This is a genomic window from Halomonas halodenitrificans DSM 735 (assembly GCF_000620045.1).
GTDB classification, from domain to species: Bacteria; Pseudomonadota; Gammaproteobacteria; order Pseudomonadales; family Halomonadaceae; genus Halomonas; species Halomonas halodenitrificans.
In genome coordinates this window covers 1-57671 of record NZ_JHVH01000023.1, presented here as the reverse complement: position 1 = coordinate 57671, position 57671 = coordinate 1, and the positions used below count along the sequence as shown (strand labels likewise).

General features: G+C 61.5%; 50 protein-coding genes and 1 pseudogene (1 of these 51 running past the window's edge). 29 read left to right on the top strand and 22 right to left on the bottom strand.

Annotated elements, in window-relative coordinates:
- Positions 1–1148, bottom strand: a pseudogene (locus Q358_RS17320) (DegQ family serine endoprotease); it reaches 290 nt to the left of the window's first position.
- Positions 1149–1272: 124 nt separating this feature from the next.
- Between Q358_RS17320 and Q358_RS0111420 the strand changes: the two are divergent.
- The 5 genes from Q358_RS0111420 to Q358_RS0111400 all read left to right on the top strand — a co-directional run bounded on the left by Q358_RS0111420 (position 1273) and on the right by Q358_RS0111400 (position 6721).
- The gene (locus Q358_RS0111420) at positions 1273–2628 is read left to right on the top strand and encodes an IS1182 family transposase (protein WP_027962135.1); all 1356 of its coding nucleotides are present in this window, start codon (positions 1273–1275) and stop codon (positions 2626–2628) included.
- 253 nt (positions 2629–2881) lie between these two features.
- Positions 2882–3796: a cation diffusion facilitator family transporter gene (locus tag Q358_RS0111415; protein WP_027962134.1), complete on the top strand. Its 915-nt coding sequence runs from the start codon at positions 2882–2884 to the stop codon at positions 3794–3796.
- Between the two features lie 101 nt (positions 3797–3897).
- Positions 3898–4575 carry a DsbA family protein gene (locus Q358_RS0111410; RefSeq protein ID WP_027962133.1) on the top strand — a complete coding sequence of 226 codons (678 nt, stop codon included), beginning with the start codon at positions 3898–3900 and terminating at the stop codon, positions 4573–4575.
- The gene (locus tag Q358_RS18860; protein ID WP_051530343.1) at positions 4572–5831 is read left to right on the top strand and encodes a M23 family metallopeptidase; all 1260 of its coding nucleotides are present in this window, start codon (positions 4572–4574) and stop codon (positions 5829–5831) included. The genes Q358_RS0111410 and Q358_RS18860 overlap by 4 nt, the downstream gene beginning before the upstream one ends.
- 107 nt (positions 5832–5938) lie before the next feature.
- Positions 5939–6721: a ZIP family metal transporter gene (locus tag Q358_RS0111400; RefSeq protein ID WP_027962132.1), complete on the top strand. Its 783-nt coding sequence runs from the start codon at positions 5939–5941 to the stop codon at positions 6719–6721.
- Positions 6722–6742: 21 nt separating this feature from the next.
- Here Q358_RS0111400 and Q358_RS0111395 read toward each other — a convergent pair whose 3' ends face one another.
- Positions 6743–7201 carry a MerR family transcriptional regulator gene (locus Q358_RS0111395; protein ID WP_027962131.1) on the bottom strand — a complete coding sequence of 153 codons (459 nt, stop codon included), beginning with the start codon at positions 7199–7201 and terminating at the stop codon, positions 6743–6745.
- A gap of 84 nt (positions 7202–7285) precedes the next feature.
- Between Q358_RS0111395 and Q358_RS0111390 the strand changes: the two genes are divergently transcribed.
- From Q358_RS0111390 to Q358_RS0111355, 8 genes are all read left to right on the top strand, one after another.
- Positions 7286–9481, top strand: coding sequence for a heavy metal translocating P-type ATPase (locus Q358_RS0111390; protein ID WP_027962130.1), 2196 nt, complete (start codon positions 7286–7288; stop codon positions 9479–9481).
- Between the two features lie 17 nt (positions 9482–9498).
- Positions 9499–9981 (top strand): signal peptidase II, encoded by a 483-nt coding sequence (gene lspA, locus Q358_RS0111385; protein WP_156940903.1) that lies wholly within the window; start codon positions 9499–9501, stop codon positions 9979–9981.
- A 4-nt stretch (positions 9982–9985) separates the two neighbouring features.
- Entirely contained in the window at positions 9986–11488 is a 1503-nt protein-coding gene (gene lnt, locus Q358_RS0111380; protein WP_027962128.1) for an apolipoprotein N-acyltransferase, read from the top strand.
- Positions 11489–11589: 101 nt separating this feature from the next.
- A complete protein-coding gene (locus tag Q358_RS0111375) occupies positions 11590–12579 on the top strand; it encodes a L,D-transpeptidase family protein (protein ID WP_043488184.1) in 990 nt (329 codons plus the stop codon).
- A 301-nt stretch (positions 12580–12880) separates the two neighbouring features.
- Complete coding sequence (locus Q358_RS0111370; RefSeq protein WP_241697514.1) at positions 12881–13708, top strand: cytochrome c oxidase assembly protein; 828 nt, start codon at positions 12881–12883, stop codon at positions 13706–13708.
- Positions 13686–14150: a copper chaperone PCu(A)C gene (locus Q358_RS0111365; RefSeq protein ID WP_027962125.1), complete on the top strand. Its 465-nt coding sequence runs from the start codon at positions 13686–13688 to the stop codon at positions 14148–14150. Before Q358_RS0111370 ends, Q358_RS0111365 begins: the two co-directional genes overlap by 23 nt.
- Positions 14151–14160: 10 nt before the next feature.
- Positions 14161–14739, top strand: a complete 579-nt coding sequence (locus Q358_RS0111360; RefSeq protein ID WP_027962124.1) for an SCO family protein — start codon at positions 14161–14163, stop codon at positions 14737–14739.
- A 56-nt stretch (positions 14740–14795) separates the two neighbouring features.
- Positions 14796–15746 (top strand): arsenic resistance protein, encoded by a 951-nt coding sequence (locus Q358_RS0111355; protein ID WP_027962123.1) that lies wholly within the window; start codon positions 14796–14798, stop codon positions 15744–15746.
- Between the two features lie 72 nt (positions 15747–15818).
- Here Q358_RS0111355 and Q358_RS18610 read toward each other — a convergent pair whose 3' ends face one another.
- The 3 genes from Q358_RS18610 to Q358_RS0111345 are packed head-to-tail and all read right to left on the bottom strand — an operon-like array spanning position 15819 to position 20679.
- Positions 15819–16322 carry a hypothetical protein gene (locus Q358_RS18610; protein ID WP_143004439.1) on the bottom strand — a complete coding sequence of 168 codons (504 nt, stop codon included), beginning with the start codon at positions 16320–16322 and terminating at the stop codon, positions 15819–15821.
- Positions 16319–19327, bottom strand: coding sequence for a site-specific integrase (locus Q358_RS17310; RefSeq protein ID WP_084286538.1), 3009 nt, complete (start codon positions 19325–19327; stop codon positions 16319–16321). The genes Q358_RS18610 and Q358_RS17310 overlap by 4 nt, the downstream gene beginning before the upstream one ends.
- On the bottom strand, positions 19324–20679 hold the full coding sequence (locus Q358_RS0111345; RefSeq protein WP_027962122.1) for a site-specific integrase: 1356 nt from the start codon (positions 20677–20679) through the stop codon (positions 19324–19326). The genes Q358_RS17310 and Q358_RS0111345 overlap by 4 nt, the downstream gene beginning before the upstream one ends.
- Positions 20680–20838: 159 nt before the next feature.
- Here Q358_RS0111345 and Q358_RS17305 point away from each other — a divergent pair, with 159 nt between their 5' ends.
- The 3 genes from Q358_RS17305 to Q358_RS0111330 all read left to right on the top strand — a co-directional run bounded on the left by Q358_RS17305 (position 20839) and on the right by Q358_RS0111330 (position 24628).
- Positions 20839–21627, top strand: a complete 789-nt coding sequence (locus tag Q358_RS17305; RefSeq protein ID WP_245598315.1) for a DinB/UmuC family translesion DNA polymerase — start codon at positions 20839–20841, stop codon at positions 21625–21627.
- A gap of 142 nt (positions 21628–21769) precedes the next feature.
- Complete coding sequence (locus Q358_RS0111335; protein WP_027962121.1) at positions 21770–23461, top strand: class I SAM-dependent methyltransferase; 1692 nt, start codon at positions 21770–21772, stop codon at positions 23459–23461.
- Positions 23462–23548: 87 nt separating this feature from the next.
- Positions 23549–24628 (top strand): tetratricopeptide repeat protein, encoded by a 1080-nt coding sequence (locus Q358_RS0111330; protein ID WP_027962120.1) that lies wholly within the window; start codon positions 23549–23551, stop codon positions 24626–24628.
- Positions 24629–24649: 21 nt separating this feature from the next.
- On the opposite strand, the gene Q358_RS0111325 is transcribed toward Q358_RS0111330, so the two are convergent.
- From Q358_RS0111325 to Q358_RS0111285, 9 genes are all read right to left on the bottom strand, one after another.
- Positions 24650–24958: a hypothetical protein gene (locus Q358_RS0111325; RefSeq protein ID WP_027962119.1), complete on the bottom strand. Its 309-nt coding sequence runs from the start codon at positions 24956–24958 to the stop codon at positions 24650–24652.
- Positions 24951–25265 (bottom strand): hypothetical protein, encoded by a 315-nt coding sequence (locus Q358_RS0111320; protein ID WP_027962118.1) that lies wholly within the window; start codon positions 25263–25265, stop codon positions 24951–24953. The genes Q358_RS0111325 and Q358_RS0111320 overlap by 8 nt, the downstream gene beginning before the upstream one ends.
- A gap of 17 nt (positions 25266–25282) precedes the next feature.
- Entirely contained in the window at positions 25283–25930 is a 648-nt protein-coding gene (locus tag Q358_RS0111315; RefSeq protein WP_211248331.1) for a HEPN domain-containing protein, read from the bottom strand.
- Between the two features lie 119 nt (positions 25931–26049).
- Complete coding sequence (locus Q358_RS0111310; RefSeq protein ID WP_051530340.1) at positions 26050–26529, bottom strand: hypothetical protein; 480 nt, start codon at positions 26527–26529, stop codon at positions 26050–26052.
- A gap of 52 nt (positions 26530–26581) precedes the next feature.
- Positions 26582–27052, bottom strand: a complete 471-nt coding sequence (locus tag Q358_RS0111305; RefSeq protein WP_027962115.1) for a DUF1643 domain-containing protein — start codon at positions 27050–27052, stop codon at positions 26582–26584.
- Positions 27052–27999, bottom strand: coding sequence for a metallophosphoesterase (locus Q358_RS0111300; protein ID WP_027962114.1), 948 nt, complete (start codon positions 27997–27999; stop codon positions 27052–27054). Before Q358_RS0111300 ends, Q358_RS0111305 begins: the two co-directional genes overlap by 1 nt.
- A 39-nt stretch (positions 28000–28038) precedes the next feature.
- Positions 28039–29151, bottom strand: a complete 1113-nt coding sequence (locus Q358_RS0111295; RefSeq protein WP_027962113.1) for an ADP-ribosylglycohydrolase family protein — start codon at positions 29149–29151, stop codon at positions 28039–28041.
- A gap of 72 nt (positions 29152–29223) precedes the next feature.
- Entirely contained in the window at positions 29224–29883 is a 660-nt protein-coding gene (locus Q358_RS17300; protein WP_051530339.1) for a hypothetical protein, read from the bottom strand.
- Complete coding sequence (locus Q358_RS0111285) at positions 29876–30217, bottom strand: hypothetical protein (RefSeq protein ID WP_156940902.1); 342 nt, start codon at positions 30215–30217, stop codon at positions 29876–29878. The genes Q358_RS17300 and Q358_RS0111285 overlap by 8 nt, the downstream gene beginning before the upstream one ends.
- 127 nt (positions 30218–30344) lie before the next feature.
- Between Q358_RS0111285 and Q358_RS17295 the strand changes: the two genes are divergently transcribed.
- Both Q358_RS17295 and Q358_RS17290 read left to right on the top strand, forming a co-directional pair.
- Positions 30345–30725, top strand: a complete 381-nt coding sequence (locus Q358_RS17295) for a DUF2201 family putative metallopeptidase (protein ID WP_084286541.1) — start codon at positions 30345–30347, stop codon at positions 30723–30725.
- Positions 30726–30999: 274 nt separating this feature from the next.
- Positions 31000–32007, top strand: coding sequence for a helix-turn-helix transcriptional regulator (locus Q358_RS17290; RefSeq protein WP_043488181.1), 1008 nt, complete (start codon positions 31000–31002; stop codon positions 32005–32007).
- Between the two features lie 15 nt (positions 32008–32022).
- On the opposite strand, the gene Q358_RS18605 is transcribed toward Q358_RS17290, so the two are convergent.
- A complete protein-coding gene (locus Q358_RS18605) occupies positions 32023–32184 on the bottom strand; it encodes an ADP-ribosylglycohydrolase family protein (protein WP_156940900.1) in 162 nt (53 codons plus the stop codon).
- A complete protein-coding gene (locus tag Q358_RS0111265) occupies positions 32181–33140 on the bottom strand; it encodes a hypothetical protein (protein WP_027962111.1) in 960 nt (319 codons plus the stop codon). The genes Q358_RS18605 and Q358_RS0111265 overlap by 4 nt, the downstream gene beginning before the upstream one ends.
- A gap of 143 nt (positions 33141–33283) precedes the next feature.
- Between Q358_RS0111265 and mads1 the strand changes: the two genes are divergently transcribed.
- The 9 genes from mads1 to brxL all read left to right on the top strand — a co-directional run bounded on the left by mads1 (position 33284) and on the right by brxL (position 51594).
- Entirely contained in the window at positions 33284–33478 is a 195-nt protein-coding gene (mads1, locus tag Q358_RS0111260; RefSeq protein ID WP_027962110.1) for a methylation-associated defense system helix-turn-helix domain-containing protein MAD1, read from the top strand.
- Positions 33471–34295, top strand: coding sequence for a hypothetical protein (locus tag Q358_RS17285; protein WP_211248330.1), 825 nt, complete (start codon positions 33471–33473; stop codon positions 34293–34295). Before mads1 ends, Q358_RS17285 begins: the two co-directional genes overlap by 8 nt.
- The gene (locus Q358_RS0111250; protein WP_027962109.1) at positions 34282–34833 is read left to right on the top strand and encodes a BREX protein BrxB domain-containing protein; all 552 of its coding nucleotides are present in this window, start codon (positions 34282–34284) and stop codon (positions 34831–34833) included. The genes Q358_RS17285 and Q358_RS0111250 overlap by 14 nt, the downstream gene beginning before the upstream one ends.
- Positions 34834–34883: 50 nt before the next feature.
- Positions 34884–38318, top strand: coding sequence for a BREX system P-loop protein BrxC (gene brxC, locus Q358_RS0111245; protein ID WP_027962108.1), 3435 nt, complete (start codon positions 34884–34886; stop codon positions 38316–38318).
- A 16-nt stretch (positions 38319–38334) separates the two neighbouring features.
- Positions 38335–40047, top strand: a complete 1713-nt coding sequence (locus Q358_RS0111240) for an RNA-binding domain-containing protein (RefSeq protein WP_027962107.1) — start codon at positions 38335–38337, stop codon at positions 40045–40047.
- A gap of 108 nt (positions 40048–40155) precedes the next feature.
- A complete protein-coding gene (locus Q358_RS0111235) occupies positions 40156–43602 on the top strand; it encodes an Eco57I restriction-modification methylase domain-containing protein (RefSeq protein WP_211248329.1) in 3447 nt (1148 codons plus the stop codon).
- On the top strand, positions 43595–47128 hold the full coding sequence (locus Q358_RS18255; protein ID WP_211248328.1) for a hypothetical protein: 3534 nt from the start codon (positions 43595–43597) through the stop codon (positions 47126–47128). Before Q358_RS0111235 ends, Q358_RS18255 begins: the two co-directional genes overlap by 8 nt.
- A gap of 28 nt (positions 47129–47156) precedes the next feature.
- Complete coding sequence (pglZ, locus tag Q358_RS0111210; RefSeq protein WP_027962105.1) at positions 47157–49490, top strand: BREX-1 system phosphatase PglZ type B; 2334 nt, start codon at positions 47157–47159, stop codon at positions 49488–49490.
- A 43-nt stretch (positions 49491–49533) separates the two neighbouring features.
- A complete protein-coding gene (gene brxL, locus Q358_RS0111205; RefSeq protein ID WP_027962104.1) occupies positions 49534–51594 on the top strand; it encodes a protease Lon-related BREX system protein BrxL in 2061 nt (686 codons plus the stop codon).
- Positions 51595–51602: 8 nt separating this feature from the next.
- Here the strand turns inward: brxL and Q358_RS18600 are convergent, their stop codons facing one another.
- The gene (locus Q358_RS18600; RefSeq protein ID WP_245598314.1) at positions 51603–51770 is read right to left on the bottom strand and encodes a hypothetical protein; all 168 of its coding nucleotides are present in this window, start codon (positions 51768–51770) and stop codon (positions 51603–51605) included.
- 393 nt (positions 51771–52163) lie between these two features.
- Here Q358_RS18600 and Q358_RS0111195 point away from each other — a divergent pair, with 393 nt between their 5' ends.
- A complete protein-coding gene (locus Q358_RS0111195) occupies positions 52164–52583 on the top strand; it encodes a hypothetical protein (RefSeq protein WP_027962103.1) in 420 nt (139 codons plus the stop codon).
- Between the two features lie 59 nt (positions 52584–52642).
- Here the strand turns inward: Q358_RS0111195 and Q358_RS17280 are convergent, their stop codons facing one another.
- The 5 genes from Q358_RS17280 to Q358_RS0111170 are packed head-to-tail and all read right to left on the bottom strand — an operon-like array spanning position 52643 to position 57337.
- On the bottom strand, positions 52643–54187 hold the full coding sequence (locus Q358_RS17280; protein WP_051530337.1) for a conjugal transfer protein TraG N-terminal domain-containing protein: 1545 nt from the start codon (positions 54185–54187) through the stop codon (positions 52643–52645).
- A complete protein-coding gene (locus tag Q358_RS0111185) occupies positions 54187–54567 on the bottom strand; it encodes a hypothetical protein (RefSeq protein ID WP_027962102.1) in 381 nt (126 codons plus the stop codon). Before Q358_RS0111185 ends, Q358_RS17280 begins: the two co-directional genes overlap by 1 nt.
- Positions 54567–56066, bottom strand: coding sequence for an integrating conjugative element protein (locus tag Q358_RS0111180; protein WP_027962101.1), 1500 nt, complete (start codon positions 56064–56066; stop codon positions 54567–54569). The genes Q358_RS0111185 and Q358_RS0111180 overlap by 1 nt, the downstream gene beginning before the upstream one ends.
- 12 nt (positions 56067–56078) lie before the next feature.
- Positions 56079–57029: a TIGR03756 family integrating conjugative element protein gene (locus Q358_RS0111175; RefSeq protein WP_084286535.1), complete on the bottom strand. Its 951-nt coding sequence runs from the start codon at positions 57027–57029 to the stop codon at positions 56079–56081.
- A complete protein-coding gene (locus tag Q358_RS0111170; protein ID WP_281172983.1) occupies positions 57026–57337 on the bottom strand; it encodes a TIGR03757 family integrating conjugative element protein in 312 nt (103 codons plus the stop codon). Before Q358_RS0111170 ends, Q358_RS0111175 begins: the two co-directional genes overlap by 4 nt.
- Before the next feature lie 60 nt (positions 57338–57397).
- Here Q358_RS0111170 and Q358_RS0111165 point away from each other — a divergent pair.
- The coding region (locus Q358_RS0111165) for a transposase (protein WP_043488179.1) at positions 57398–57671 on the top strand (274 nt) is incomplete at its 3' end.

The following is a 57671-nucleotide window of genomic DNA, read 5'->3' as shown; positions in this document are numbered from 1 at the left end:
CGCCATCGGATTGCTCGGGGCCGGCATTCGGCCACTCGCCGACCTCTAACGTGATGCGCTCTCGCTGGCCATCGCGCAACACTCTGAGGTCGACCTCCTCACCAGGACTCGTCTGACCGACCAGGCGCGGCAGCGTGGTGGAGTGGTCTACTTCCTGACTGTTGACTTCGAGAATGACATCACCTGCCTTGATCCCGCCTTCCGCCGCAGGGCTGCCGGGCTCGACCTGGGCGATCAGGGCACCCTCGGCCTGTTCCATGCCGAAGGACTCCGCCAGGTCCTTTGACACCGGCTGTATGCTGACGCCCAGCCAGCCGCGGCTCACATAGCCCTCTTCGCGCAGCTGGTTGGCCACGTCCAGCGCCACATCGATGGGAATGGCGAAGGAGAGGCCCATGTAGCCGCCGCTGCGGGTCAGAATCTGGGAGTTGATGCCCACAACCTCGCCATCAAGGTTGAACAGTGGACCGCCGGAGTTGCCAGGGTTGATCGCCACGTCGGTCTGGATGAAGGGAACGTAGACGTCCTGGGGCAGAGTGCGGTTGATAGCGCTGATGATGCCGGAGGTCACCGAGTGGTCGAAGCCGAAAGGGGAACCGATGGCGGCGACCCATTGGCCGACTTGAAGGTCGTCGGAGTTGCCTAGCTCCAGGGTAGGCAGGTTGTCGGTGTCGACCTTGAGCACCGCCACATCGGTCTTCTCGTCGGCCCCCACGAGCTCGGCCTCGAGTTCGCGACGGTCGTTTAGTCGCACCAGGATCTTGTCGGCGCCCTTGACCACGTGGGCGTTGGTCATGATGTAGCCGTCTTCATCGAAGATGAAGCCCGATCCCAGTGACTGACGTGGCTCCTCATTGCGATTGGGCGCACCGCCGGGTGGCATCGGGATGCGGTCGCCGAAGAACTCTCGAAAGATCTCCGGCACCTCCTGCCCCCCCAAACTGCCGAGAGGACGTCATGGACCTCTCGATCTCCCGTGAGGTGGAGATGTTGACGACGGCTGGCGCGGCCTTGTCGACCAGCTCCGTGAAGTCCGGCAGTCGTGGCTCGGCGAGGGCTGGCGTCGCCTGCATCAAGAGTAAAGCTAGGCTCATCAGCCAGGTGTGCGAGTGGGGCTTGGGTATCACAATGGGCTCCTTCCGGGACATGGAACATGGTAACCATGTCTGGTACAGCGCCCACTATGCAAAGTTCCACACGCCTAGCAGTCTGTCGGGTTTTCGATAACGCCGTGAGATACTCTCAGCATGCCGCCACTACTGGAACGTCGCCATGAGCCGCTTCATCCCCGTTGACCGTCAGACCGACTATCTCCTGCCGCCTTCGGTAGACGAGTGGCTGCCCGATGGCCACCTGGCGCGGTTCGTGGTCGATGTCGTCGAACAACTGGATCTCTCGGCGCTGACGCGACGCTACGCCGGTCGAGGGCATAAGGCCCACCACCCGGCAGTGTTGCTGAGTCTGCTGGTCTATGGCTACGCCACCGGGGTGGTCTCCAGCCGCAAGATCGAGCGCGCCACCTATGACTCGGTGGCGTTCCGTTACCTGGCGGCCAATACCCATCCCGACCACGACACGCTGGCGACCTTTCGCCGGCGTTTCCTGCCGGAGCTGGAGCAGCTGTTCGTGCAGGTGCTGCTGCTGGCTCGCGAGATGAAGCTGCTCAAGCTCGGCACCATCGCCCTGGACGGCACCAAGCTCAAGGCCAACGCCAGCAAGCACAAGGCGCTATCGTATGGCCATGCCAAGAAGCTGGAAGCACAACTCCGGGCGGAGGTGAGGGCACTGACCGAGCGGGCCGAGTCGGCGGACCAGGAGGACGCGGCCGACGGCATGGATATCCCCGCCGAGATTGCCCGCCGTGAAGCCCGCCTGGCGGCCATCGCCGAGGCGAAGGCCAAGATCGAGGCGCGCGCCGAGGAGCGGGACGCCACCGAGCAAGCCGCCTACCAGGAAAAGGTGGCGCGGCGGGAGGCGCAGCGCAAGGCCGGCAAGAAACCCCGTGGGCGGGATCCCGAACCGCCCACTGGCGGCCCGCGTGACAAGGACCAGCTCAACTTCACCGACCCGCAGTCACGGATCATGCCGGTCACCGGCAAGGGGTTTGATCAGTGCTTCAACGCCCAAGCCGCCGTTGATACCGAGAGTCTGCTGGTGACCCATGTCCACGTCACTCAGGCAACCAACGACAAGCAGCAAGTCATGCCGTTGCTGACGGCCTGGCAAGGCTACCCGGAGGCGGTGGGCAAGCCCGCCCATCTGCTGGCCGATACGGGCTATTTCAACGCTGCCAATGTCCGGGCCTGCCATGAGCACGGCATCGAGCCGCTATTGGCGATGAAGCGTGATCTCCATCACCTTCCGGTCTTCGAGCGTTTCGCCGTGGATCCGCCAGTGCCGGAGAGCGATGACCCCGTCGAGCAGATGGCACATCGCTTGAAGACACAGGCGGGCCGAGCGCTTTATGCGCTGCGCAAGCACACGGTAGAGCCGGTCTTCGGGATCATCAAACACGTGATGGGGTTCCGGCAGTTCTCGTTACGTGGCCTGGATAAGGTCAGCGGCGAGTGGCGACTGGCCACCCTGGCATGGAATATCAAGCGGATGCATCGCCTGGCCGCAGGCTGAGGGGCATGCCTCAGCGATAAGGCTGCGTCACAAGCGCTCAGGCCACTCCAGGATCGCCGAATGGCGCCACACAAGAGACATGGCCGGCGCCAACACGAAAATCGAGAGAAGTGGGTGCCGTTACTATGAGCGACACCCATAACCCGACAGACTGCTAGCCCTGGCTCAGCCTTCATTATAATTCGGGCTTGAAGCTTGAGTTGGTATAGGTTTTATACTGTCGCGTCATCAGGTGACACCACAAGGATGACGCATGGGACATCATCACGATCATCCCCATCTTGACCCCACCTCTGGTGACCGTCGGGTGAGCATTGCCATCTGGGCCAACGGGATATTGACCGTTGCTCAGATTGTTGGGGGTATCTTGGCCGGAAGCCTCGCGCTGATCGCGGATGCGCTGCATAATTTTTCCGACATGGCTGCCCTTGTCATTGCCTTTGCGGCCCGCAAGATCGCGAGGCGACCACCTGACTCTCAGATGACGTTCGGCTATGGGCGAATCGAGATTGTCGCAGCGCTGATCAACTACACGACCCTCATTCTCGTTGGGTTTTATCTAATTTATGAAGGCGTCATGCGCATGATCGACCCGCCAGAGATTCAGGGCTGGATAGTCGTCATCATCGGCATTGTCGCTCTTCTTGTCGATGCGCTAACGGCCTTGCTCACTTGGTCGATGCAAAAACATAGCGTCAACATCCGCGCTCTCTTCCTGCACAATCTGTCCGATGCCTTTGCGTCCATCGCTGTGATCATCGGCGGCTCACTAATTCTGCTATATGACATGCGCTGGGTAGACCCTGCGATTACGATCGGCATTGCGCTCTATATTCTTTATCTCGCCTTTACGGAGATAGGTGGTCCTATCCGGACACTGATGTTGGGCTCGCCACCCGATATCGATGGTCAATCAGTCATTGACGCCCTGCGTGACGTCCAAGGGGTTGAGGATGTGCATCATGTTCACCTATGGCAAATGCAGGAGAACACCGCCGCGCTTGACTGCCACGTGGTGACGACGGAAGCCGGCTGGCAGCAGCTCGAGGCGGTCAAGGCGGATATCAAAGCTCAGCTGAAAGCGCGCTTTGACATTGGCCACTCCAGCTTGGAATTCGAGCATATTGATCATGCGCATCAGGGAGCCAATCTTTATGGGCATGGATAACACGCCACTATTCGCCGACTTAGGCACCCAACAGCGGTTGAGATCCACTCAGCAGCTCTCTGGTCTTGCTTTCCGCTTAACCACTTGAATTGGAGAAGTCAATGTACAAAAAAGCGACATTTATCCTGGTTGGCGCGTTGATGCTGACCGCCCTTATCGTGATGGTATCGAGACCCTCGCTATTGGGCATGGGCGCCGAGGCGGCCAGCCAGGATGAAGCCCAGGCCGAAAACTCTCTGGTGCGCTCACACTCGCCTATTCTGGGGCCGGAAGAAGCGCCGGTGACCATCGTGGAGTTCTTCGATCCGGCCTGTGAGGCCTGCCGTGCCTTCTATCCGCTGACCAAGCGCATCCTGGAAGAATACCCCGACCAGGTGCGGCTGGTGGTGCGCTACACGCCCTTCCACGGAGACGTGTCCGATACCGCCATTCGCGTGCTGGAAGTCGCCAGGCGCCAGGACGTCTTCCAGCCGGTGCTGGAAGCGTTGCTGGCCCGGCAGAGCCAGTGGGCGGCTCATGGCAGCTTCGATGAGGCCGCTATTCTGGATATCGCCAGCGAGGCCGGTCTAGACAGAACTGCAGCAGAGGAACAACTTGATTCCCCCGAGGTACAAGCGGTCATTGACCAGGACAAGGAAGACGTCAAGGCCAACCAGATCCGCCAGACGCCGACCTTTTTCGTCAATGGTGAGCTGTTGGACCCCTTCGGCATGCAGGAGCTGGTCGACGCCGTTAACCGTGAGGTGACCGAGGTCTCGGGCGAGGACGACGCGTCATGACACGGCACTGGTTGCTGGTAGGGTTGATGGGGCTGGGCCCTCTGCTGGCCGAAGCCCATTGGCAAGAGAGCGCCTCGCTATCATCGAGCGAACCGGCATCGGCCAGGGCACAAGCTCTCGCGCAGAAGGGGGCATCGCCCTTGGCCGTTCAGCCGCCCGAGAGCATCGCCCAAGAGCTAATCGTGGCACCAGGGGATACCCTGAACGCACTGCTGCTGCAGCTTGGCGTGAATGCCGAGGCGCGCACCCAAGCGTCGACATCGCTGGCGGAGATATTCGACCCAAGACGCTTGCGGCCTGGAGATCGTCTCGCTGTCACCTCTCTGACGACCGGACAGCCGGTGTCAGTGGCCATCGAGCGTGACTCGGGTATTCAATACGTCGTTACGCTAGGGGAGCAGCCGTCGACGCGGATTGTCCCGCCTCGTCTCGACACCCTGACTCTAGGCCGTGAAGTGGACGTTGAAACGTCACTCTATGCCGCCTTGGCGGCAGAGGGGATACCCACGCGTTTCGCTGTGGACCTTGAGGTGCTGCTGGGCGGACTCATGGACACACGCCGTGATATCTCGGGCGCGGAGTGCCTGCAGTTACTGTGGGAAGAGGATCGCCGAGAGGATGGCACGCGAGTTGGGCCTCCCCGTCTGACCTATATGGGGTTGGCTGACCCGTCGGCACGACTGGAGATGGTATGGCCTACGGACCAGAGAGCCACTGTGATGCTCTTCAAGGACGGTAGCCTTGTGGAGACGAAGCGGTTCCCGGTGCTCGGCGCACGCCTGACGTCCGCCTTCGGCAATCGACGTCATCCCGTATACGGTGCGGTCCGTCGTCATGACGGCGTCGACCTTGCCGCCCCTCGCGGCACCCCGGTCATGGCGACGGCGCCGGGGCGGGTCTCCTTCATCGGTCGTCGCGGCGGTTATGGTCGTGTCGTGGAGGTAGAGCACGAGATGGGCACCCTCAGCCGCTATACGCATCTCAGCCGCTTCGCCTCCGGCCTGGCGGTCGGGGACGCCATCAATGCCGGCGATACGCTGGGTGAAGTCGGGGCCTCCGGACTCACCACGGGTCCCAACCTGCACTACGAAGTGAGAGTGGATGACCGACCTGTCGATCCCCTGGAGGAGGGGCAGCGCATCATTCTGGGGGAGTCACTGAGACCCCAGAATTATCGAAGCGTGCTTTTCGAGGCTCGTGGTCGTCTGCAAAAAGCCATCGGGACCTCCGGTCTGGTCGCCTTGGATAATCGATAGGCCGACAGGCGGGCTTGTTGTATGACATGCATCGGTGGCCATGTAATGACTATCGTCGTGTGACACAACATTCCCTGCAGTACCAATCCTCCAGAAGGGAAGGGTCTATGGAAGGTGTCTCTCCGGTCACGCTGGGGTTCCTGGGTAGTCTTGCCGCCGGTTCGATGACCGCCATCGGAGCGCTACCTATCCTGATCAGCAAGGCGCCCGATCGTGCCGTTCGCGACCTGGCACTCGGGTTCGCCGCCGGTGTCATGCTGGCGGCGTCCTTCTTTTCACTGATCATTCCCTCCCTGGAAGCCTCTGGACTGCGCTATGGCGGTAGCGTCTTGCCTGCCGCCATTGCCTGCGCGTCGATACTGATGGGGATGGGGCTGGTCGCCCTGCTGAATGAGCGACTCCCCCACGAACATTTCGAGCAGGGGCGTGAAGGGCCACAGGCGGCATCGCTGCGCCGAATCTGGTTGTTCATCTTTGCCATCACGATCCACAACCTGCCAGAGGGTCTGGCGGTTGGTGTGGCCTTTGGAGCAGGGGGAAGCGAAGGGGGACTTCCCCTTGCTATCGGTATCGGCCTGCAGAATGCGCCGGAAGGCCTGGCGGTGGCGGTGGCATTGCTGGGTGAAGGCTATTCACGCTGGCGATCCTGGACCATTGCCTCCCTCACCGGGCTGGTCGAGCCGTTAGGTGGCCTGCTGGGTGCGGGGGTCGTCAGCATGTCACAAGTACTGCTTCCCTGGGGGCTGGCCTTCGCCGCCGGTGCCATGCTCTATGTCATCAGCCATGAGATCATTCCCGAGACCCACCGAAGCGGCCACCAGAACAAGGCGACGCTGGGGCTCTCGGTGGGATTGGTGCTCATGCTGTTTCTGGATGTCTCGCTGGGCTAGCATGCCGATCCGTCCAGATGCCTACCCTAGGTCGTGAGCGCCTCCGTGGGCCCGGTCGCTGATACAAAGCTGATGATCGCTCAACACTTCGATGATCCGGCAGCTTTCGACCTTCCCCCCGGCACACTGGCTGACCATCCGCCTGAGCTCGTCACGCAGTGCGGAGAGCCGCTGCAGCCGCGACTCGACCTCCTCCAGGTGGTGCTTGGCAATGGCGTCGACCTCCTGACACGGCATGTCGGGCTGGTCTGACATGGCCAGCAGTTCACGCACCGCTTCCACCGAGAAGCCGAAGTCCCGGGCATGGCGGATGAAGGTCAGCCGCCTGACGGCCTCCTCTCCGTAGCGGCGTTGACCGCCCTCGGTACGTGTCGCGTCGCTCACCAGCCCGATGCTCTCGTAATAGCGAACCGTTTCGGGCTTGCAGCCGGCACGCCGGGCCAGCTCGCCGATGCCGATTGCGTCGCTCGTCTCCGCCATCCTGAAGCCCTCCTGAATGGCTTGAATCTATAGTTGCTACAAGGTTTATCCTTCAGAAGATAACCCATCGCCAGGAGTGTCACCATGGAAAATTCGACATCCACGGCAACGTCAGCGGGCTTTACGCTACGAGTCGAAGGTATGGACTGCGGCGGCTGCGAGCGCAAGGTGGTGGCCGCGCTGGGTCGGCTGGAAGGCATCGAGGAGGTGTCGGCCAGCTCGGTGACCGGATCGGTCACCATACACCCCGAACCACACAGGGCTCCGTCTCATCAGTCGATCGAACGGATCCTTAACGAGCTTGGCTACCGGCTTGCCGCCCCTTCCGAGAAGGATGGGTCAGATACCCCCCCAGCGCCCTGGTGGCAGACCGCGAAGGGACGCCTGGTGCTCGTCACGGGGGGGCTGCTGGCTCTGGCCTTGGTCCTTCGCATGACCTGGCCGGACCTGGGGGGCTGGCCCTTCGTCGCCGCCACCCTGGTGGGCCTGGTGCCCATCGCCCAGGGCGCCTGGGGCGCACTGAAGATGCGCAACCCCTTCACCATCGAGATGCTGATGAGCATCGCCGCCCTGGGCGCCCTGGCCATCGATGCCGCGGCCGAGGCGGCGGTGGTGGTCTTCCTGTTCGCGGTGGGCGAACTGCTGGAGGGCGTGGCCGCCTCACGGGCACGCCGCAGCATCTCGGCGTTGGCCGACCTGACGCCGTCTACCGCGAGATTGATGGAGAATGGGGATGCCCGGAAGGTCTCGGCCGCTACGCTCACGCCTGGCCAGCGGGTACTGGTAAGGCCGGGCGACCGTGTGCCCTGCGATGGACGCATCCTGGCCGGCGAGTCCGATCTGGATGAGTCACCGATCAACGGAGAGTCGGTGCCCCGCTCGCGTGCCCCGGGTGACGACGTCTTCGCCGGCACGGTCAACCTCGATGCCACCCTGGAGGTGGAGGTAACCCGCGGCGCCGAGGACAACACCATCGCGCGGGTCATCCGCCTGGTGGAGGAGGCCCAGGCCGCCAAGGCACCGGTGGCCCGTTTCATCGATCGCTTCGCTTTCTACTACATGCCGGCGGTGGTGGGGCTCGCCCTGCTGATGGCGGTGGTGCCGCCGCTGGTCTCGACCATGGCCTGGTCGGAATCGGTCTATCGCGCCCTGGCCCTGCTGTTGATCGCCTGCCCCTGTGCCCTGGTGATCTCGACCCCCGCGGCGATCGCTGCCGGCCTCTCGGCGGGCGCCCGGCGGGGCCTGCTGATCAAGGGCGGCGCGGTACTCGAACAGCTGGGCAAGTTGCGCACGGTGGCGTTGGACAAGACCGGCACCCTCACCGCCGGCACTCCCCAGGTCACCGACGTGGAAGACTGGGCTACCGGCCAGGGCGAAAACGAGATCCTGAGACTGGCAGCGGCGATGGAACGTGATTCTAGCCATCCCATCGCGACGGCCATCTTCTCGCATGCACAGAAACTGGGCCTTTCCATCCCCCAGACGAACGGTAACCGCGCCCTTTCGGGGCGTGGCGTCGCCGGTTGGATCGAGGACCGAGAGCTGAGCCTGGTCGCCCCTCGGCACCTGACAGCGCCGACCTCTCTCGATGACGGTCTGCGTGCCCGAATCGCCGAGCTGGAACATGCCGGCAAGAGTCTCGCCCTGCTGGTCGAGAACGAGCGTCCCCTGGGGCTGATCGCCGTACGCGATGAGCCGCGTGAGGACGCCCGGGAGGGGCTAACGGCGCTGTCACGCCTGGGCGTGCAGGCAGTGATGCTCAGCGGTGACAATGCGCGTACCGCCGCTGCCATCGGTGACAGCCTGGGCATCGAGGCGCATGGCGAGCTGATGCCCGAGGACAAGGCGCAGCGTGTTCGTGACTGGCAGGCCGACGGCCGAGGCCCCGTCGGCAAGGTAGGTGACGGCATCAACGATGCCCCGGCATTGGCGGCAGCCGATGTGGGCATCGCCATGGGCGGCGGCACCGACGTGGCACTGGAAACGGCGGATGCGGCGCTGCTCAAGAACCGCGTCGGTGGCATCGCCGAGCTGATCGACCTGTCCCGGGCCACGCTGCGCAACGTCAAGACCAACGTCGCCCTGGCGCTGGGCCTGAAGGCCATCTTCCTGGTGACCACGGCATTGGGCATCACCGGCATGTGGATCGCGGTGATGGCGGATACCGGCGCCACCGTGCTGGTGACCTTGAACGCCATGCGGCTGCTGGGCTATCGCTTCTCGCCAGGCAATGCCACGACTGGCTCGGCAAGCCCGCGCTATCAGGCAGCCACGACATGACAACGAAGGGGATAGCGATGGTGCCGCAGAGTCGGTACTGGTTGGCACTGGCGGGCCTGGTCGGCCTGGCCGACCAGGCCATCAAGGGGCTGGTGCAAGTGCTGATGCCGTATGGCCAGGCCATCCCGCTGACCCCATTCTTAAACTGGGGTCACTGGTGGAACACGGGGGCAGCCTTCAGCTTCCTCGCCGACTCAGGTGGCTGGCAGCGCTACCTCTTCCTGTGCCTGACAGGAATGGCGGCTATCGTGCTGACGTTCCTGTTGTGCAGGCCCAGGCCCCGCCTGGAGGCGCTGGGGTACAGCTTGATACTGGGTGGCGCGCTGGGTAATGGCATCGACCGCCTGGCGCGAGGGTACGTGGTGGACTACCTGGACATCTACTGGCGAGAGTGGCACTGGCCCGCCTTCAACCTGGCGGATATCGCCCTGTTCCTGGGGGTCATCGCCTTTGCGATGGCGGCTTTGCATGAGCGCCCCTCCCCCAGATTGTCCGAGTGACGGCATGGATGCACAGAACCAGCCAGTCCGGGACATGACGCCTGTCGGACGGCTTTCTCCGGTCCTCGGCTGTTTGCTGGCCCTGACCGCCGGAGGATTGACCACCCTTAGCGCCGCGCCCTTCACGCTGTGGTGGCTGGGCCCGGTGGCGGTGGCCCTGGTCTATGTCGGCATTCATGCCCTGACACCCGCTCAGGCCGCCCTCCGCGGCTGGTGCTATGGCGTGGGCCTGTTCGGCTCCGGCACCTCCTGGGTCTTTGTCGCAATCCACGACTACGGCTATACGGGGGCGCCACTGGCGCTCTTCCTCACCGGCCTATTCGTGGCCAGCCTGGCGCTGTTCTTCGCCGTGCCTTTCTGGCTCTATCGCCGCGTCACGAGTCCGCGGTTGGCCTTCCTCAGCTTCGCCGGCCTCTGGGTAGTGAGCGAATGGCTGCGCACCTGGCTGTTTACCGGGTTTCCCTGGCTGCTGCTGGGCACGTCCCAAGTGGACTCGCCGCTGGCGGCCTGGGCCCCGGTGGGCGGCGTCTATCTGCTGTCGCTGATCACCGCCCTGACCGGCACCCTGGGCGTGGAGCTCCTGCGCCGCCGCTGGTGGGCCGCGGCGCCCATCGCCGCTCTCTGGCTGACTCCCTTGGCCCTGCCGTCCCAGTGGACCTCGCCGGCAGGCGAGCCGCTGCGGGTCGCCCTGCTGCAGGGCAACCTGGCTCAGTCGATCAAGTGGAAGCCCGAAGGCCAGCGCGAGGCGGTCAACATCTACACGTCGTTAACACGGAAGCAGCCCGACGACCTCGACCTGATGGTCTGGCCCGAGGCCGCCCTGCCGATGTTCGAGGAGAACGCGCGGCCCATACTGGAGCGGGTACAGTCCAACCTGTCGCCCGACACCGCCTTGCTTACCGGCATCCTGCAGCGCGACGGCGGCGACAACTACAACGGCGTGATCGGCCTGGGTAACGCCGAGGGCCAGTATCGTAAGGTGCGTCTGGTGCCTTTCGGCGAGTACCTGCCGCTGAAGCGCCTGCTCGCCGACACCATCGCCTTCTTCGACTTGCCCATGCCGGTCATGACCCCCGGGGCCGAGGCTCAGGGGCCGATCCACGCCGCCGGAACCACCATCGGTAACGCCATCTGCTACGAGATCATCTATGCCGATCGTGTCGCCGAGCAGGCGCGCGATGCCGAGCTGTTGCTGACGGTCTCCAACGACACCTGGTTCGGCCGCTCCATCGGCCCCCTGCAGCATCTGCAGATGGCCCGCCTGCGTGCGCTGGAGAACGGCCGGTACCTGATCCGCGCCACCAGCAATGGTGTGACCGCCATCGTCGATCCTCAGGGCCGTGTCACGGCCCGCGCACCACAGTTCCAGGCGACGAGCCTTCGCGGCGAGGTGATGCCCATGGTGGGAAACACGCCGTTCACCCGAACCGGTAGCTGGCCGACCTGGCTGTTGGCCGGCTTACTGGTGCTGCCTGGATGGCGATTCAACACACGTCGGTCTGGATGATAAGGGTCCAGCCGAAAAGGGAGAGAATGATGACGTTATCCGAATCCCACTCTGGCACAGCGAGGAAATCTCCAGGGTGGCAACTCCGGACACGCACGCTGATGGGAGTGCTGGCAGGCTGGCTCGCGCTCATCGGCGTTGCTCAGGCCCAGGAGGAGAACAAGTGGCCACTCGGCCACTATCCGCTGCCTGAAAAAGGCAATGTGATCGGCGACACCTACCGCATAACGGTGGAGGATCGAGAAGAAACCCTGCTCGATATCGCCAGGCGACACAACCTGGGGTACAGGGAGATCGTGCGCGCCAACCCGGACGTGAGCATCTGGATTCCCGGCGAGGGTACCGAGGTGACAATACCCGGGCGCTTCATCCTGCCCGCCGCAGAGCGCACTGGTATCGTCATCAACATCGCCGAGCTGCGCCTTTATTACTATCCCGAGGTGGATGACGACGAGACATCACGTGTCGAGACCTATCCTATCGGCATCGGTCGCGAGGGCTTCGATACCCCCCTCGGTGTGACCAAGACCACCATGAACATCAAGAACCCCGCCTGGTACCCACCCGAGTCGGTTCAGCGCGAAGCCAGGGCACGCGGTGAAGAGGCGCCCAGCGTGGTGCCACCAGGCCCGGACAATCCGCTGGGAGACCATGCCATTATCCTGGGTTTCGATGGCTACTTGATCCATGGGACCAACCAGCCGGATGGTATCGGCATGCGTGCCAGTCGTGGCTGTATTCGCATGTTCCCTGGGGACATCGAGTCGATCTTCGACCGCGTGCCCGCCGGCACCCAGGTCCGAATCGTCAACCAGCCCATCAAGATCGGCTGGCATGAAGGGCAACCGCTGGTTCAGGCATTCCCGCCCCTTGAGGGGGAGGGGCACAGCATGTCCACGTTGGTAGAGACCGTCACACGCCTCAACCAGCGCAAGGCCGAGGGCTGGAACTTCGATTACGAACAGCTTCGTGGCCTGTTGGATGACCCCAGCGGTCGCATGGTAGCCCTGAATCCCATGCCGGAGCCGGATAAAACACCTGACCCTGACTACCAGGGTATCTACGCAGAAATTGCGCTGCGCAGGCCATGACGACGACAACATGGCGGGTCCTGTCAGTCTCGTGACGCTGACTTCAGGCGTGGCTGATACAGGATCTATCGCCCTCTGCAGGAGCACTGGCGGTGCGTTGGCAGTATACCCAACCACTGAACTGGTGCCCTGCCTTGGGGCGCGGCCTTCCTCGCCTCCCAGGCACCGAGGTGCGGGCTCTGGCTTCATCTGCGTTTATTGTCCCACCTTGCCGCATGGCGCGGTGGGCTCCTAGTCTCATCGTTGGCATGCCGATTCTGGGGAGGGACGGGCTATCGACCTCGACGTTGCTCTGGGCTACTTGCTGCCGTGGGAGTTCTCGCTGGCCTGGTCGGGGGCCTGCCTGCTGGCCATCGTGCTCTACCTGCGTGGCCTCCGGCAGCGCCGACGGCGAGGCGAGGCCACCGGCGCAGGTCGAGTCCTTGCCTACCTGCTGGGTGTCGCCACCATCTATGGCGTCACCCAGACCCATTACGACTACCTCGCCCAGTACATGTTCTTTACCCACCGGGCACAGCATCTGGTACTGCATCACGCCGGTCCCTTCCTGATTGCCCTGGCCGCCCCCCTGCCGGTACTGGCAGACGGCTTGCCGATCCGAATCAGGCACTTCTCAGGATGGAGGCCGATCGCGCGCCTGCTGCGCCCCGTATACCGGACGCTTCAGCATCCACTGATCGCTCCCGTACTGTTCGTCGGGCTGATCTATTTCTGGTTGGTTCCCGAGGTCCACTTCGATGCGATGCTGAGTACCGACCTGTATCAAGTGATGAACTGGAGCATGGCGCTGGATGGGTTGCTTTTCTGGTGGTTGATCCTGGATCGCCGCACGCCGCAGCAGGGCGGCCTCGGCTACGGCAAGCGCATCGCCATCCTGTTGGCGGTGATTCCGCCGCAGATCGTGCTGGGGGCCTATATCGTCTTTAGCAAGAATGTCATTTTCGATGTCTATGAGGTGTGCGGGCGCGCCTGGCCGCTGGACCCTCTGACTGACCAGCTCCTCGGTGGCCTGTTGACTTGGGTGCCGGCCACGATGATGAGTGCCATCGGGGTTCTGATCATTCTCAGCTTTCTGTTCCGTGATGCCCGCAAGGAGGATGCCGCTGATGTCTCTCACGCCACACCCTAGTCTGACGCGACTAGCGAAACGCTGGTGCTCGACCTTCCTGTTGCTGATCGCGACGTCCGGCACGCTGGCGGCTGCCGAACTGGAGGTCAGCGAGGCGCGTCTTAGGCTCCTGCCCGGGGACCTGCCCGCGGCAGGCTATTTCACCCTCATCAATACCAGCGAAAAGGGCGTCACCCTGACAGGAGCGGATAGCCCCGCTTTCGGTAATGTCATGATGCACCGCAGTGTCAATCAGGATGGCGCCACCAGCATGGAGCCCGTCGCCCAGCTGGAGCTGGCGGCGGGGGAGCAGGTCGAATTCGCTCCGGGTGGCTACCATCTCATGCTCATGAAGCGGGCTCGCCCCCTCGCCGTTGGTGACGACGTCGAGGTGAATCTTCATTTCGCCGGCAATCAGCGACAGCGTGTCACGTTCCGCGCCGTGGCGCCGACAGCACAGTAGGGGGAGCAGGATGCGCCGATGCATCATGGCACTATTCGTGACGCTATGGATTGCGGGCTGCAGCGATCCAGACTGGCAGACCAAGGATATCTCGGGGCTGATGCCTTCCCTGGCGTTCGAACTTATCGACGAGAACGGGAGTACGGTGAGCGCCGATCAGTTCCTCGGCAAGACGACGCTGCTGTTCTTCGGCTTCACCCATTGCCCCGATGTCTGTCCGACCACCCTATCGCGTCTCGACGCGGCCACCCAACGCATGGATGAGACCGCGCGCGATGAAATCCAGGTGCTCTTCGTCTCGGTGGATCCTCGCCGCGATGACGCCGAGACTCTGGATAGCTACACCGACGCCTTCGGCCCCCAGTTCGTCGGCCTCACGGGGGATAAAGCGGCACTCGATAAGCTGACACGCCGCTATCGGGTGACCTACGGATATGGCGAAGAAGACAGCGAAGGCAACTATGATGTGTCGCACTCCAGCGCTGTCTTCGCCTTCAATGCGCAGGGAGAGGCGCGCCTGCTGATCCGCGACAGCGACCCCATGGAGGCCGTGGTTGCCGACCTTGAAAGGCTGACCGGCGAGGCCTAGGGTGACTGGCTCTCTTCTGCAGCAGCTCAGTCCGCGACGAGGCTACCGTTCACATCATGCGCGCCACACTGGAGCAGCATCAGGTCTGGATCTATCTCACCGCGATCCTGGCTGGCCTGGCGATCGGCTGGGGATCGCCGGATACGACCCAGCGTTGGGAGATATGGCTCTGGCCACTGCTTGGCGTGCTGCTCTATACCACCTTCACCCAGGTGCCCCTGCTTCATCTGACCCGGGCATTTCGCGACCGGCGATTCATGATGGCGCTAATGGTGGGCAATTTTCTGCTGGTTCCGCTGGCCGTTGCTGCCTTGTCGCTGCTGTTGCCAGAACAGCCTGCCATTCGACTCGGCGTGCTCCTGGTACTGTTGGTCCCCTGCACGGATTGGTTTATCAGTTTTGCCCATCTGGGTAGAGGAGATAGTGCGCGGGCGATTGCAGCCGCCCCGTTGCTGCTGCTGGTTCAACTGGTGATGCTGCCGCTGTATGTCTGGTGGTTGATTGGCGATCTGGCCATCGAACTGACAGCCGACAGCCACCTGCTGGCGGCCTTCTCAGGCCTGATTGTCACCCCCCTAATACTGGCCTGGCTGACCGAACGGGTTGCCGAGCGACACATCGTCATCGAGGAAGCCGTCGATGGGATGGGCTGGCTCCCCATCCCCCTGCTGGCACTGGTGGTGTTCCTGATTGCCGGTTCCCAGGTTAGCCTGGTGGTCGACAGCGGCATGCTACTGTGGCGGGTTGTAGCGGTTTTCGTGCTCTACCTGATGGTCGCGGCGGCCCTCGGCAAGCTGTTGAGCCAGGTGTTCCGGCTTCCTGCTGCCACGGGCCGCACGCTCACCTTCAGTCTCGGCACACGCAACTCCTTCGTCATGCTGCCACTGGCACTCTCCTTGCCTGAGGCCTGGAGCGCAGCGGTCGTTGTGATCGTTTTGCAGTCGCTGGTGGAACTGCTCGGGATGGTGGCCTTTCTGCGCTGGGTGCCGACTAGGCTGATAAAATAGTGCGTAACATCGCGTTGAGAAAAAGCATGAAGTTTCATCATTTCCCAACACTTCCTGGATAGTTAGAAGGCTCTAAACTGTTATATCTAGATCTTCTTTAAAAGATGACTTTAGACCCAGTTTTTCCTGGATGATCCGGTCGCGAAGGACTCCATTCGATTTTTCTGAGCAAGCCAGCTCCCGCTCAACAGCGATAATGCGAGCGCCCAGCTCAGCTTTCGTCAAGCGCATCAAGTAATGCATGCGTCGCCGTTCCGTGTCGGTGGGCATTTCCACCTCGCTATTCAGTAGACGCCCTACGGTACGCCGCCGGCGAACGGGTTGGGCGGCTTCTTCGTATAATTGATGGCATTCAGGATTTCGAAGAATAGTGGACTCGGAGATACCCATTCCCGTGTCGGAGAGTTCGCGCGATATTCTCGCAATTCGTCCCAGCGTCACGGGACTTCCGATCTCCTGCAACCGACTGATCGCTCGACGCACGATCGTGACGCTTCGATTGCGTCGCTGCTGATGACTGCGCTTCAAACCGGCCATTGCCGCCTCTGGACGCGCCTTACGGGATTGTGGTGTCACCTCTCCTCCCTCCCGATGGTCAGTATGACGGGATCGGCAGCCGCCTGATCAGCTTGTTCCAGCAGTTCCATCTCGGCCAATACATCGTCGCAGCTCGCCATGGCTTCCTTTGCCTTGCGCCCTTCGGCGGGCAGGTTCTGTGCTTCTGCCATCTCCGCCATCTGCGCACAGGCCTGCCGGTAGACAATGACTTGGTCACGCTTGTGCCAGTCGGGCGCATTCCCGGCACAGCCGATGCAGGCGAACTTGATGGGACACTGACTGGCCACGGTGCACCGTCCACCGATAACCGGTATCAGTGCGCCCACCTGCTCCTGTGCGGCTTCGACCTGTCGTCGGATCTGTCCTGGGGATCGCACATGGGTACGAGACAGATCCACACGACTTTCAAAGATCTTTTGTTGCAACTCCATTAGCCGGGCCGGCGTCGGCTGGGAATAGTACTCGGTCACTCGCACATCTCGCTGCTTCATGAGGAGTGCGATCACATCCACGGGCGTGTTCAACGCCCGCATTTCCGTGGCAAAGCCGTGGCGCAGCAGGTGGGAAGTGACCCGCACGGCTTCACCGGTAGCAGTTTGCAACGAGATGCCGTGCAACATGATGGACATCGTCGCATTGACATCCTTATGACTGAAATGCCTTCCGGCATGCTGCCATAAGTAGGGCGCCGGTCGAAGTTTGTGACGCAAGCTTCTGGTAGGCGGGATGGTCTCCAGGTACTGTCCTCGCTCACGCTGGAACTTCCACCAGGCGTGTAGTGCCCTCATGCAGCGCTCGTCAATATAGTAGGGCTCTTCTGCCTGGCGTCCCTTGGGGATCGCGCGGAAGGCAATCGCTTCACGATCTTTGGCGAGAAGCACTCGTGATAAGTACTCTTGACTCAATCTTATCTGCAGGAACTCGTTCATGCGAGCCCCGGTCTTGGTCATGATCTGAATGGCCGCATGCCCGACGAGAGCGGCTAGCCTGAGTGCCTCCAGTGGAATAAAGGTTATGTCAAGATCCCGTGAGATTCGCTCCAGCCAATGGGATATAGACACCCCCCAAGTTGATCGTGGCGGGAGTTGGAAAGCCGCCTTTGAGAAGCCGTTATGCCTCAGAAAGTCAGAATCGATAACTTGAGACTTAAGCACATTGGCCTGCAAAAGCTCGATGAACCAGTAAGGCTCTATCAAAGTGGCATCATCACGAGCATGGCCACCCTCATAGCTTAGGAAGTAACGTGCCTGGTTACCTACCTTCGCACGTATACGCTGACGCTGATCCTGATGATAATAGAAGTCTTCTGCCACGGGCTCATGCACAGAACGCAATGTTGCGGAATCCCAGAGCCTGAAATGCTGCTGTGTCGGTCGAGTGCGGCCTGATGTTGATACCGTTTCATCGGTGATCGAGAATGACATCGGCAGGGCTTCCCCTTCCCGTTCATGATGGGCAATGGCGTCCTGAAAGGCTGTATGCAGTCGCTCGACCTGAATGCTTCGGCGCTCGGCCACATCACGAAGCAGATAGAATTGATCATGTACAACGGCGGTCGCTGCCTTGCGACGCATCCTCTGGTCGGTTCTCACGTCTCGATGGATAGTGGAGCGGTGCCAGAAGTGGTCATCCTTCAATCCACTGAGCTGCCAGGGCGCCACGGCCCGGCGCTGCTCGGGTGTCAGTCTAAGCAAGTAATCCTCTTGTTTGCGCAGCAGGCGAAAATAGGTCTGCAGGAACCGACCGCGTTTGGGGGAGCCTTCTTCCGGCAACACCTCACCATCATGGTATCTTTGGTAAAACACCTCAGGGTCAAGTGCGTCGATATCCGGTAGCTTCAACTGTTTCAGATAGCGCGACATGTTGGAAAAGAAAGTGATGTCGTTAGGCCGGTTTCCATCGGCGAAGGTCATGACGAAGAATGCCACATCCCGAAGTTTCGGCTGCGAAATGGAGTGAATCATCCGTCGTTGGGATTCATTGAAGGGCCGTCCCATGGTCGGTGATTCCAGAAAGGTCAACGGTAGGTGATGGAGCGCCGGCGATACCCTGTCGAGCACCCTCTCCAGCGTGATCTCCTTCCATGCTCGCAGCGGCCTGGCCTGATGCCCCGTTTCTTCTTCCCAACGCCGGATTTCTTGTTTAATGTGACGATCGTTGTGCTCGGAGATCCGCAGGACCTCGCTGTAGGCGACCGTATGTCCCTCGCTATGTAGGTGCTCAATGGTCAGACGTGTGAGCCGCGTAAGCACTTCACGTGAACGCCGCGTATTGGGAAGGGAATAGCGAAAGGTGTTGAAGTCCCGACGCCAGCCCTCATAGGCCTCACGACTGTCGACTGGGGCGCTCAAGAGCTCATCGGCCAATGTTGCCACATAGTGGCGCGAATACCCCGACACGGTGGCGACGCTAAATCCTAAGCATCTACTGATGTCGGCCAGCTTGAAGGGAGTGCCGAGCCGGCGACGACGGTCCAGTTCGGCCTTGATCGATTCATTGCGCCGATTCAGCGCATGATTTTCGCCCACGAGGACGGTGGTACCGGAGGTGTCGAGAGATTTCCAGGCAACCGTGCGCGCTACCTGATGACCGGTCTCCTGCTCCCAGAGAACCAACTCCTCATTGAGGACCTGTCTTCGTCCTCCCGTAAGGACTTCAACTGCGTTCACCGTCATCACCGCGTTCTCGCGATGCAGCTGTTCGATGACCAGCCGCGCAAAGCGTCGGAACAGAACCGGACCACTTGTTGTGCGCGTAATAAAGGGGCGAAAGGTGCGGTAGTCACGTACCCAGCGTGCATAAGCTTCTTTATTCTCGACTGCCGTGTCCAACAACTCCGCTGCCAGTTCACGGACATAATGCTGGGTAACGCCACTGATCGTCTTGCGATCGTAGCCGGTTACCGCCATAATTTCCTGGTTCACGAATGCCACACCCAGCTCGCGTCGGCGATCAAGATCGGCACGTATCGTAAGCCGTCGATGCTCCGGATCGACGCGGTGTTGCCGTGCCGGCGGCGTCATGGTTTCAGCATCTCATCTAACATTTGCTGGCTCTCGGTAAGTGACTCGGGACGAGGAGCCGGTTGGGAACGGCGAGCGCGATCATGCCGGTGCTCACGTTCGATGCGAGCATGAATGCGGTGAGCCAACTCCGGCAGGTTATGCCGGCGGATAGCTTGGTCATAGATTGGCAGCATGTCGCTTGTCCAGGCCATGAGCTCACGTAGGGCACCACGCAGGCTCTGCAGTTCCTCGGCGGATCGGGCACGCTGGTGGATGTCATTGAGCGCCTGTGTCACGAACCAGTGGCGGACCTGATGGCAACGCACTTGTAGGCCCGCGGCGTTTAGCGCCGGTGCCCAATAGTCGCGGCGGAAGTGGTCCGGGTTCATTGATGTGCCGCGTCGAGTCAGAAACAGTGGAATGCGGTGAAGGGCTTCCACAGGGAGTTCAGCGAGTTCCGACAGCCCATATCCTCGGGGATCTAGCCGAGCACGCTGCTCGTCCACATATCGTCGCAAGACCTTGGCCGTGCGGTCGGTAATGAACAGCCTTTTCACTCGGCGTCCATGACTTCCCTTGCTGATCGCCAACATCTCTCGCATAAAACCACTCTGTACCCAGTCCGCCACGCTGAGTTGGCAAGCCTCGTGCACACGGCAGCCGCTATCAAAGAGGATACGTACCAAGGCGGTTTCACGTAGTGTCCACCCCCACTGCTCACCAGCTGACATGACCTTATTCATCAGGGCTGGTTCATCCAGTATCTCGGGTAACCATTGATTCCCCTTCAGCCGGAAATAACTGGCGGAAAGGCGTATCTCTCGAACGCCGTCTACGCCGCTGTCAGCAGGCATGGGCATTCGACCATGGGCATCGACAAACGCTCGGAGTTGCCGGCGGCGCTCCTCTTCGATGTAACGGCGGGCGCCGTCGGCATCCATCGGATTGCCATGGTGATAGTGACCGTGCTCATGCAGTACCGTGTAGAACGATCTCAGCGCCGCCAGGAGCCGTTCTAGGCGCCGGCCAGTCTGCCAAGTCGGTTCGATCCGACGGGTTTCGAATCCACCGCGATCTCGACCCAACGCCACGATGCACTTCATTTCCGAAGCGAGAAAGAAAGCCAACAGTGCCCGCACCTGAGCCGGTGGCCCCAGCAACTGCCAACCCTGTCGAATCACGACGGGATGATCTGTCGCCCATGAAGCAAAGGAAACCACTTCCCTCGTGTAGGCTCTTGCCGTCAGCGATGCATGGTGACGCACGGACATGCAGGCATAGAGGGTCAGCTCTGGGTGCGGCAACCCTTCTCGATCCACAACATGAAAGGGAAAGTCCCCTTCGGCACGTAGGACCCGATAAACCGGCATGAGAGAGGTTACCTCATCAGGGAAGGCGCACTGATGCTACCTGCACGTGTCCGATGACTGTGTTGTAGCATCATCAGTCAGAAAGAGTCTGCTCTGTAGTATAGGGCCAAGCTGGCCAACCGAGCGGCCAAGAAACTGCCGGTGTACGGCGGCGTCTGCGTGTTGAGAACCGACAGCGAGACATACGAGCCGCTGCTGCGTCAGGTGGAGCTGGGCGATGTGTGGGGCGTTGGCCGCCGACTGGTGGAGCGCCTGGCGTTGATGGACGTACACAGCGCCTGGGATCTCGCCCAGGCCGACCCCAAGCAGATTCGCCAGCGCTTCTCGGTCACCCTGGAGCGCACCTGCCTGGAACTGAAGGGCATTCCCTGCATCGAGATGAACGATCCTGGCGAGGCCCGTCAGCGCATCATGACGTCACGCTCCTTCGGGAAGATGACCGACAGCCGCGAGGAAGTTCACCAGGCCATACGGCAGTTTGCTCAACGCAGCGCCGAGAAGCTCCGCGGGCAGGACAGCCTGGCCCGGGCCGTCTACGTTTTCCTGAAGACCAACCGCCACCGCCCTGACCTGCCCCAGTACTCGCCCAGCGCCGTGGTGGAGCTGCCCTGCCCCACCGACGACAGCCGCGACATCCTACTGGCAGCCAGCCAGGCGTTCGCGGCCATCTACCGGCCCCGCTACCGCTTCATGAAGGCCGGCGTGATGCTGGTCGATCTGGTGGACGCCAACCGGGCCCAGCTCTCGCTGCTGGACACTCCGGAAAGCCAGGCCCAGCGCGAGCGAAGCGACCGCCTGATGGCGACGCTGGATGCACTCAACCACAGGATGGGGCGAGGTACCGTCACGTTTGGGCGCGCCTCGCCCAAGGCCGCTTGGCAGCTACGCTGCGCCAACCGCACGCCGCGTTGGACCACACGCTGGGACGAGCTGCCTCAGCTGCGCTGACAGCCGATATCGCACCGCACATGATCACTGCAGGCTTGCAATCATGCCGGCGGCGACACTATCGGGCTGCGCCTCCCTTCGTATCGCATTCCTGCAGACCGGGCGGTAACGTAGCGCTATCAGGTTCAAGAGAAGCGACAGGATGTCCAGCGAACGGCCCTACCATGAACACGCCAGGCGTTTCTTCGATCAGTATCAGTCGGTCGACTTCGAGCAGGTGCACCGCGACTGGCTGTCGTTGATGCCGGAGCAGTCCGGCCTGGCGCTAGACGTCGGTGCCGGCAGCGGACGTGACGCCCGGGCTCTGGCTGAGCGTGGGTGGCAAGTCGTAGCGGTGGAGCCTGCCGACAACCTTCGTCAGCTCGGCCGCGCCCACACAGCAGGACACAACGTCACCTGGCTAGATGATCGACTTCCCAGCCTGGCCAAGGTGCGCACCCTCTCCCAGCGCTACTCGCTGATCTTGGTCTCGGCAGTGTGGATGCACCTGCGCCCCGAGGAGCAGCAACGTGCCCTTCGCGTGCTGACCACTCTGCTGGCTCCGGGCGGCATACTGGTGATCACGGCCCGTCAGGGGGAGAGCGGCGATGAGCGTCAGTTCTTCGAGGTCAGCCTGGCCTCGCTGGATCGCTGGGCTCAAGACCTCGCCCTCCTTCCGCTTGCCGCGTCACGCAGTGATGACCAGCTGGGCCGACGCAGCGTGGACTGGCAGCTGCGTGTCTATCGCCTGCCAGATGACGGCACCGGAGCATTGCCGGTGCTGCGCCATATCATCGTCAACGACGACAAGTCATCCACCTACAAGCTGGCTCTGCTGCGCACCCTGGTGCGACTGGCCGATACCGCACCTGGCATCGTCTCACGACGGGACGATGAGTGGGTGACGCTCCCCCTGGGTGCGGTAGGCCTGTACTGGCTACACCTCTACCGACCGTTGCTGCTGGATCATCAACTGCGTCAGTCACCCGGTTCGCGTGGCTATGGGTTTGCCAAGGAGGATTTTCATCGCCTGGCAAAGCTGGCACCCGGGGACATGCGCATCGGCAGCCCCCTGGCAGAACCCGAGATGGCCGCCACCGTGCTGCGGGCCATTCGAGATGCCTGCAATACCATCGTGCGTATGCCGACGCATTACACCACCTGGCCCGGGAGTGCAGAATCAGTCTTTGCTGGAGAGCGTCGGGGGATGAGGATCAGCGATCGTCCTGCCCGGCTGGATTCCCGGACGCTGGCGGCGTTCGGCGAGTATCGGGTACCCAGGAGTCTATGGGACTGTATGAGCCGCTACGCCTGCTGGTTGGAGCCTGCAATCACGCATGAGTGGGTGCAGCTGATGCAGGGCTACAACCCACAGACCGACATAGGTCTGCTCCACCGGGCACTATCCTGGCCCGAGAGCCGGCGTGAAACTCATCAGGTCCGCCGGTTAATTGCCTGGCAACTGTTCCAACCAGCACCACTACACTGCGTGTGGTCGCACCAGGATTTGCACCGTCACCCCTATGCTGTGGACCACTGCTTTCCGTGGTCACGTTGGCAGAACAACGATCTCTGGAATTTACTACCAGCTACCGAGCGGGCTAACGCCGCCAAGTCCGATCGTCTGCCCGCCGCTGTCTTGATGGAGAGCGCCAGGCAGGATATCCAGGCCTGGTGGGAAGTGCTCGACGCTGAGCCCAACCTCGCCCAGCAGTTCCGGGACGAAGCGCAGGCTTCGTTACCGCTGCTGCCAGAGAATGCCAATCTGACCCAGCTCTTCGACAGTGTGCTGCTGCAGCGACAACGGCTCAAGGCGAATCAGCAGCTGGCGGAATGGCGAGGCCTATCCAGCTGAGAGGCTCCGGAGGCAACTATTCATCCACTCCAACGCTGGCGATATTCCTTGGTACCATTGGCTGCAACACTCAACCGACGTCCGCAGGTGACCCAATGCCGCAAGCCCCCCGAAATCTTCAAACGCAGCCTCGACGACATCAAGCTCGATGGAGTGCCGCCGCGAGATGACCCGGGTTTCGAGGATGCGGTGCTGATCACCCTCACGAGCCAGTACGCGGCCAAGGGTTACACCGCGGCGATCGTCATCCGAGACAGACATGCCCTCGGGGTCGCCGTGCCAAAAGAGGGCGTCGAACCCAAGCAGTACATCCTGGGCCTGCTCGAGCACCGTTTCCTCGAGGATGCGTTGCCGGCCCTCGAGATCATGGCCGAAATGACCGATGACCCCGAGATCCTCTACAACTACGGTGTCTGCCTCTCCGAGATGGGCCGCACCGAAGAGTCGGTCGCCCCGCTCAAGGCCTGCACCGAGGCCGAGGCGGACTATCCCCATGCCCACGCGGCCCTGGGCTTCTCATACGTGAAGCTGGGTGAGCTGGAGAAGGCCGAAGCTACCCTTCGCAGCGCCGCCGACAAGCTGCCTAACGATCTGTGGATCAACCGTAATTTGGCCGGCCTGCTGGCCAAGCGTGGCAAGCATGAGGACGCCAAGCCCTACTTCGAGCGCGCCTTGGCAGCCAATCCCAAGGATGTCGGCACCCTGTATGGCCTGGCGCTGAACCTGGAAGAGCTGGGCCCGCAGAATCACGAGCAGGCCATCGGCAACTACCAGCGCATCATCGAACTGGAGCCAAATTCTCCCATCGCTACCGAGGCCAAGAAAGCCCTGAGCCGCCTGGCCCAAGGCACCATGAAGGAGAAGGCCGACGGTGGGCTGCGCATGGACGCAGTGATGTACATGACCGGCGCCTTCGAGACCTTCGAGAACATGGAGCAACAGGAGCTGGCCAAAGTCGTGTTCGAGATCGCCAAGCTGGGCAAGAGCGGCCTCTCCATCAACGATCCTGACACGCGCTACACGCTGAAGAGCCTGGACGGCGACTTCTCCGGCCTTCAGCTGCTGTCGATGATGCACGTCGGCCTGAAGCAGATCGATCCGTCGCTGGACACCCAGTCCGGCCTCGATGCCGAGTACGATGCCGCCAAGACCATGGCAGGCAAGTAACCTGCCGGCCGGGCCGGGAGTTCAGCGCTCCCGGCCACTCCCCAGTATCACGCAGTGATGCCGTGGTCCCGCCAGGCGCATGCCGCAGCAGGCGCAGGGGCGCGAGGTGAACTCCTCGTCCCTGTCGCTATCGCCTACCGCGATCTGCCCCTCTTCACGCTGAATCTCGGCGATGGCCTCACGAATCTCCCGTTCCCGGGCCTCGGCCTCCTCCTCACCGAGCGAATAGGCCAGCCCGCTGGCATCGTCGTTGGCGATGATCATCAGGCAGTCGGTGCAGACCATGAAGTTGTCGTCGATGATCGTTGGCACGGTCCTACCCTCACTCATGCGGGCTCAGGCGGAACCGTCCACCACCCAGCACCTCCAGACGAAACCTGGGCGGGCTGCCCTTGGGCCAATCGGTGGTGAAATGCCGCTCGAGCCATTCCCGAATGCGCGGTGAGCCTCTGTCGCGAAACTCGGTGCACTGATTCCAGAAGCCCGGGGTCAGCTGGAAGGTTTGCCATCGGCCATCCATCTCCACCTCGATCGACGACCAGGCACGGTCGAAGTATGCGTCACGATTGGGGCGGCCCACACGGATGCCGTAGACGGGTCTTGCGCTGGATCCACCTCGCCAGGCACTGGCTTGCATGTGACCTCCTGTAATCGTTACCGCACCGGATAGCACGCATCGCCCCAGTGGCGGTGGGCGTTGTCCAGCAGGATGGCGATGATGGCCGGCACCACCTCGCCCATGATGTTGTTGGCGTCACGCAACTGCTCGCGGTTGACCGAGCTGCCCCAGGTGGCGCCGCCGTGGATCAGCTGGTTGCGCAGGGTGTAAAGCCGCTGGAAGACGATGCTCAGCACGGTGCCGGTGTCGTGGTTGGCCAGCGCCGCATGGGCAGCTTGTCGTGCTGAGGCGAAGCGTGCTTCCCAATCCTCACTGCCGGGCAGTCCGTTCTGGTGATCCCAGTAGGGCTGGAAGACGTAGCGGTTGTCGAGCAGCACGCGGATCGCCCCGGGGTAGCGGCTCCACACCAGCTGGTAGAGATAGTCGTGATTATCCAGCTGGCTCAGGCGCTGCAGGAACTCTCCCAACAGGCGGCTCTCAGGCACACGCATCTCGCCCAGGTCGTTGGCGTAGGCGGCGTTGAAGGCGATCCACAGGAAGATGAAGCGGCCATCGTCGTCATCGCACAACTCCGAGCGCAGCAGCCAGCTCAGTGCCCGATGGATACGCAGGCCGATACCCTCGGCGTGCTGATGGCGCTCGGCCCGCTGGCGAGCCTTTAGATGCGAGTGGGTCATCCACATGACGGCCTCCTCCTTGAGATCGTGGGTGTCACGAGAGTATGGCCCGTAAGGCGCACCCCTGCAGTGATGGCGGCAGACCTCCTGGTGTCTTGCGTAATGCCACGTACCGATTCTAGGAGTTATCCGGGACGCAGGCTGGCGTTGACATGCCTACCCGGGCTCCCGTCATCCCACAGCAATTCCTGAGCGGCGATTCTCCCCTTCTGAGCGGGAGTGAGGATGCGCCAAGTTCCCTGGCCACAAGCGACCTCGAAGCTGAGCTGCAAGACATAGTCGAGGTCGTAGTAGCCATCGAACGCCTCGACCTTGACCCCTTCGCCAGGACGAACATCGTGATAGCCGAGGTTGGCCCCCTCGATCGGCAAGGCATCGTCATCCGCCGTGATGAAGCCCCCAGTGAAAGCAGCGACATGCGCGAGGGTCTCATCGGTGTCGTTGACGAAGAACAGCTCGACGGTATTGTCGCTGGGTCGGGAAACCAGTCGAAAGAGAGGGCGTCTGGATTCACTCGCCCGAGGGCTCACCGACCCACCAAAGCGACTCTGCCTCTGATCCGGCGGTACCCACGGCGGAATATCCTGTACACGCTTGGGTTCCATGCGATTGCCTCCTGATGGGGTCATAACCTGCCGCCGCCAGTCACCCGTTGGGTCATGGCACAGGCAATGGTGCAGGTAACGCTGACTTACGCTGGTAAAGCGGGTGAGCCGGTTCACCAGTCTTGTTCACCTTGAGGCAATGCAAGCTCTTCAGCATGGCCCGTACCTGGTGGGATCGGTTGTGGAAGCTCCCATGATTGCCCCAGGCCGCTATCACCAGGTCAGCTGCCTCACACACTGACTGGAGTGCCACGTCATTGTCAGGCCCGACCGGGTCATCAGCCGACTTCATATCGCCTGGGCTGGTCGCACGAAAGGCAAACAGGTTGACCATCCATACCCCACCATAGCCCCAGGCCTCGGCGTACTGGATGCAGCGGTTCAGCGTGGGGTCGTCTTGCGTCGCATCTGCTGTCGAGGGATTGAGGCCTATGAAGGCCACGCAGGGCAGGTCAGGATCCCAGATGCGAGCCAAGGTGTAGCGATAGCGCCCACACGGGGAAATCTCCGCAGCTTTCTCCATCACTCGTTCTCCACCCAGACCATGTTGTCGGCCGTCAGCTCACTCTCGCCATTCCAGCGGTAGGCGCACAGCTTGTTCGGGTCGTCGCTGCGGTGATGGCCGCCGGCGATGCTGTAATCCAGGCAGGCGATGTAGCGATTGAGTGGGCGGGGTGTGCCGTTCAGCCAGTAGTGGCCGACAAACAGCGGCTTGTCTCCGGCATAGCCAGGCAGCACATCCTCGGGAATCGGCTTATGCGGGATGTCATCGATGGCTTCCGCCGGCACCATGGCCAGGTCGCGATAGGTCAGGCGCTCCAGCTCCCACCAGCGGGTGCGGATGTGGTGGCGCGGGTTGCCGTCCTTGTCGGAGAACTCGTATCCGGTGGGGAGAGGCACTTCCAGCCCCTTGAGCAGGGTTTCCAGGGCCTCGAAGCCTGCTCCGTCCTTACGGGCCAGATCGGGCCAGGCATCCGGCAGGATGCGCTGCTGTGAATCGACAAAGTCCTCGAGGGTGTCGATGGACGGGAGGTGCCAGCAGGCATGCACCACGCGCAGGCCCTCCAGGTCGAGATATAGCGGCAGCGTCTTGAACCAGGCGATATGCTCGCAATGCAGCTCGCTGCCCTCACCGACCTGCTCCAGGTAGTCCTGGTGCTGGCCGCGGTTCTTGTCGCTGTGCGTGCGCAGGTGCTCGCCGGGGTGCTCAGGGTCCGGTGTGGCCCAGGCCACGGCATTGAACTCATGATTCCCCATCACGGCCAGTGCCGTGCCGGCCTCGACCATGGCGCGGGCGATCTGCACCGACTCGACCTGGTGTGGGCCGCGGTCGACGAAGTCACCGAGGAAGATCACCCGGCGCTGCTCGGGATGTGACCAGACTCCCTCGGCTTCCCGGTAGCCCAAGGTGTCGAGCAGTAGCTTCAGCGGCTCGGCATACCCATGGATATCGCCAATCAGGTCATACATGCAGGCCTCCTGTGCCCGTTACTGGCAATGCGTTTGCACTCAGAACCCCGGGTATTTCTCCCATACCCAGTCGTTATCCTTGCCGCCCATCTCATCCACATCCCATTCGTTCACAGCCAACAGGTCCTGGGCCATCTCGGTGATCACCTCGCGAAGCTCCAGGGGCTCCAGCCAAGCGCTGGGGATGGCGTTGACCCCATGCATCACGCCGAGAAGATTGCCGGCGATGGCACCGGTGGAGTCGGAGTCGCCATCATGGTTGACGGCCAACATCACGCCATGCCGGAAATCCTCGGCGACGAGCGCGCAGTAGACGGCAATGGCCAGCGCCTCCTCGGCCACCCAGCCCTCGCCGAGAAAGGAAATGGCCTGCTCGGGGGATAGCGTCGAGTCGGCCAACTCGATGGCGGTGATCAGAAACTGCGATGTCTCTTCATGGTCAGCGTGCGTCTTCAGCTCCTCCATGGCCAGCTCGAGGGCTCCGCGCAAGGTGTTGCCATGCAGCAGCTGCAGGATCAGTGCCGCCAGGACGCCGGCCGGCAGGATTCCAGAAGGATGGGCATGGGTGATCGCGGCCGATTCGCACGCCAGCTCGAAGGCGGGCCCGAAATCGTGGCTGGGCCAGAGGTAGAGCCCCACCGGGGCGACCCGCATCACCCCGCCGCAGCCCTTGCTGTTGTTGATGGCCTTGTCACCGAGGCGTTTCATGGACTGCAGCGCCGAGAGGCAGGTATTCCCCGGGGCACGTCGATGGTGCAGTTCGCGATGCTGGATCAGCCACCCTGGCGCCTCTTCCAGGCTGTGCTTCAGCAGCCCTTCGCGGATTTCCGGGGTCGGCTCGCTCCCTTGGGTCACCAGCCAGCGCAGGTAGGCGTGGGCGATGACCGAGGGCGGATGACACATGCCGCGCATGCTGCCGCGCACGTCGGCACGTAACAGCCCTTCGGCGGTGAACAGCGTCATCTGGGTGTCGTCGGTGATCACCCCGAGCCCGCCGAAGGCCGGTGCATAGTCAGCGATGCCCTGCGGGCCAAATTGCTGGTGGATGCGCTGGCGGCTCATGAACTCGACCGGCGCGCCCAGGGCATCGCCAACGGCGCCCCCGAGCAGACAGCCGGTGAAACGTTCCTGCAGGGTCGGCATGTCAGGCATGGACTGGCTCCTTGTCGTTTCGGGGGACCGCGAAGGCCTGGTGCCTTCAGTCTGACGGCCTGATACGACACTTCATGTCGCATTATCCTTGTCATCACTCAGCAGGGAGATTGGCTTGCCCTTGAGGGTAATACTGGCTTGAGACAGCCCCCTTCCCGAGGTCTCCCCCCGCACCTCGCCACTCGGTGCGATCTCCAGCTGGTGATCCTCAGCGTAACAGAAGAGGTAGCGCTGGATGCGTCCCCAGACCTTCAACTCACCGCCACTCTCGGCCATGTGCTCGCGCACCCGCGCCTGGGCACGGGCCAGCTGCTGGTCCCAGGGCAGTCGACAGGTGTCCGGCGGCAGCTTCAGGCGACGGCGACGCTCCAGCAGGGCCAGGGCGAACAGCGGCATACCGGGTCGGTCACTACGGCGAAAGCCGGTATCGACGAACAGCCACGGCGGGTAGGCCTGGCGTTCGGCCTTATCGAGCGCATCACGCTCGGCGATGAATGCCCGGCAGCTGTGCTCGGGAATGCGCAAGGCGCGGCACAGGGCACGCAGGAAGTCGCGGCGGCCATGAACGAAGTCATACATGGGCGTCCCCAGCCCCAGCGCCGGATCCGCCAGCACCATGGCGAGGCGCTCACGGTGGCGACGACCTGGCTTGGCGTAGCCCATCTGGCGAAGCAGGTCATCCTCCGCTCGGAACTTGGCGCGTTGCTTGATCTGCTGCGGCAAATCACTCATGGGCATCTCCTCCCTCGCGAGGCTCGGCATCCAGCAGCTCACCCAGCGAGCGCACCAGGGGCCTTAGCCGTGCCTCGTCCACCATCTCGTCACCGAACCACACGGCCAGCGTGGTATGGAGCGCCACGGCGGGGGCGTCACCTTGTGTCAGCCGATCGACCAGGTAGCGCGCCACGGCGTCGTACTCATCGACGGCATCGTTCTCGACACAGCAGGTGTGCATCGGATCCTGGGTGAAGAGCCAGCGAGAGATGCGCTCCGCGAGGGCATCCCGACGTGCCGGATTTATAGGGGGTGTCTGCATCGCCTCGACCTCCTGTTCAGCGTGATACATCTAGGGTGACCTAGGCATGCGACACAGCATGTCGCTTTACCGGGCGAGCATGAGCCAAGTCGAGCCAGGAGGGAGAGACATGCGACAGGACAACAGACTGACTACGAGTCACGGAGTGACGGCGGCCATGGCCGCCGAACAGGTGGCGGTCTGGCGGCAGGATCGCCAGGCATGGGGTGAGCAGCGCCCCCTTACTGCGGCACTGGCGGAGCCTCTGGAGATCGTGGCCGTGGACGAGCCGTGGCTCACCACGGCCACCACCGATGGTCGACGCTTGCTGTTCCAGCCTGCCTGGAGCGCGGGCCTCGAGGGCCCGCAGCGTCGCCAGATTCAGGAGCACTTGGTGTGGCATGCAGCCGCCGGTGACTACCGGCCCTCTCACCATGAGTCGCCCCACCGCTGGCATCTGGCCTGTGATCACGCCATCAATGCCCAGTTGTTGCAGCTGGGGGCGCCCCTGCCTGCAGAAGCAGTGCTGTTCCCGGCCGCGATTACCTTGGGGCGTTAAGAGGTCTACGCCTGGCTGGCTGACCATCCCTGGCCAGAGGCCGAGCATCCCGCGGATCAGCTATACGGCCAGATCGACGCCGCCCCGGCACTCCACGACCTCGAGAAGCTCAGGGTCGAATGGCAGCGGCATCTCCGGGCAGCAGTGAAGCACTACCTGGGCACACGCTGGCTGTCGGACGATGTGGCCGCGTGGCTCCTCACGCGCGTGTGATTTGTCACTTCACTTCCCTTAGGCTGGCAGAGTGAGTCCAGCACCCCGACAAGGAACGTCCATGTCCGAGATTCGCGATACCCTGTTCCGCTACCTGGCCATGCTGCAGCTGATCCCGCGCAGTCCGGGTCGCATCAGCACGCCGGTGCTGCTGGAGAAGCTCCAGGAGCGAGGGTTCCAGATCGATACCCGCTCGCTGCAGCGCGACCTGCGCGACCGCCTCTCGCTGCACTTCCCGCTGGTGTGTGACGACAGCCAGAAGCCCTACCGCTGGTATTTCGATCGCGACTTCCATTGCAGCCTGCCGGCCCTGGACATCCCCAGCGCCCTCACCCTGGTGCTGGCCGAGGAGTACCTGAAAGGCCTGCTGCCGCCGGTGGTGGTCGACCAGCTGGCCCCGCAGTTTCGCGACGCCCGCCAGCTGCTGGATGACCTGGAGCAGAACGGCCTGAGCCAATGGGCCCGGCGGGTGCGTGCCATACCCAACGGCAAGGCACTGATTCCGGCACCGCTCAGTGCGGCGACGTGGCAGACGGTGTCCGAGGCCCTGCTGAGCCAGCGCGCCATCGATGTCACCTACCTGTCGCGCAGTGCCGAGGAAGAAAAGCAGTTCACCCTGCACCCGCAGGGGCTGGTCAGCCGCCACAGCGTCACCTACCTGCTGGCAACGGTGAACGACTACACCGATGTACGCCAATTCGCCCTGCACCGCATCGAGGAGGCACGCCTCAGCGAGGCTGCCTGGCATGACGCCGGGGACTTCGACCTGGACGACTACATCGCAAGCGGCGCCTTCGGCTATCTGCAGAGCAAGACACCCGTGTTGCTGGTGGCCAATTTCGCGCCACAGGCGGCCTGGCTGCTCAGCGAGACACCACTGTCCGAGGAACAACGACTTACGCCGCTACCCGACAGCGATTGGCAACGGCTGGAGGCGAAGGTCGCCGACGACCAGCAGACCCTGTGGTGGCTGATGGGCATGGGAGCCAACGTGGAGGTTCTTGAACCTGAAGCCTGGCGCAGCGAGATTTATGAGACTGCCAGGGCCATCGTAGAGCGCGGAAAATGAACAAAACCTTCTGTTTCACTCAACCCGACACATACGGAACTTGCCACCCTCGATCATCCCGGTAATCGGGGTGATGCGCTCGCGACGGTGGAACTCCAGTGGTGCCCGCAGGGCATCACCCACTGCCAGGCCCAACAGACAGCCTTCCCAACGGGAATGCGACTCTGACTCGGTCATGGATTCACAGACTCCACCCCCACCGTTTTCCCTGCCCCCACCTCATACCCGCTGACCAGCACATAGCAGCTGCCGGGGCGGTGGTCCGCCCACTTCCCGCGGTAGAAGCGCGCGTCACGCAGCTGCCGCCAGTACGGCGATACCGAGCGCGGCGCGGTCATCGCCAGGGAGAGCTCTCGATCCTCACGGTCGACACCCACCTGAGCGAACGGGACGCCCTTCTTCCCCTCGGGGTGCTTGTTCTTCATCCAGGTCGGCACGCCGCTGGACTGCGCCTCCGGGTAGGCGGAGAGGTACATGCCGAGCGACAGCACGTAGCGCACCACCTCGCGCAGGATCATGCCCTCCTCGTCCGCCAGCGGGGCAGCGCGACCGCCGGCATGCTCGATCGCCTCGCGGTTGATGAAGTCGCTGATCTGCTGCGGCGAGAAGGCACCGCGCAGCATGGTTGGGTTGACGCTCGGCTTGGTGTCCAGCGGGTTGTGGATCGCCACCATCAGCCACGGCTCGCCGATGCCGAGCATGTCGACGCCGTTGGGATTGCCATGGGCGCCCAGGAAGCTCTCGTAGCGTCCGGGCAGCGTGGTGGAGTCCACCCAGGTGATCAGGGCACCGTCCACCGGGTGGCCATGGAAGGTCTGGCTTGTCGGGAACGAGAGGGTGCAGAACTCCCAAGGCCACGACCAGGCGTCACCCTGCACCTGGCTGAGCTTCACCGTCTGGAGCCACTGCGAGAGGGTCGGCTCCGGCACCACCACCCTGCCCTCGCGGGCGTGGTGCCACTCGAGCATCAGCACCTCGCCATTGATGGAGAGCGCGAGCTCCTGATCCTGCAGCATGCTGGCGAAGACCTCGGCCTCGACCCTGGGCTTCTTGGGTAAGCCCATCATCTTCATCGCCGAGCGCACATAGCGGCGGGTGAAGCTGGGATAGTGTCGATAGGTGGACTGGCGCATGAGTGGCTCGGCGTGGCGGAAGCGATGGCGTCAGGGTACATCACTGAGCCTCTGCTTGCGGAAGGCAACTCAAGGACGTAGCAGGCACAAACCCACCTTAAACTCTGCTAAAGTCAATCAAAACCAGCTGCTATGGTGCAAACATGGAAGACCGTTGGCTCTCCGTCGACGAAATCGGCGAGTACCTTGGCGTGAAGCGCGACACCGTCTATCGCTGGATCTCCGAGCGGGCGATGCCTGCCCACCGCATCGGGCGGTTATGGAAGTTCAAGCGCGATGAGGTGGACGACTGGGTTCGCAATGGCGGTGCCAGCGAGGGCAACAAGACCGATGCGTGATCAGGCCACCCTCAAGCGGCTGGGCTTCATGACCCAGCAGGGCAGCACCCACACGGCCCGCACCCTGATGCTCAGCGAGTTGAACACCCTGTTCGAGCATGTCCCGGCTGAAGCGGACAAGGATGCGTACCAGGCCGCCATTCGCGATGCCAACTGTCTTGCCAAGCGCTCCGGCCGTACCCGCCAGCTGACGGCCAGCCACCTGGCCGACCTCTATGGGCTCGACCCTGCCAATCCCATCCACGCCGGCCTGCGCTATTTCTGGTCGCGGGACGAGGCCGCCCGCCCCCAGCTCGCTCTACTGGCGGCAGCAGCCCGTGACTCCCTGCTCAGGGACCTCGCCCCTGCCATTCTCGCCAAGCCGCTGGGCACCTCGATCACTCGTGAATCGGTCGAGGAAGCCATCGAGCAGCACTGGCCGGGGCGCTTCAGTCAGGCGACACGAAAGTCCACCGCCCAGAACATCAATAGCAGTCTGGTTCAGGTCGGCTACCTGCTTGGCCGCATAAAAAAGGTGCGGGTGCATCTTGAACCTGCGACAGCTGCTGTCGCCTATGCCCTCTACCTTGCCTGGCTGCAGGGGGGCCGGGGCGAGCTGTTGCTGCAGAGTCCCTGGTGCAAGCTGCTGGACGCCAGCCATGACCGCCTGCTGGAACTGGCAGCCCAGGCCTCTTCCAAGGGCTGGATGGTGATGCGCCGGGTCGACAACGTGATCGATGTCGACTTCCCAGCCTTGGCCCCGCTGGTCACCCAAGTCTTGAAGCCCGCTGAGACCGACACTGCCACCCAGCAGGAGATCTTCCATGAGCAAGGTTAAGCGCCTGATCGACTCCTACGGCCGCTTTATCGCCCTGCCCTGGCGCGACGACGCCGCGGCGGCCCAACGTGTCGTCTTCTGCGTCTACCCGGAAACCGAGGAGCTTCGCCTGCGCGCCAACCTCGGCGAGTTCGAGCTTGTCACGCGCCAGAACGGCCATGAGTGGATGGCCTTCGACCTGACCGACACCTTCGCCCTGTGGATGGCCGAGCAGAAATATGCCAAAGGGTACTTCAGGTCTCCGGCCAAGCTGGCTACGGTGATACATCGCTACCTGGATTGGCTGGAAGCACGCTTCACCGCCGAGCTCTCTAACCAGGGTGCCGGCAACAATCACGTCGTCACCCTTTATGGCGTCGGCAGCCTGTTTGGCCTGCTGAAGGTCAAGGAGGTGGTGGACCGCCTGGCTCCCCACGTCAGCGGTCGCTTGGCTGTGCTATTCCCGGGCAGCTTCGAGAACAACAACTACCGGCTGCTGGACGGCTATGACGGCTGGAACTACCTGGCCACACCGATTACTGCAGACGGGGCCCGCTGAGCCACCGCCAAGCACCAATTCGAACTTCGCTACCGCAGGGGAAAGGACGCATGCGCAACCGCGATATCTACGCCAAGGACCCATCCCAGCAGCGCCTGGTCAACGAGGGCGTCGCCTACGTCAACGACGACAGAAGCGACCGCGCCCAGAAGGTACTGCGCTACGAGCTGGAGACCTTCGTCTGCGACGGCCAGTACGCCAGAGGCATGCAGGATATTCTGGACACCTACCTGCGCAATCTGAGCGGCGGTGCCTCCCAGCAGCCCGGCGTGTGGATCAGCGGCTTCTTCGGTTCGGGCAAATCCCACATGGCCAAGATGCTGCGCAACCTGTGGGAAGACGTCACCCTCGACGATGGTGCCACCGCCCGTGGCCTCGTCCACCTGCCCCAGGAGATCCAGGACCTGTTCATGGAGCTCTCCACCCAGGGCAAACGCCATGGCGGCCTGTTCGCCGCCTCCGGCACCTTGGGGGCAAGCTCCCGCGATAAGAGCGTTCGCCTAGCGCTACTCTCGGTGATCTTCCGCGCCGCCGGTCTACCCCAACAGTACCCTGTCGCCCGCTTCGTGATGTGGCTGCGCGACGAGGGCATCCTTGAGCAGGTACGCGAGGACGTCGTCAGCCGCGGCGACGACTGGCAGGAGGAGCTCGACAACTTCTACGTCGCCGAGTCACTGCACGAGGCTCTGGTGCAGGCCAAGCCGAGGATCTTCAGCAGCGTGGAGTCCTGCGCCGAGACCCTCAGCCACCTCTACCCCCACGTCAACGACATCAGCAGCGACGAGATGCTCAAGGCCATCCGCCAGGCGCTGAGCCAGGACGGCAAGATGCCGCTCACCCTGGTGGTGCTGGACGAGGTGCAGCAGTACATCGGTACCGACGGGCAGCGCTCCATCGACGTACAGGAAGCGGTGGAAGCCTGCTGCAAGGAGATCGGCAGCCGGCTGATGTTCATCGGCACCGGCCAGACCGCCATCACCGGTACCAGCAACCTGGCACGCCTGCAGGGCCGCTTCACCACTCGCATCGAGCTCTCCGATGCCGACGTCGACGCCGTTATCCGCCAGGTGGTACTGGCCAAGAAGCCCGAGGCCAAGACACCTGTTGCCGAGGTGATGGAGAGCAATCTCGGCGAGATCTCCCGTCACCTGGCCGAGACCTCCATCGCCCACCGCCAGGAGGACACCCGCCACTTCGCCCAGGACTACCCCATCCTGCCGGTGCGCCGTCGCTTCTGGGACGCCGCCCTGCGCGTGCTCGACCAGACCGGTACCGACAGCCAGCTGCGCAACCAGCTCAGCATGATCCACAAGGCGATCCAGACCAACCTGGACGCCCCGCTGGGCAACATCATCCCCGGTGACTACCTCTATTTCGACGCCACCGACAAGCTGCTGCAGTTTCGCATGCTGCCGCGCAAGCTCCACGACGCCACCCAGCAATGGCGTAACGGCAGTGAAGACGAGCAGCTGATGGCGCGAGCCTGTGCCGTGGTGTTCCTGATCAACAAGGTCGCCAGCACCAACACCGAGCTCGGCCTGCATCCTACCCTGGCCAACATCGCCGACCTGCTGGTCGATGACCTCAAGGCCGGTAGCAGCTCGCTGCGCAGCCGCCTGCCGGATCTTCTCGATGAATGCGAGTTCATCATCAAGGTGGGCGACGAGTACCGTATCCAGACCGAGGAGAGCGCCGCCTGGAACGACGCCTTCCTCGCCCACAAGAGCACCCTGGGCAACGCCACGCACCAGATCGAGACCGAGCGCGACGACCTGATCCGCCAGCACTTCGCCAAGCAGGTCGGCAACCTCACGGTGAACCACGGCGAATCCAAGGTGCCGCGTCCGCTCTCGCCGGTCTTCGACATGACGCTGCCCAAGGATGCCGCCGAGAAGCTCTACGTCTGGGTGCGCAACGGCTGGTCGGATGACATCAGCCAGGTGCGTGCCGATGCCCGCCAGGCGGGGTCGGAATCCCCCACCCTGTTCGTGTTCATCCCCAAGCGCTCCGCTGACGAGCTACGCAACCAGCTGATCGAGTTCAAGGCCGCCAGCGCTACCCTGGAGACCCGCGGTACGCCCGGCACCCCTGAAGGGGAAGAGGCGCGAGCCGCCATGCAGACTACCCGCGATGCCGCCCAGCGGCGCATTCGCGAACTGCTCGACGAGGCCTTCAACGGCGCCCAGGTATTCCAGGGCGGCGGTAACGAGATCGTCGGTGCCACCCTGCGTGAGGCCATTCAGGAAGGCGCCGAAAATGCCCTGGCGCGCCTGCATCCCAAGTTTCATCAGGCCGACCACGCTGGTTGGGAGAAGGTCTATTCCAAGGCCAAGCAGGGCGCTCCCGATGCCCTCAAGGCCGTGGGCTACGAGGGCGAGCCCCAGAGCCATCCGGTGTGCAAGGCCATCCTGAGCTTTCTCGGCGGCGGTAAGAAGGGTAGCGAGATACGCGACCACTTTGAGCACGGCGATTACGGCTGGTCCCAGGACGCCATCGATGGCGCCGTGCAGGTGCTACTGGTCGCTGGCCAGATCCGCACCACCGATGGCACCTCTCCCCAGGAGCTGGATCGTCGCGCCATCGGCAAGACCGAGTTCCGTGTGGAGGCCACCACCATCTCCGCGGGGGAGCGCATCAAGATTCGCAAGGTGATGCAGAAGCTCGGCGTGCAGGCCAAGTCTGGCGAGGAGTCCGCCAAGGCGCCGGATTTCGCCGACAAGCTCCGAACCCTGGCCGAACAGGCAGGTGGCGAACCGCCGGCTCCGGAGGCTCCCCGTCTGGATGCCCTGGAAGCCGTGCGTACCAGCAGCGGTAACGACCAGCTCAAGGCCATCGTCAGCAACCAGGGCGAGCTGCTTACCGCCATCGACGAATGGCAGGCCACCGCCGAAAAGATCCAGCAGCGCCGCCCCGCCTGGGGCACACTCAAGCGCCTGGCCGACCACGCCAGGAGCCTGCCCGACGCCGAGCCGTTGCTGGCCCAGGTCAGCCAGATCCGCGAGCACCGCTCGCTGCTGGACGACCCGGATCCCGTCCAGCCGCTGCTGGCCAACCTCACCCAGCAGTTCCGCGACACCTTCAACGACCTGCAGCAGCGCTATGCGGACGAGCATGCCGCCGGCATGCAGCGCCTGGAGGCGGATGACAACTGGCAGCAGCTCTCGCCGGACCAACGCCACGACCTGCTCGCCGCCAAGCGCCTGACGGCTCACGACGCCCCCGAGATCACCCTCGGCGGCACCGACCAGGTGCTGGAGACCCTCAACCATGTGCGCCCCGATGCCCTGGCCGATCGCATCGCCGCGCTGCCCAGCCGCTTCGACGAGGTGCTGGTCAAGGCCGCTGAGGAGATGGAGCCCGAGGTACAGTTCGTCAGCTTGCCGCGTCGTACCCTCAAGAGCGAGGCTGATATCGACGCCTGGTTGGAGGACGTTCGCCGTGAGCTGCGCGAGGCCCTGCAGGACGGGCCGGTGATCACCCAGTAGGAGCGGCAAACAGACTATGAGATCACGCCGTGATATCGAAGCGCTGCTGGATGAGCTGGAGCACTGCATCGCCGACGACCTGGAAGACCAGGATCTGGACTTCAAGCAGTGGGACACCAAGAGCCGCGACAAGGCTGTGAAGAAGGTGGTGGAGATGGCCATCTGCATGGCCAATGGCGGTGGCGGCAGCGTGGTGTTCGGCGTGGCCGACCGCATCTCGGGCCGCGAACAGGCCGTGCTGGGCGTCCCGCCCGAAGTCGACATTAATATCCTGAAGCGGGCCGTCTACGACCAGACCGATCCCCACATCACCCCGGTGTTCGAGGAGCTCCACGTGCCGGAGGGCACCGGCCGTGTGTTGATCATGCAAGTTTATTCGGGTATGCCGCCCCATACCGACACCAAAGGCGGTGGCACTGTGCGCATCGGCAAGGACTGCCAACCGCTCACCGGAACCCAGCGCCGCAAGATCGGCGTGGAGACCGGCGATACCGACTACACCGCCGAGACGCTGGGTCCCGTCGACGATGCCCTGTTTTCACCCGTTGCCCTTGAGGCACTGCGCAACCTCGCTCAGCGTGAAAGAGCCCCCGACGAGCTCCTGCGCCGCTCTGACCGGGAACTGCTCGATAGTTTGGGTCTGATTCGCAAGGGGCAAGTGACCCGCGCCGCCATCCTGCTGGCCGGTACCGAAGAGGCATTGCGCGAACATGTGCCCGGGCACCTGTGGACCTTCCTGCAGATGCGCTCCGATACCGACTACGGCATACGCGAGGACCGCGTCAGCGCCCTGCCGCTATCAGTGCAGCGCATCGAGGAACTGCTGGTGCCCTTCAACCCCATCACCACCGTGCAGCAGGGCATGTTCCACTTCGAATACCGTACCTGGCCTGAGGTCGCGGTGCGCGAGGCGCTGATGAATGCTTTCTGTCATGGAGACCTGCGCCTTGCCGGCCCCGTGATGATCAAGCTTTATCCGCAGCGCCTGGAGGTCAGCAACAACGGTGGCTTTATCGCTGGGATCAGCGAGCACAACATCCTCCACCACCAGCCAGCCGCCCGTAACCCCCTTCTGGTCGATGCACTGGTCAAGCTGCGCCTGGTCAACCGCAGCAACCTCGGCGTTAGCCGCATGTTTGAGGCCATGCTGATGGAGGGCAAGGAGCCCCCGGTGATCCGCGAAATCGGCGACTCCGTGGCGGTGATCTTCCACAAGCGGGAGATCAATGCGGCGTTTCGCCAGTTCGTGGCCGAAGAGAGCGAGAGCGGCCGCAGCCTCGGAGTTGATCAGCTGCTGCTGCTGCAGTATTTCCTCCAGCACCCCGAGGTGGATACCGCCACGGCGGCGGGGCTCTGCCAGCGCACCGAACCGGAAACCCGCGAACTGCTCGCCGGTATGGAGCAGCTTGAATATGTGGAGCACGGAGGTAGCGGCCGTGGCACCTATTGGAGCCTTCATCCAGCGCTCTACACACACCTGATGGCAGATGGGAAAGCCGATAAGCGCCGCCGCATCGACTGGGATGCCGCCAAGACCCGGGTACTCAGCATCCTGATCGAGCGCGCCAGGCGCGGCGAGCCGGGTCTCAGCAACAAGGAGATCCGCCAGATCACCCGCTTCGACCGCAACCACGCCTATCGCTTGATGCGCGAACTACGGGAAGAGAACCCACAGATCCAGCCCCCCGGTAAGGGCAAGCACGCCCGTTACGAATACCGCAATACGTAGCGCAATGCGCTGCGCATTAGATTGAGCATTAAACGCCGCCCAATGCGCACAACAATGCTCACATGCAATAGAACACGCATTCGCAGGGATACTGTGGAAGGAAACAACATGGACAGCAGCATGCAGCCACTCGACAAGACACTCCGCAACCAGCTCGACCGCACCGTGCGCAAGGCCCGCCCGGTGGCCGAACAGGCCGCTGAGGCTGCCCTGGAGCAGCTCGGCGTCGGCGAGGAGACGCCGCCCAGCTACCTGAGCGAGGACCAGCGCGCCCTGCGCCGCGGGCTGCGCGCCCATGCCCGTAGCCTCGGCGACCCGCTCAAGGAGGGCGCTCAGGCGGTCACCCGGTTGATCGGCGAGATCGCCTACGAGCATTGGCACCGCATGCTGTTCGCCCGCTTCCTGGCCGAAAACGAGCTGCTGATGTACGACGGCGTGGCCGTCACTCTGGAGGAGTGCGAGGAGCTGGCAGAGGAAGAGGCTGAGCAGGGCCAGCGCACCAGCGGTTGGGCCCTGGCCGCTCGGCTGGCCAGCACCATGCTGCCCCAGGTGTTCCGCGTCGATAGCCCGGTGTTCGAGCTCACCCTGGCCGCCGAGTACCAGCGCGAGCTGGAGGAGCTGCTGGCCGGCCTTCCGGTGGAAGTCTTCCACGCCAGCGACAGCCTGGGCTGGGTCTACCAATTCTGGCAGACCGACAACAAGGAGCGCATCAACCGCTCCGAGGTGAAGATCGGCGCCGACGAGCTGCCCGCCGTCACCCAGCTCTTCACCGAGCCCTATATGGTCAGCTTCCTGCTGGATAACAGCCTTGGCGCCTGGTGGGCCGCCCGGCGCCTGTCGGAAACCGACCTGGCCAGCGCCGAGAGCGAGCAGGAGCTGCGCGACAAGGCCAGCCTGCCGGGCGTGCCGCTGGAGTACCTTCGCTTCGTCAAGGACGAGGAGACCGGCCGCTGGACACCCGCCGCCGGCACCTTCAGCGCCTGGCCGCAGAGCCTCGTCGAGCTCAAGACCCTGGACCCCTGCTGCGGCAGCGGCCACTTCCTGGTCGCCGCCCTGCTGATGCTGGTTCCCATGCGCATGGAGCTGGAGGGCTTGAGCGCCCGCGAGGCCGTGGATGCGGTGCTGCGCGACAACTTGCACGGGCTGGAGATCGACCAGCGCTGTGTGGAGCTGGCCGCCTTTGCCCTGGCTCTTACCGCTTGGCGCTACCCCGATACCGGTGGCTATCGCAAGCTGCCCGAGCTGCACTTAGCTTGCTCTGGGCAAGCTATCAATGTTCCTAAAGACGAGTGGATCAGCATTGCAAAAAACGACAAAAATATAGAAAACAATCTCCAATTCTTGTACACGCAGTTCAAAAATGGCCATGTCTTGGGAAGCTTGATCGACTTTGATGAAAGCCTGCACAAAGGAACTCTTTATGAGACAGACCCAAAAAATATACTTCCTGCCGTCATCAATAAATTAACATCTATACATAGCAACTCTAATGACTCAGAGCTTGGAATTGTTGCTTTAGGCTTAGCAAAGGCTACAGAGATTCTGTCGGAAAAGTATCACCTTGTAGCAACAAATGTTCCATATAAAAACAAAGGGGGACTAGACAAGAGGCTACAAAAACACCTTGAATCTTTTTACCCAAGATCCAAGAGTGCATTAGAAACAGCATTCATGGAGCGCTGCGCAAAAATTCTCAGCAATAACGGCTGCCTTTCTCTGGTTCTCCCACAGAACTGGCTATTTCTTAAAAGTTATGCTGATTTAAGGAAACATCTTCTTTCATCAAGCAAATGGAATATTTTAGCATGGCTTGGTACTGGTGCATTCAGAACGCCTCTCGACGTAGCCCCTGTTCTCATTTCCATCACACCAAATAAAGGCTCTTCTAGCTATTATTCTCTTGACGCATCAAGCAAAGAAGAAGTTGATGAAAAATCTGCGCACCTAAAGACACATGAACTCAAACCCATAAGCCAAGAAAGAGTGCTTAGTAACCCGGACTTCAGAGTGAGCCATACTCTCATATCTCAATCTGACCGCCTAGGCATTCGTTCTGAAGCTTATCAAGGGCTTCGAACTGGTGACAAAGATCGCTTCACAAGTTTTTTTTGGGAAGTTGAAAGCAATAGAGGAAAATGGGAGTATCTCAGAGAAACCACGCCACCCGATAAATTCTTTGGTGGGATGAGCAGCATAATCCTATGGGAAAAAGGAGAGGGAAGCCTAAGCAAGCATGCGAAAGAAAACAGGCATAAGCTTCACGACATGCATGAATCAGGAAATCTTGCATGGAAAAACAGAGGAGTTTTAATAAACGAGCAGGGCTTGTTAAGCAGCATTTATCTTGGGGAAAAATTTGACGCCAGCTTGGTGGCAATCACTCCAAAGCACGAAGACTACCTAGCTCCTTTGCTCGCTTACTCAAAGCACAACTTATTCATTGAAAACATAAGGAATTTAGACAGGAAGAGGAGCGTTACAAATGCAACATTCAAGCAAATACCTTTCGACCTTAACTATTGGACTAGCTTTGCAGACAGAGAATACCCTCACGGCCTCCCCGAACCCTACACCAACGATCCTACTCAATGGATCTTCCATGGCCACCCCTGCAGCTCGGTAATCTGGGACGAGGAGGCTAAATGGACTGCCCATGGTCCGCTGCGCACTGACGATACCGTATTGCAGGTCGCTGTGGCCCGGCTGCTAGGCTATCGCTGGCCGGCGGAGCGGGACCCGGAGATGGAGCTGGCCGATGAGCAGCGCGAGTGGGTCAAGCGCTGCGAGGCGCTGCTGGGCTACGCCGACCGCGACGGTATCGTCTGCTTGCCCGCCGTGCGCGGCGAGCGCCGCGCCGTGGATCGCCTGGAGGCCTTGCTGGCCGACGCCTACGGCGACCAGTGGTCCGCCACCACCCGCGGCAAGCTGCTGGAGAGTGTCGACCATGCCGGCAAGGACCTGGAGAGCTGGCTGCGCGACAAGTTCTTCGCCCAGCACTGCAAGCTGTTCCAGAACCGCCCCTTTATCTGGCACATCTGGGACGGCCTCAAGGATGGCTTCTCGGTGCTGGTGAACTACCATAAGCTCGACTACAAGGTCCTGGAAACCCTCACTTACACCTACCTGGGTGACTGGATCACCCAGCAGAAAAAGCAGATCAATGAGGGCATCGACGGCGCCGAGGCACGCCTAGCCGCCGCCGAGGCCCTGCAGAAGAGCCTGGAGCTGATCCTCGAAGGCGAGGAGCCCTACGACATCTTCGTGCGCTGGAAGCCGCTGGAGGAACAGCCCATCGGCTGGCACCCCGACCTCAACGACGGCGTTCGCCTCAATATCCGCCCCTTCCTGTCGGTCCCCGACGTCAAGAAGAAAGGCGCCGGCGTGCTCGTCCACAAGCCCAATATCCACTGGAAGAAGGACCGCGGCAAGGACGTGGAATCCGCCCCTTGGTACCAGCTAGGCCCCCAGCTAGGCGGCGCCAAGGGCGACCGGATCAACGACTACCACCTCACGCTGGCGGCGAAGCGCGCGGCACGAGGAGGTGCACGTGAGTAAGCTTAGCAATCCCTTTTCAACAGGTGGAGGGGGGCTCCATTTCGAAGCACAGGTCCAAGCTTCATTTGTTGCTCTGATGTTGACTGGAGGGTACGCCCCCAGCTTGCCTTGCTGGCCCATTATTGAGATCAAGCTGCAGGGAAAAATTGACGAATATGACACTGATGACTTGATCGTCTACGTGCAGAGTGCGGACTCTAAAGAGCGAAGAAAACTTATTGGCCAAGTAAAGCACGCCATTTCTATCACTAAAGGGGATGCTGTTTTCGGAGAAGTCATCCAATCCGCCTGGAACGACTTCAATAACCCCGCCACTTTTTCAAAAAATAAAGATATAATAGCGTTAATAACTGGCCCCTTAAACGGGATTGATGCCAAAAACGTTCCTTGGCTTTTGAACCAAGCAAGACATACAAAAAATGTTGATGAGTTTTTCAGAAATGTAAAGCAAGCCAACTTCAGCCCCTCAAAAAGTGCCGAAAAGCTAGAAGCCATCAAACATCATTTAAAAGCTGCAAATTGTGGAGCTGAAGTTAACAGCGACGAATTATATAGCTTTTTACGGCACTTTCACCTTTTGGGCTATGATCTTGGTGGCGAAGCAGGAGTTATTATATCGTTACTCCACTCGCATATCTCACAGTTTCATTCTCAGTATCCCCACTGGCTATGGCCTCGCCTCGTCGATATAGTTCAGTCATGGAACCAAGATGCGGGCACCATCACCCGTGAAAACTTACCCGAAGATATCGTAGATGCATTCAAACAAAAAGTGGCTTCCGAAATCCCCGAACGCCTTAAGACAGCTCGAGGGGGTCACGAAACGGCCTGGGATCAGCATCCTGACGCGTCTCATATAGCGCTCACTATTCTTATCGGCTCTTGGAACGATAAGCAAGAACATGATGTGCGCACGCTCGCTTCTTTACTCGGTATAGATTACGACGAGTGGATTCAAAAAGCGAGAGAAATACTACATCAGCCAGGTAGTCCATTATCCCTTAAGAACGGAACTTGGACCGTTCTCAAACGTCAAGAGCTCTGGCGGCAACTTGGCTCACGAGTCCTCGATCGGAATTTGCATGCTTTTAAAGAACTGGCAGTTTCCATTCTTAAGGAGCCAGACCCAGCCTTTGAACTGCCTTCAGATGAACGCTATGCTGCTAGAGTCCACGGAAAAACTCCAAGTTTCTCACCTGCAATTCGGCAGGGTATCGCAGAAGGCCTAGCCATCCTTGGGGCTCTGCCAGAGTATTGTAGCAATTGTTCTCAGGGAAATGCTGAAACGACTGCCTTTCTAGCTATTCGAGAGATCTTCGATGGTGCAGAATGGCAACTGTGGGGAAGCCTCAACAGAGTGCTGCCCACACTGGCCGAAGCGGCGCCCAAGGAATTTCTTGATGCCGCCGAGGTCGCTCTACGCTTGTCTCCGTGTCCATTTGACGAACTCTTTGCACAGGAAGGTAGTGGCATCACAGGTGGTAACTACCTGACAGGACTGCTTTGGGCTCTGGAAGGCTTAGCCTGGGATGAACAGAATCTCGTTCGCGCATGCGATTTACTTGCAGAGCTCGCCAGCCATGATCCAGGAGGACAATGGGCAAACCGGCCAGCAAATTCATTGACCAACATCCTTTTGCCTTGGATGCCACATACTCTTGCAAGCGTTGAAAAGCGCAAAGTTGCTGTACAGACCGTTATCAAAGAGTGGCCAGATATAGGCTGGAATCTGCTGCTCAGCCTGTTACCCCGTCAGCACCAAACGACTACCGGAACCCATAAACCACAGTGGAATAAAATTATACCTGACAACTGGGAAAAAGGGGTATCAAAACATGAGTACTGGCTACAGACATCGAGTTATGCTGAGCTTGCAGTGAGTACTGCCAGGCAAGATATTGTCAAACTTTCCGATTTAATTGAACGCTTTGACAGTTTGACAAAACCAGCATTTGATCAGCTATTAGTGAAACTATCTTCTGAGCCTATTAAGGCCCTCCCAGAAGAACAAAGGCAAACACTTTGGCGCCAACTCAACAAATTCACCAGAAAACACAGGCGTCATGCTAACGCAAAATGGGCGTTACCAGATGAGTTATTATCCCCTATTGAAGCTATTGCAGAGGGACTGGCGCCGATTGATCCTCTTCTTTTATATGAGGAGTTATTTTCTGGTCGAGACTTTGATCTTTATGATGAGTCAGGAAATTGGAAAGAACAGCGCATAATGCTCGAAGAGCGTAGAGCATCAGCTGTCAAGGAAATTGCAAGACAACATGGTGTCGATGGTGTGATTCGGTTTTCCGAATCAGTTAAATCTCCTCGCGATGTAGGGACTGGATTGGCAGCCATTTCAACACCAGAGATTGAGAAAAAACTGCTTCCCGGCTTCTTGGATTCGGAGAATGAAAAACACTCGGATTTGGTGAGTTCTTTTATATGGCGCCGCCATCATGATGAGGGTTGGAATTGGTGCGATAGAATAATAAGAACTGAATGGAGCCACAGTGAGACGGGGAAATTTCTAGCCTGCTTGCCCTTCACACGCGACACTTGGGAACGAGCATATCATTGGCTGGGCAGGCATCAGGATGAGTACTGGACTCAAACCAGTGCTCTCCCTTACGAGGTAGAGGAAGGACTTAGCTTTGCCATAGATAAGCTACTCGAATTTGGGCGACCGCACGCCGCAATAAATTGTCTGGCAATGATGCTGCACTCGAATATTCGGACTGATTTGCCTCAGTGCGTACGTGTTCTTCTTGGCGCACTCAAATCCGGTGAGCCAAGTCATGCTTTAGATAGTTATCACGTAACTGAGATAATAAAACGCCTTCAGTCAGATAGTGCCACCAGTGAAGATGATCTTTTCAGAGTTGAGTGGGCTTATTTGCCGTTACTAAACAATCTGAATGGGGAAAAGCCGGTTTTTCTACACAAAAAACTAGCCAATGAGCCTGATTTTTTCTGCGAAGTTATTCAGCTGATTTACCGTTCTAGAAAAAAGGAAGACAAAGTTGAAAAACTCTCAGAAGAGAAAAAGGCTATAGCTGCAAATGCCTATCGATTACTCAGTGAGTGGAGTAGGCCGCCCGGGCTAAGAGACGATGGAACGTTAGACTCTAGGCGCTTTCAGCTTTGGCTTGAAAGAGTCAGAGAAACTTGCTCAGCGACAGGCCATTTGGAGGTTGCCTTAATCAAAATTGGTGAGGTGTTAATTTACACACCGGCTGATGAAGATGATTTATGGATCAACAAAACTGTCGCTGAAGCATTAAATGATCGCCATTCCGAAGAGATGCGTAACGGCTTCAGAACTTCCTTGTACAACTCTCGTGGCGTTCACACAGTTGATCCTTCTGGCAAACCAGAAATGGATCTATCTGATAAATACAGGAAAATGGCAGAAGATGCCGAAAACGCGGGCTTCCACAGGCTGGCCAGTACTTTACGAGAATTGTCAAAAAACTATATCAGGGAAGCTCAGCGAGTCAGATCTGAGTTTGGGGAGGACAAATATGTATGAGAGCCACTGCAATTTTAGGGTGTGAAAAATGAAAATAATTGATGGCATTTTGCGTGCTATCCGCAGCGCCGCCGCCTACAACCCGGATGTGCAGGCGGCTCCCGCCTGCACCCTGTGGCCGGACCGCGAGCGGCTGTGGGAGCCGGTGATTGCCCAGGTCCAGGCTGAGCTGCCTGAGCTTCTGGTGCTGGGCGACTACGCCCCTGAGCAGCGTCGCGGCCCAGCGATCTGGCTGCGCTGTGCCATCGCCGGCACCGTGGAAGGCATCGAACTGGACGATGAGACACCTCCTATCCTCTACCTACCCGGTGTGGGCCGCCAGGACCTCCGTGCCGTCAGCGAGTGCCCGGAAGCCCTGAAGCCGCTGGCCGAGCTGCAGTACCGCGGCACACTCTGGTCTCAGGTCAACGCCAAGGACTGGACGCCGCGGGCGTTCCTCTCGTCCCAGCAGGGCGGGCTGGGTCTGGACGTGGCCGGTGACGCTGCCACACGACAGGCGCTGCTGGCTGCCCTGCCCCGGTTGCTCCGGGAGTCGCTCGCTGATCTTCAAGGCCGCCACCTGGATGCCGAGGCCTTCAATACCCTTCTCACCGGGGGCGACCCGGTGCGTGACCTGCTGGATTGGCTCAACTACCCCGACGCCATGCGCTCCAGCTGGCCTGAACATGAATGGCAGGCCTTCTGCCAGGTGTGCCACTCGCGCTATGGCATTCACCCGGAGAAACAGAGCGTGCTGGATGCCCTGGAGCGCTTCACTCAGCGCCAGGGCAACTGGAAAACAGTCTGGGCGCGTTTCTGTGAGGCTCCTCGCCGCTACCCACAGTTGATCGAGCAGCTGGCTCAGCTCACGCCTCCGGATCTCGGCCTGTTCCCCGAGCCTGACGACATGGCCGTATGGCCGCAGCTCAACCGGCAGGAGGAGGAGCGCCTCTATCACGACCTGTGTGCACTGGGTCAGCTTCCGGCCCATGAGGCGAGAGAGCGGTTGGAAGCCCTTGAGCAGGAGCACAGCCATCGCCGCGGTTGGGTGTGGGCCGAGCTGGATGAAAGCCCGCTGGCCATGGCATTGGCTCCCCTCACCGAGCTGGCCCGGGTAACTCAGCGCAGCCTGGCGGGTGGCCAGACAGAGGATATGCGTCAAGCGTACCTGGACGAGGGCTGGAAAGCTGACGACGCCCTGCTCAGGGCGCTGGATCAGGTGAATGGCCAGCGCGAGCAGGAAGCGATCTTCACGGCAATACGTGCGATCTACCTGCGCTGGGCCGACGAGGCCGCCCGCCACCTCCAGAAGGTGTGGCAACCGGGTGTCGATGGATTGAAACGCGGCGCGGTATCTCCTCATGCCCAGCCAAGTGAATGCGTACTCTTCGTGGACGGCCTGCGCATGGACTGTGGCAAACGGCTATCCCAGAGACTGGTCAGCCGTGGACTGGACGTCGCCGAGCACAGTACCTGGTCGGCACTGCCCAGCGTGACCGGTACCGGCAAGTACGCCGTAGCGCCCATCCTGGGGAATAACGCCATTCAGGAGGAACCGGACGGTTATCAGTTCACCCCCATCACCCGCCACATCTTCCAGAAACTGCTGCGCGATAACGGCTGGCAGGTGTTGGAGCGTCGCCAGGTGGAGCAGCTGCACAAGGAAACTCTGGACACCTCCCGGCCAGCCTGGTGCGAGTTCGGCGATATCGATCACGCTGGCCATGAGCGAGGCTGGAAGCTGGCACAGCATGTGGATGACATGCTGGCCGAGGTGGCAGAGCGCATCCAGGCGCTGTTGGCTCAGGGCTGGTCCCAGGTGCGCGTGGTGACCGATCACGGCTGGCTGCTGCTGCCGGGCGAACTACCCAAGACCGAGCTGCCGGCCAGCCTGGTTGAGACCAAATGGGGGCGCTGTGCCGCCCTCAAGACGGGAGCCCATACAGACGCAGCACGCTTCCCCTGGTACTGGAACGAACAGGTACACTTTGCTCTGGCAGAGAGCATCCACTGCTTCAAGGCGGGTGAGACCTACACCCATGGAGGCCTCAGCCTGCAAGAGTGCGTCACGCCGGAACTGGTGGTGACCGGCAGTGCCGGCCCCAAGCCCTCGGTGCTGATCGATGACCTGGTGTGGAAGGGGCTGCGCTGTACCCTGGTAGTGGAAGGCGACAGCGACGACCTGATGCTCGATGTTCGTCGCCATGCCGGAGACCCGGCCAGTAGCCTGGTGCTCTCGCCCAAGCCGTTCAAGGTGGGTGGCAAGGCCTCGGTGGTGGTCGAGGACGATGACCTTGAAGGAGAAAGCGCCTATGCCGTGGTGTTGGACGCCGCCGGCCAGGTGCTCGCCCAGCGCTCCACCACCATCGGCGGCAGTGAATAGCCATTGATGGAGGCCCCCTTGAGAACAGATACACGGAGACGTCATGGAACTCGATGAACTGGATCGCAAGGCGGCCGAGCTGCTGGATGGCTACCTGGTGCGCAAGGATCTGGTGCGCACCTTCGCCCGGCAGTTCCCGGTGCCCACCTACGTGGTGGAGTTCTTGCTTGGCCGCTACTGTGCCAGCACTGATCCAGAAGAGATCGAGGAAGGGCTAGAGGTGGTCCAGCGGCAGCTGAAGTCGCGCACCATCAAGGCCGGCGAGGAGGAGCTGTTCAAGGCTCGCGCTCGCGAGAAGGGCGAGATCAAGATCATCGACCTGATCCAGGCCCGTCTGGATACCAAGAACGACACCTACATGGCCAGCCTGCCCAGCCTGCGCCTGACCGACGTGCGGATCCCGGATGACCTGGTCAGCGAACATGAACGCATGCTGACCGGCGGCTTCTACGCCGAACTGACTCTGGAATACGATGCCAGCATCGCCCAGGAGCAAGGCGGGCGACCCTTCGGCATCCGCGCCCTGCGCGAAATTCAGCTCTCCAAGCGTGACGTGCTCGACGAGCTGGCCGCTGCCCGACGTCACTTTACCACCGAGGAGTGGAAGGCCTTCTTGCTGCGCTCTACCGGCATCGAGCCTGCCGGCCTCACCGAGAGGCAGAAGGACGCCATGCTGCTGCGCATGGTGCCCTTCGTGGAGCGCAACTATAACGTGGTCGAGCTCGGGCCCCGAGGCACCGGCAAGAGCCACCTCTTCCAGCAGGTCTCTCCCTACGCCCACCTGATCTCCGGCGGCAAGGCCACCGTGGCCAAGATGTTCGTCAACAACGCCAACGGCCAGCGCGGCCTGGTGTGCCAGTACGACGTGGTCTGCTTCGACGAGGTGTCTGGCATCTCGTTCGACAACAAGGACGGCGTCAACATCATGAAGGGCTACATGGAGAGCGGCGAGTTCTCACGTGGCAAGGAGAGTATCCGCGCCGATGGCTCCATCGTACTGGTGGGCAACTTCGATGTGGACGTGGAACACCAGCAGCGCATAGGGCACCTGTTTGGGCCGTTGCCGGAGGAAATGCGCCACGATACCGCCTTCATGGACCGCATCCATGCCTTTCTCCCCGGCTGGGACGTGCCCAAGGTCAGCAAGGAGCTGCTCACCGATCACTTCGGCCTGGTCAGCGACTTCCTGTCGGAGTGCTGGAGCCAGTTGCGTAGCCAGAGCCGCGTCTCCCAGTGGCAGGGACGGGTCTTCTTCGGCGGCGCCCTCTCCGGTCGCGACACCAACGCGGTCAACAAGACCGCCAGCGGGCTGCTGAAACTGCTTTACCCAGGCGATGACCTCTCACCCAGCGATGACGATCTGGAGTGGGCGATCCATATCGCCATGGAGGCACGCCGGCGGGTCAAGGAGCAGCAGAAACGCATCGGCGCCGCCGAATTCCGCAACACCCACTTCAGCTACACCATGGGCGAAGACGGCGTGGAGAAGTTCGTCGCCACTCCGGAGCTGCAGAGCGACAACAGCATCGGCAACGATCCCCTGGAGCCCGGCCAGGTGTGGAGCATCAGCCCCGGCGGCCAGGCCAGCAATGGCCAGGAGGAGCATCCGGGCCTGTTCCGCATCGAGGTCAACGAAGGCCCCGGCTCGGGGGTGAAGATCCTCAACAAGCCGGTGCCTCCAGCCTTCCGGGAAAGCATCGGATACGCCGAGCAGAACCTCTACACGCGCGCCGGCCAGTTGGTCGGCGACAAGGAGCCACGCCATCACGAGTTCACCGTTCAGCTGCGCGCCTTCGATGCCGCCAAGTCCGGCACCAAGCTGGGGGTAGCCGCGCTGATCGCCATGAGCTCATCCCTACTCAAGCGCAGCCTGCGTGGCGGCCTGATCGTAGTGGGCGAGATCAACCTCGGCGGCTCCATCGAGCCGATCCACAACCCGGTGACGTTGGTGGAAATTGCCGTGGAGAAAGGCGCCACGGCGATCCTGATGCCGGTCACCTGCCGCAAGCTGCTGTTCGACCTCTCCGACGAGATGGCCACCAAGGTGGACATCCAGTTCTACCTGGATGCCCGGGATGCGCTGTTGAAGTCGCTGGGCGAGTAGAGCAGCCCCTATACCAGCGTGAACGGCTCGATCTCGCGGAAGATGCCGGTCTTGGTCATGTCGCGGCGCAGGATGAAAGCCTCCATGGCCGCTACCGGATCCGCCTGGTCCAGCCTGTCGAAGTGGATCCTGCGCCACTGCTCGCGGGTGATACGGCACTGGAAGCAAAATCCCATGCGACCTCCTTCTCGGTAGATGCAGACAGCGCTTCATTCTGCACAGGCGTGGCGACTTGTGGGAAGTGCATACTGCAAGAACAGCAGAATCAGTAATTTAGATAGAAGGCTTTCTGCAAAAGCTGCGGTTTCTTTCTGCAGCGCCGCTTCAAGCAGGCGGCGCCACGACCCATTGAGAAACGACCTGCGCCGGCAGCAACCCTTTGCCCTTTCCCTTTGCTGTACTCACTTTACTCAGCCTTTCGGGGCAAGCCCCTTCCCCTTGAGCCCCCTTCCCTTCCGGCCTTTCGGCTTTTCACCCTTTGCCCTCGCACCTTTGTGAGCTCCGCCCGGTGGAGGCTCGCCCTTCAAGTGTCTATGCTAAAAGGCTGATGTAAAAAGGGAGGCATGCCCATGGCGCTGAAATCACTTCTGACCCGAACCTGCAGCGCTGGCCGCCAGGCAGCTCGCAGGGCTCTCGACGGTGAACAGCAGGCCGGCTGGTCCGATGGCTGGCATACCCAGGCGAGCACGACAGAGTCGCTGCGCCTGCTGCGCGACTCCGCCGCTGGCATGGCCAAGTCCACCGCCCAAACGGCCACCACCCAGGATGGGTGGCGACGACTTGCTCGTGGAGCGGGGAAGGTGGTCGGTGGTGCGGCCGTGGTGGCCGGTGGCGTGGCTCAGGGGGTGCTCCAGTCGGCGTCTGTAGATTCTGAAGAGGCAGAAGAAGTGAAAGACGGCTGGCGAGACGGCCATGCTGGTTACGGCTATTACATCGGCGAGTGGCGGATCGACGAAGACGAAGATGATTATCATGGTGGTTGGTCATAGCCCCACCCAGGCGTCTCATGCCCTGGTCGAGCGTTAGGCACTTCCAGGCGGCACGGCTGTTACAACTTTCCTCCTGATGCAGTGGATTGAGCCTTCTGACCGCCTGATTTCCCAGCTCCCTGTGCGTCACTGCTTCCCTGGCGTAAACCGCTGCCTACGGCACTTCCTATCCGCATCCCAGCCCAACTCAGCACTCCTACCCATAACGTCGGCAGCACCAGAAACATCATCCCCTCCACGAACTGCAGCACCATCCGGTCGTAGAGGTTGTTCGCGGCAGAAAGCCAGCTGAGCTTGGCGGCATCGCTGCGGTAGAGCAGGTCGACCAGGTTCGAATTGATCCAGCGAGCGAGCTCCCACCAGAAAGTCAGGAACCAGATGGCGAAGAGCCCAAAGGTGGCCATACCGGCAACCTTGAAGCTGTAGCTGGAGATAACCATCACGAACGGCAGACAGATGATGATCGCCATCACCAGGATACCCTGCACCATGGGCAGCGCCTGCTTGAGCATGTCCATGCCGGCCTGGAAGGGCAGGACCGACAGGGTGCCACCGATGGCGGAGCCGGCGGTAACGGTGGCATCCCAGAAGCTGCTGCCACCATCCAGCCCGCGGAAGCCCACCACTGCCTGGTCTAAGTTGCCACTGGCCGCACCCGAGCGGGGGCTAACCAGGCGCCGGATCACATAGTCCTCGGCGTCACTGCCGGTGAAGACGCTACGGAAGTCATCCCAGAACCCCGTGCTCACCTCACCATGCAGCCGGGCCCTCAAGCCAACGCTTTCGGCTGACCACCACTCCTGACAGGAGGGATAGCCGGGCAGGCCGGGGCCGGTGTTGGGCCGGGAAACATCTCGGCCAGCATCATAGGGGAAGCCGGCAATGGGCCGTCCCGCGTAGAAGCTGTCATAGTAGCCGGACGCGGTCTGGAAGTAGGTCGAGCCGATCCAGTCCACATCCATGGCACGAGCCGCCTCGATGGTCCCGCCTTCCTGCAGCAACCGATTGCGTGCCGGGCCGAAGCACTGGCGCTGGAACTCACCTACCTCCTGTTGCAGCCCTGGGTCTTCGATGCTGTGCAGATCCAGTTCCATACGGATGGACTCGAAGTCTGTCGCACAGGGAATGGCGTGGATTGCTGCCGCTGTGACCCCATGGGATACCGCATGCACCCCCGCCCACCACAGCGGCATCCTGGCCTGTTGGCCACCGATGGTACTCTCGGTGGCCCCGAATGCCCCCTCGGACCAGCCACCGGAGGCGAACTGGCGGGTGCCGCACTCCAGTGATCGGCTCTCATCGATATCGGCAGTAGCCAGCTGGACCTGCAGCAACGGCAGGCAGGTGAAGGCATAGGCCAGGAGCATGGCATAGAACCGAGTCTCGATACGGTTAACCGTCAGGATGCCCTTGGTCCCCGCCTCATCGCCCTCCTGCCGGGCCTTGAACCACTCGGAGAGCACCAGGGTGATGAACGGTACCGCGGCGATGCCGGTGCTCACCATGACGTTCCAGATAGCGTTGTTGATGATCCAGCCCAGCAACGTCATGGCATTGGCGAAGTAATCGAACACTACCAACGGGGCGGTAAGCAGGCCTCCCATCAGACACCTCCCAGCCGGTTGATCAGGTTGGTGGTCTCGAGAAGGCCCAGGATGCCCAGGGCCATCAGTTCGAGGCGCCTAAGCTTGGCCAGCGCCTGCCGGCCGTTGTCATGATCTCTCTGCAGCCGAGCCACCGCCCGGGGGCGCACCTTGTACCACCAGACCAGAATCAGCGTGGCGTAGAGACTCAGCCGCCAGCCCAGCAACCAAGGCCAGGCGGTCTGCCAGGCATTATGGTGGGCCTCGAGCCCACCCAGCAGCCTTACGCTGACGGCCAGAATGGCACCGCTCAGCAGGAACATGACGACCAACACTGCGATGGCCACCAGCAATGACGGCCAGCGCCGCGGATTTAGCCAGAAGAGAGAGCGTCGTGCCATCAGTCGCCACCCTCCTCGTCTGCGGGACGGCCGCGACCATCCAGAGCCGCATCCGGCCGGAAGGTCTCACCCTGGGAGGCGCCCTGGCTACGCCGAGAGGCCCGCTCAAGGGCGATGCCGGCAGCACTGTTACCCAAGGCCTGGCGAATCTCCATCTCGGAGCGCAGGGACTCGATATCCCGATCCAGGGCCACCAACTTGCGATCCAGTGCCGACATACCCTGCTCGTTGTCGGCGATGCCCGGGTCACTGCTACCCGCCAGAAGCAGCCGACGCGCCCATAACGCCTTGGTCAGGGTCCTCGCCAGGGCCATCTCGCCACTCAGGCGATGAACCAGCAATGACGCCTCGGGATCGCTGCGCAGCGATTCGACGACGCCTCGGGAAACGGTCAGGCCATCACCTGCGGAGACCTCGCGCAGGTTCTCCAGCGTCATAGGGTCGCTGCCGTCGATAAGTCTCAGTAGATTGCCGTAGACCTCATGCTGCTCGCGCTCCAACTCACGCACCAGGCCGCTGCCGGCCTGGGTCTCGCTGCGCTCGCAGCCGTCGCAGGTACGAATCGACTGCTCCCCGATCACCGTCTGGGTCCACTCGGCGGCTTCCTCCGGGCTCTGCCAGACCGTGCACATGCCGCCCAGGCAGGTTCCTGTCCCTGTCAGAGTCCCACTGGCTGACCCCGAGCTACCGGAGCCGCCAGTGCCGCCCCCAGCGGAGGAGCCGGATAATCCACCGCCACCGATCCAGGTGCCCTCATTGGTGGCCACTGATCCCCAGCCACCACCGCCACCGGCGATGGTGGCCGTGCTGGTGGTATCGCTTCGGCCATGCAGGAGGTTATAGCCGGCGCGTGCGGTGTCTTCGACCACGCGGATTGGCGCCTGACCACTGCCGCCGCGACGCTGGCCACCCACCCAGGTCACGCCCTTATTACCACCCGACTGGTCGACCTGTTCCTGGGCCGCAACGACATCAGCGTTGGACTGAGCCGCACTCTGCCAGCTTTCGGCCGCTGCCATCTGCTGCCATCCCTGGCCGGAGACCATATCGGCCATTTTTTCGGACATCTGCCGGCACGACATAGAGGCGCGATCGAAGTCGACCCGCCCCTGCAGTACGCCGTTGCTCAAGAGATCATAGAGCCCCGGGTTGGCCCTCTGAATGATCATCGCGGGCAGCGAAGCCACTGCGCCCTGGGCATTCTGGACGACCGTGCCCATCAGGTTCTGAAAGCCATTGGTAAGGCCGTTGAGCTGATTGGAGACCGTGGCACCGATATCGAAATTGCCGCAGCTGGCATTCATGTTCCAGCTGATGCCAAGCCCGCGGCTGTTGGGGTTATAGCCCCGACCGGCGGAGACGCTGAAGGGCGAGGCGCCCCCAATCTGGTAATAGAGAGCGTCCGCCGACTGTGCCTGAGCCTGGGTAGAGAGCAGTCCCACCATCAGGGCACCGACCAGCGGCGTGAGGGGGAAGCGTCGTGTGCGAGATCCTTTCATATCATCTCTCCTTCAGGGGACGGCGTAGAGCAGTTTCTGGCCACGGCGTCGGCAGCAGCGATAGGGGCGCCACAGCGACCAGGCGTAGTCACCGTCCGCATCGAGACGCTCGGCATACGAATCGGTGATGCCGCGATCCGGCCATACCCGGCAAGATTTACTCATATTGGGTGTCAGCCGCTGCCAGCGATGGGTCGAGGCATCGCCCTCCTTGACCGGCCCTGGTGGCCAATAGCCATCACGGCTGGAGGCCACCAGCGGGGTGTAGACATGAGGTTGCCCCGTGCGGGTAACGATATCGGCAGAGCGCTGGGCAGTGGTCGCCGCGGTCTTGTAGTCATGCACCTGGGTCAGGAAGCCGCTGCGCGGGAAGATGTTGCCCCACAGATCACCCGACTGGCCTAGCTCACGCATGCCAGGCGTCAGCGCCTCGGGGTAGAACGACTCGGGAATACCGCTGCGCCACGCCAGGGCATCCAGGGTCGAAAGGTGGTAGGGCTGGAAAGGTGTCGCTGCCCCAGCGCAGGTCATGCCGAAGGCATCGGCGAAGCTGCTAAAAGCACTACCGGCTGGGTGGCCGATAGCGTCGACGTTCTTGAAGCGCAGGTGCTCATGATGGGCCCGGTTGGCATCGGAGGTGCCCTGCCCACCGGCCAGCGCCTCGCCTAGAGGCGGCGACAACGTCGCTACCTCCCACCAGGGGTTGTCGCCGGTGTTCTCATAACTGGAGACCACCAGCTCGGGAATGTAGTGACGGACCTGCACCGAAGTGCGAACCGAGCAGCCCGACCAGGAGCAGTGGAGCCAGACACAGATGCCAATCACCTGATAGTCCAGGCACTGGGGTGAGAGTGAGGAGGCGACGATCTGCGGCGTGGTCAGGGCATGAGCGGACTTATCCGCCACCCCCAGACTCAGCAGCGCACCGCCCAGCACAGCCACCAGGAGCTTGAAGGGGATCATCGGCGCCCCTCCTGGCCCAAGAGACGATCGGCCTGATTCAGCGCCGCGGCAACGTCTGGCTCGCCATAGATCACATAGCGGCCATCGACCACCACCGCGGGGACATTCTCGACACCCAACTGCCAGGCCCTGGCCAGCCCGAGGTAGCTATCGGCATAGCGGTCCGCGGTCTCCTGCCACTCGGGAGTCGCCATGCGTTCGCGCATAATGGCTTCAGCCATATCGGGATCAGCAGGAAGATCACGCGATAACCTGGCATCCAGTCGGCCAGGGGCATCGAGTTCCAACACTGCTACGCCCGACGGCACATTGATCTTGCCCACCAACAGTGGACACCCCGTTAAGGTATACACTCAACGAGGTGACCCATGGCAAAGCAAGCTACTCCGATGAAGAAGACACGTGCCCGTTACTCTGATGCCTACCGCGAGGAGGCGCTTGCCCTCGCTGACCGAGTGGGGGCTGCCGCTGCTGCTCGTGAGCTGGGTCTGCAGCCAAGCCAGCTCTATCAATGGCGTGCCAAAGCTCAGCAGAAGAAGAACACCTCCGATCGCGAGCAAAAACTGGCCGATGAGAACGCTCGACTTAAGCGGCAACTCTCTGAAATGTCAGAGGAATTGGCCATAACAAAAAAGGCCGCGG

Coding starts and splice junctions, on each gene's coding strand:
- Q358_RS0111420 (WP_027962135.1), top strand. CDS start 1,273: ATGAGCCGCTTCATCCCCGTTGACCGTCAGACCGACTATCTCCTGCCG.
- Q358_RS0111415 (WP_027962134.1), top strand. CDS start 2,882: ATGGGACATCATCACGATCATCCCCATCTTGACCCCACCTCTGGTGAC.
- Q358_RS0111410 (WP_027962133.1), top strand. CDS start 3,898: ATGTACAAAAAAGCGACATTTATCCTGGTTGGCGCGTTGATGCTGACC.
- Q358_RS18860 (WP_051530343.1), top strand. CDS start 4,572: ATGACACGGCACTGGTTGCTGGTAGGGTTGATGGGGCTGGGCCCTCTG.
- Q358_RS0111400 (WP_027962132.1), top strand. CDS start 5,939: ATGGAAGGTGTCTCTCCGGTCACGCTGGGGTTCCTGGGTAGTCTTGCC.
- Q358_RS0111395 (WP_027962131.1), bottom strand. CDS start 7,201: ATGGCGGAGACGAGCGACGCAATCGGCATCGGCGAGCTGGCCCGGCGT.
- Q358_RS0111390 (WP_027962130.1), top strand. CDS start 7,286: ATGGAAAATTCGACATCCACGGCAACGTCAGCGGGCTTTACGCTACGA.
- lspA (WP_156940903.1), top strand. CDS start 9,499: ATGGTGCCGCAGAGTCGGTACTGGTTGGCACTGGCGGGCCTGGTCGGC.
- lnt (WP_027962128.1), top strand. CDS start 9,986: ATGGATGCACAGAACCAGCCAGTCCGGGACATGACGCCTGTCGGACGG.
- Q358_RS0111375 (WP_043488184.1), top strand. CDS start 11,590: ATGGGAGTGCTGGCAGGCTGGCTCGCGCTCATCGGCGTTGCTCAGGCC.
- Q358_RS0111365 (WP_027962125.1), top strand. CDS start 13,686: ATGTCTCTCACGCCACACCCTAGTCTGACGCGACTAGCGAAACGCTGG.
- Q358_RS0111360 (WP_027962124.1), top strand. CDS start 14,161: ATGCGCCGATGCATCATGGCACTATTCGTGACGCTATGGATTGCGGGC.
- Q358_RS0111355 (WP_027962123.1), top strand. CDS start 14,796: ATGCGCGCCACACTGGAGCAGCATCAGGTCTGGATCTATCTCACCGCG.
- Q358_RS17310 (WP_084286538.1), bottom strand. CDS start 19,327: ATGACGCCGCCGGCACGGCAACACCGCGTCGATCCGGAGCATCGACGG.
- Q358_RS0111345 (WP_027962122.1), bottom strand. CDS start 20,679: ATGCCGGTTTATCGGGTCCTACGTGCCGAAGGGGACTTTCCCTTTCAT.
- Q358_RS0111335 (WP_027962121.1), top strand. CDS start 21,770: ATGTCCAGCGAACGGCCCTACCATGAACACGCCAGGCGTTTCTTCGAT.
- Q358_RS0111325 (WP_027962119.1), bottom strand. CDS start 24,958: ATGAGTGAGGGTAGGACCGTGCCAACGATCATCGACGACAACTTCATG.
- Q358_RS0111320 (WP_027962118.1), bottom strand. CDS start 25,265: ATGCAAGCCAGTGCCTGGCGAGGTGGATCCAGCGCAAGACCCGTCTAC.
- Q358_RS0111315 (WP_211248331.1), bottom strand. CDS start 25,930: ATGTGGATGACCCACTCGCATCTAAAGGCTCGCCAGCGGGCCGAGCGC.
- Q358_RS0111310 (WP_051530340.1), bottom strand. CDS start 26,529: ATGGAACCCAAGCGTGTACAGGATATTCCGCCGTGGGTACCGCCGGAT.
- Q358_RS0111305 (WP_027962115.1), bottom strand. CDS start 27,052: ATGGAGAAAGCTGCGGAGATTTCCCCGTGTGGGCGCTATCGCTACACC.
- Q358_RS0111300 (WP_027962114.1), bottom strand. CDS start 27,999: ATGTATGACCTGATTGGCGATATCCATGGGTATGCCGAGCCGCTGAAG.
- Q358_RS0111295 (WP_027962113.1), bottom strand. CDS start 29,151: ATGCCTGACATGCCGACCCTGCAGGAACGTTTCACCGGCTGTCTGCTC.
- Q358_RS17300 (WP_051530339.1), bottom strand. CDS start 29,883: ATGAGTGATTTGCCGCAGCAGATCAAGCAACGCGCCAAGTTCCGAGCG.
- Q358_RS0111285 (WP_156940902.1), bottom strand. CDS start 30,217: ATGTATCACGCTGAACAGGAGGTCGAGGCGATGCAGACACCCCCTATA.
- Q358_RS17295 (WP_084286541.1), top strand. CDS start 30,345: ATGGCCGCCGAACAGGTGGCGGTCTGGCGGCAGGATCGCCAGGCATGG.
- Q358_RS17290 (WP_043488181.1), top strand. CDS start 31,000: ATGTCCGAGATTCGCGATACCCTGTTCCGCTACCTGGCCATGCTGCAG.
- Q358_RS18605 (WP_156940900.1), bottom strand. CDS start 32,184: ATGACCGAGTCAGAGTCGCATTCCCGTTGGGAAGGCTGTCTGTTGGGC.
- Q358_RS0111265 (WP_027962111.1), bottom strand. CDS start 33,140: ATGCGCCAGTCCACCTATCGACACTATCCCAGCTTCACCCGCCGCTAT.
- mads1 (WP_027962110.1), top strand. CDS start 33,284: ATGGAAGACCGTTGGCTCTCCGTCGACGAAATCGGCGAGTACCTTGGC.
- Q358_RS17285 (WP_211248330.1), top strand. CDS start 33,471: ATGCGTGATCAGGCCACCCTCAAGCGGCTGGGCTTCATGACCCAGCAG.
- Q358_RS0111250 (WP_027962109.1), top strand. CDS start 34,282: ATGAGCAAGGTTAAGCGCCTGATCGACTCCTACGGCCGCTTTATCGCC.
- brxC (WP_027962108.1), top strand. CDS start 34,884: ATGCGCAACCGCGATATCTACGCCAAGGACCCATCCCAGCAGCGCCTG.
- Q358_RS0111240 (WP_027962107.1), top strand. CDS start 38,335: ATGAGATCACGCCGTGATATCGAAGCGCTGCTGGATGAGCTGGAGCAC.
- Q358_RS0111235 (WP_211248329.1), top strand. CDS start 40,156: ATGGACAGCAGCATGCAGCCACTCGACAAGACACTCCGCAACCAGCTC.
- pglZ (WP_027962105.1), top strand. CDS start 47,157: ATGAAAATAATTGATGGCATTTTGCGTGCTATCCGCAGCGCCGCCGCC.
- brxL (WP_027962104.1), top strand. CDS start 49,534: ATGGAACTCGATGAACTGGATCGCAAGGCGGCCGAGCTGCTGGATGGC.
- Q358_RS18600 (WP_245598314.1), bottom strand. CDS start 51,770: ATGGGATTTTGCTTCCAGTGCCGTATCACCCGCGAGCAGTGGCGCAGG.
- Q358_RS0111195 (WP_027962103.1), top strand. CDS start 52,164: ATGGCGCTGAAATCACTTCTGACCCGAACCTGCAGCGCTGGCCGCCAG.
- Q358_RS17280 (WP_051530337.1), bottom strand. CDS start 54,187: ATGGGAGGCCTGCTTACCGCCCCGTTGGTAGTGTTCGATTACTTCGCC.
- Q358_RS0111185 (WP_027962102.1), bottom strand. CDS start 54,567: ATGGCACGACGCTCTCTCTTCTGGCTAAATCCGCGGCGCTGGCCGTCA.
- Q358_RS0111180 (WP_027962101.1), bottom strand. CDS start 56,066: ATGAAAGGATCTCGCACACGACGCTTCCCCCTCACGCCGCTGGTCGGT.
- Q358_RS0111175 (WP_084286535.1), bottom strand. CDS start 57,029: ATGATCCCCTTCAAGCTCCTGGTGGCTGTGCTGGGCGGTGCGCTGCTG.